Raw genomic sequence first — 56,114 nt, forward strand, 5'->3', positions numbered from 1 at the left:
CCCCGAGACTGGCGACATCATCGAAATAGCAGCAGTTATTGTTGACCTTAGAGCGGGGACTATTAATAAGCGATACTCTGTAATCATCAAGCCTGACGAAGGTGAAGTTTCTAAATTTTGCCAGAACCTTACGGGCATTACTCAACGGATGGTTAATAAACAGGGAGTATCGCTAGAAGAAGGTGTGCGTCGACTGTACAAGCAAATCTCTCCTAAGCATAATTGGTATGCATGGGGGAAGGATGCTGAAAAATTAGTCGCTGAGTGCAACAAAAGAGGTATTGCTATTAACGCGAGCTCTTTGCATAACATTGCACCTATTGTTCGAATGATGTACCAAGAGAGTTTTAATCTAAAACAATCTGATGTCTGTGAACATCAAGGTGTTGAGGTTAAAAAGCCTATGCATAGAGCGCTGCCAGATGCAGAATCATTAGCAGGTATTTTAATAAAAATCTTTGGTGGCGAGCCTATCTTTCGGTTACCGCTGTCGGAAAACTCGAAAAATAGGATTCTGTAACGTATCGACAATTTGCGAGTTGAAAACACCGTATTTGCTTGATAAGTTATATTTATGGCGACGGGATTAGGGCGCATCACCCACCATAGCGACTAACTGGTTATCACTGTTGTTTAGCATTGAAAAAACGGTTACTGGTGCAAATTAAAAGATTTGAAAAACCTCAGTGTAAGCTGGGGTTTTTTTCGTTTCGAGTAGTGATCTGTGCGAGCGAACCATCCTTAAATACTTTTTTGGCAGGCTGATGGTCTCACTGCGTGAAGACCATCGCCCTGTTAAGCTCTTGGGGACAAAAAAACAAACACACCATTGCATGGTATGTACGCCTTACAGGCTCAACGAGTGTTCATTCTCGTCTTTCTAGAATTTATTTGATCTAATGTCCTTGGAGACAGCGAGAACTTCAATTTCATCCGGCACGTAGGCTGATGGTGAGATTGTTGCCTCTTTAACTGGTGCGTGTTGCTTATCTAGCAACCTATCAATTTTCTGCATAATCTCATCTATGTCTTTTCCATCCTTAGAAAATGGATGGTATACATCAATATCAATCATTTTGTTCCAATGATGCTCAAAGTTTCTTGCCGAGACAATTGCCTTTGACACCTCGAACAACTGAGAATCGGTGAAGTTTGGCTCAAGACGCGAGAGGATGCGTTTCTCTTGCTCCTTTAGGGGGCAGTCAAGGAAAACGGTAATTACATTGTAGTCGACCTTGTCGCGGAAGTAGTTTTGGTAAGCTAGAACCCCTTGTGGCTCCAATACAACATAGCAACGGTCGTTGTTCTCAAAGATCTCATGGAAAGCGTCTAGTGTCATTCCATAAATTTCACCGCGTACAAAAGCGGACTCCACCAGCTTCCCTTCTTGATTTAAGCGATTCATTTCATCTTTGGTTGTGAAGTGGTAGTCCACTCCATTTGTTTCGCCGTGCCTTGGAGTGCGTGTTGTTGATGTTATAGCTCTGTGGAATCCTGATGAAATCATTGAGGTCTCAAGCATGGTTTTGCCAGAACCACTTACTCCGGCTAGTAAAAGGATGTTTTTCATGTTTTTAAGCTTATAAAAAAGGAGCCGCAGGGGACTCCAATAGGTTTATACGTCGTAATCGAATTCGATTACGACAGCGGTTCGTGCAACAGCTATGCAGGGTAGGATTTCCTTCTCTTGGAGAGAAACTAACGCTTCATCTATGTGCTCAATAGAGCCAGATACAAGTTTGCATCTGCAAAATCCACACATTCCATTTCGACATTGATAATTTGGTGTAACGCCCTGTTTTTCGAGCTGATCTAATATTCTGTCGTTTGAGTTTAACTTTACGGATTTTCCGTTAACCCTGCTTTTCATCGCTATAGCTCAGCTTCAGCTAGACTGTTCATGTTGACATCATTATCTATCTGCCCAATCAAGTAGGAGCTAATCTCCTGTTCCTGAGGTGCTACCTGAACATTGTCAGAGTTCAACCATTGGTTGATCCATGGAATTGGGTTCATTGTGGCTTCAGGGTAAAGAGAAGGGAGTCCAATTGCTTTCATGCGGATGTTGGCAATGTATTCGATGTATTGCCAGATGATTTCCTTGTTTAGACCTATCATCGAGCCATCTTTGAATAAGTACTCAGCCCATTCTTTTTCTTGTTCAACGGCAGAACGGAATATTTCAATCGCTTCTTCCTGACACTCATGAGCGATTTGCATGAATGAGAAGTCATCCTGACCATTACGAAGCAAGTTAATCATATGCTGTGTAGCAGTCAGATGAAGAGCTTCATCGCGAGCGATTAGTTTGATAACGCCAGCGTTACCTGTCATGAGTTCGCGCTCAGCAAAAGCAAATGAACATGCAAAACTTACGTAAAAGCGGATGGCCTCAAGGACGTTGATTGACATTAACGTGAGGTAAAGTTTTTTCTTTAATTCGTATAGATCAACTACAACTGTCTTACCATTAACAGTGTGGGTTCCTTCGCCTAAGCTATGAAGGTTAGCTGTAGAGTCGTAAAGGTCATCATAGTATCGAGAGATGTCCTCTGCACGTTTTAGAATGTGCTCATTATCCATGATGTCATCAAAGATGACTGAAGGATCATCAAAGGCATTCCTGATAATGTGTGTGTAACTGCGAGAGTGCACACTCTCAGAGAAGCCCCATGCTTCCAAGAAAGCTTCGAGTTCAGGCAATGAACAGATTGGAAGCAAGATGCTCGTTGGGCTACGACCTTGTATCGAATCGAGAAGTATTTGGTACTTCAGGTTCGAAACAAAGATGTGTTGTTGGTGAGACTCAAGTTTTTTCTGGAAATCAATTCGGTCACCAGAACAGTCAACTTCTTCAGGACGCCAAAAGAAAGACAGTTGTTTTTCGGTTAGCTTTTCGAAGATTTCATGTTTTTGTTGGTCGTAACGAGCAACGTTTACTGATTGACCAAAGAACATTGGTTCTTTTAGTTGGTTGTTTTTATTACGAGAAAAGGATTTAAACATTGTTTTCTTACATTAGGTTTAGCCTCCTATATAAATAAGAGGCTATCGGTTTAATTAAATCTTACAAGAAGAGCATTCGTCGTCTGATTCATGAACCACATCCACCGTAGCATTTGGTTCATTTTCATTGGATTCAGCGTTGGCTTGATTGCCTTGCTCATCCTTTTGCCCATCACGAGTGTTGTGGTAGTAAAGGGTCTTAACTCCTAGGCCGTAAGCTGTTAGAAGATCTAAAAGCATTTGGTTCATTGAAACTTTGCCACTTTCGTACCTTGATGGGTCGTAGTTAGTGTTTGCAGAGATAGCTTGATCTACAAACTTTTGCATAATTCCAACTAACGTTAGGTATCCAGTGTTGCTTCCGATATCCCACAGCAACTCGTATTTGTCACGTAGGTTTTCAATATCAGGAACTACCTGTCGAAGTGTGCCATCTTTAGACACTTTCACAGACATAAGTCCGCGTGGTGGCTCAATGCCGTTAGTTGCATTTGAAATTTGGCTAGAAGTCTCAGAAGGCATAAGTGCTGTAAGTGTAGAGTTACGCAAACCGTGTTTTTTAATCTCTTCACGCAGCCATTCCCAATCCAGAAGTAGTTCTTGATTGTGATGTTTATCGACACTCTTCTTGTAAGTATCAATAGGAAGAATGCCTTTTGAGTATTTAGTTTCGTCAAAGCCGTCGCATGTTCCGCGTTCTTTTGCTAACTCCATAGACGCTTTAAGGCAGTAGAACTGAATAGCCTCGAACAAGCGATGCGTAAGGTCGTTTGCTGAACCATCAGAGTACTTAACGCCGTTTTTAGCAAGGTAGTATGCGTAGTTGATTACACCAACACCGAGTGCGCGACGTTTCATTGTGCTCGTATAGCCTGCTTTTACAGGGTAGTCTTGGTAAGTTAGAAGGTTGTCTAGACCACGAACAACGAGGTAAGCTAATTCCTCAAGGTCTTCAAGTTTTTGAAGTTTACCAAGGTTGAATGCTGCAAGTGTACATAGAGCAATTTCGCCTTCTGGATCTTCAATATTCTTGAGCGGTTTAGTAGGCAGAGCGATCTCTAGACAAAGGTTAGATTGTCGAACAGGAGCAACTTCTGGTAAGAACGAACCTGCCGTATTACAGTGGTCTACGTTCTGAATGTAGATTCGGCCAGTAGATGCTCTCTCGTTCATCAACATAGTGAAGAGTTCAAGCGCAGGGTATGTCTCTTTCTTTATGTTTGGATCTTGTTCGTATTTCAGATATAGCTTTTCAAACTTCTTCTGATCAGCAAAAAACGATTCGTAAAGTCCGGGTACGTCAGATGGTGAGAAGAGAGTTATGTTTTGGTTGCGCTGTAGGCGCTCGTACATAAGTCGATTTAGTTGAACGCCGTAATCGAGATGGCGGACACGGTTTTCCTCAATACCACGGTTGTTCTTTAAAACAACAAGAGATGGAAACTCGCGATGCCATAGTGGATAAAACAGAGTTGCGGCACCACCTCTTATCCCTCCTTGTGAACAAGATTTTACGGCAGTTTGGAAATACTTCCAGAACGGAATTACTCCTGTGTGGTAACCTTCGCCGCCTCGAATCTCAGAGCCTAGTGCGCGGATTGCACCACCATTGATACCAATACCAGCTCTCTGAGAAACGTACTCTACAATACTTGAAGCTGTTGCATTGATAGACTTAAGTGAGTCATCTGACTCTATTAAAACGCATGAGGAGAACTGTTTAGTTGGAGTTCTGAGACCACCCATGATAGGTGTAGGTAGAGAAATCTTGTGTTGGGATAGTGCTTCGTATTTACGTTTAACAAAGCTAAGACGCTTTTCTTTATTAGGGTCTTCCATAAACATCGTTGCACATTGAACGATAAGCGCCATTTGAGGTGATTCGTAGATCTCGCCAGTAACACGGTGTTTAAGCAAGTACTTACCTTCGAATTGCTTAACAGCAGCGTATGCAAGCTCTAGATCTAAATCGTGGTTTAAAGACTTTTCAAGTTCATCCCACTCAGATTCAGAGTACTGAACAAGTAATTGTTCAGTGTAGCGACCCGCTTCTACAACTTTTTTAACGTGGTCGTAAAGTCGCGGCGGCTCATATTGACCGTACGCTTTCTTACGAAGGTGGAAGATCGCGAGTCTTCCCGCGTAGATAGCATAATCTGGAATTTCTTCAGAGATCATGTCTGATGCTGTTTTTATCAGAACTTCGTGGATTTCTGATGTGGTAGTTGAATCAACTATTTGAACATTAGATTGCATACCAACAGTGCTTGGGGAAACGCCTTTTAGACCCTCAGCTGCCCACATAAGCACTTTGTTGATTTTTTCGTAATCGATAGGCTCTTTGCGCCCATCGCGTTTAACTACGTATATCATCGATTCTTCTTTGATTTATATTTGTTTAGTAATAGTACCACAAAAACTTGATGCAAATCAAAAAATGAAAGCAAATCAAATTGAGAAACTATTAAGTAAATTTAGCACATATAGTGTTTGCATTGTTTTAATGCCACAATATGTTACTTTTCTTCAATCTCAGCTTCCAGTACTTTGTTGATGAGTCAACAAACTTTCTGAACCCAATTTGGAATCATATACTTAAAGTAAATGCTTAATGATATGCCTTCGACAATTGCACATATTTTGCACTTGGTTGAAAAATACAATTATCGAAAACTACCTAAAAAAATTTCAGAATCCAGTCAAATGATGTACTTAGAGGCATTGCCTGAATGGCTAGTTCTGGATGGAGATCCTGACCATTCTTTGTTTACTAAAAAAGGGACGCCAATAGCCGAAGGGTATGAGCGAGTTGTTATTGGGGACTACGGTGCCTATGTTGAGGTGCGAAAGGACAAAATGCATCGTGCGTCTATATGCGTAAAGAAGGGTGAAGAGTACCGCTATAAAGACCCTCATTACGCACAATCTGTAAAGTATTATCACTATACGACAAAGGATGATTCTGATGTGAAGATTTATTTTCAACAAAGAGTCGTGACTTACGCCGATTACAAGCCGGACTTTTTCTATATTTCGGTGTATGAAGTGTGCTCGGGACAGCTTTTGGCGCGTGAATTACAAGATGAGTTGAGAAAAAGGCATAAGTTATCAAGAAACAAATCCACCGGATCTGGTAAGGCCATTGGTGGTAAGTTGTATCTGACAAAAGAGTGTTCGAGTGTTTGTAAAAGGATAGATGCTGCTCATGCATATCTACCCGATAACTTCGATTATCAAGTTTTAAGGGTGGATGAAAAAGGTGGAGAATATTCGTTTGTAGCATCGCCAGATTGGAACGAGTCGAATGAACCTATAGTTGGTGAGTCTTACACAGTTAAGCTGCTTGATGAGGATTTGCTGGAGGTGAAGCATAGAAAGGCCAATACAAATAAAAAGCAAATATACCACCATAAATGGCTATTCTCTGGTGGACATTCAATAGAAGAGATAGATGCCATGAGGCGCAGTCTCAGTTGGCTGGCTATTGATAGGGAGAGATCTCATTCATCAAAAATTGGGTATGCGGATTATTGGGATGCTTGGTTGAAATTAAATCGCCTAGAGCCACGTAGACTTGTTTGAAAATATTAAGTACTTATAATCAAACTATTCAAAAAATAAAGGTATTCAATTGGAAATCTCAACAGACACCAAAGGCATTGCTAACCACTTAGTGAGAAAGGCACTTAATATGGAACACTTTAAGGTAGATGACTTTAACCTTATTGAACCATTCAAAGAAAAGCTATGCCGCGTGATAGAGAGCTCGCTCGTCTTGAGTGACGGGCTTATCACTGCATCCAAAAAAGAGCTAACAAATGCTCCATTGACAGCATTTGGGGCTTTATTGGCACAGATGGCAGAAGGTGAGCTAGTAAGTGATAGGGAGCTGTACATAATGGCTGTCCTGAAGTGTATAACCTCTTCCTTTAATGAAACACAAGTTAAAAGTATTCTCGAAGATCTAGACGCTTCAGGCGTGGCTTACTTCGATTTGGAAAAGTACTACGAAGACTTTGACTCTTTCCAACATGAAAACTTACTTGAACACATTGTTGTTAATCTGGCGGGGTTAGCAAAAGGTGACTCTGTCACAATCACTTACTACGAATTGATTGCTTTGCTACTTAAGACATCTTCTCGTGCTGAACCAGAAGTGCCATGTCCTTTGTTTGCTAGTGGTTTGATTTCAAATTAACATCTTTCATTTCCTCGTGTTTAGCGAGGATTTTTTTCATTTACACGCATTGATGTGGTGCAATAACTGCGAGTATTACCTTGATTATAATTGTGACAATGGACTTTACGTCGGTTAAAACTGTTTCTCATTTTGAGGCGAGAGAATTAGTTGAATCTAAATCGCAAGAATTGATTGTTACCTCTTCAAGAGGGCATTTTAAACTCTGCAATCTCGACTATGGGTATGATGTTATTGCTCTTTACAAAGACGGTAGTTACTGCCGACTAAGTGAGTTGCTTGAAAGTTCGTATCCATACTGTGAAAAGAAAGTCACTCGTTGCCATGATACTGTAAAAATGTTGATGCGAGAGGCGTTTGAGTTTAGAGATGCAGACTCTTTTAGTAATAAGTGTTTAGAGCTTTGTGGTAAAATTGAAACTTCTAAGGCGGTTATTCCTCACAAAATCATAGAGATCTATGTTGATTATGTGCCAGAAGGTGGCGTATGCTCGTTTGTAGAAAGTCTTGATTTGAAAAACAAAGGGCTTGGGTTTAGAACTTCCTCACTTGAATTTTTTCGGTTTGATAGCTTGGATGACGGCTATACCGTACTTGCGATGAAAGAAAATGGTAGTTTCTGTGACCTTCAAGAGTTCCTTTCAAACAAATTTAAGTACATGGATAAAGAAATTCGTAGGTCGCATGATGCTTACAAGTTCCTAAGAAGCAACGCGATTATCTTCAGAGGTGAATAATGATTAAGACAGAAATGGTCTCAAAGATGGTTGAAACTGAAGTTTCAATTAAATGTGATAACCCCGAGTGTGGTAAGGAAGTTGAGTCTGACTCTGTTGAGGGACAAGAGTTTATTTCTATTGGTCATGTTTGTGGCTATGGTTCAGCATTCGGCGACAATAAAAGAGTAGAGCTAGATCTTTGCGATTCTTGCTTTAAAAATCTCCTAGGCCACTTAGCTCGTGTTTATGAATAAAGGATTGACTCTGAATTGCTAGAGTCTGGTGATAATTGTTATAATTTGAAGAAAGACGATGGCAAATCAATATGTTGTTCACACCTTCTCAGTTAATGAGGCGGTCGAATTTCTCAAAAGCAATTCACCGTTTGGTGTTCCTATGTTGCTTGATGCACATACGAGACCTGCTGACAGGGATAAAATAATCAACCTTATTGGTGAGAGCGATCCTTCAATAAAAGAGCTAATTTTAAAAACTCTTGAAGATCTCAACTCCGAATCTCACGGTGATCGCTATAGAAGTCAGGAAGACTTTGTAAATTTCATGAATACAGACGGCATCAGACACTTAGAAAAAGTTATGGTGATAAAACCAAGGCTTTATGTCCGTGGTAAACCATCAGACTACTCTGAGCCATTACCCATTCCTGATAAAGCAAGGGATATGAAGAACTTCCTTTATGAACATGGTATGGATTATATAGAAGTTATCACGATGCCTGAATTCAATAGTGGCACTCAGTTGATGAAGCTAATCTCCATGTTACAAGACGACATGAAGCGTCCCGAGTCTGAACCTCTTGCAAGAGAGTTCTTTGAAGGGGTTAAAATTCTTATGTCTGAAAGAGTTCGATACGAAACGCCTGAGTATAAGAATGAGGTCTCCAAGAGGCTTAGAGGGCTTCTAATGGAGCCAGAAGACGCCGATTTAAGATTCGAGTATGTGGAAGACATTAACTTTGGATTAAAGCTTGCTATGGCAAGCGAGAACGAATCTAAAGCTAAACATCCACCAGCACCAAAACAAACGCATGAAAGACCTAAAATTTAAATAAACATAAAGGAGCGAATTTTCGCTCCTTTTTTTATAAACTTTAGATAAAACAGATGTTTGTTGGCGATAAATCAAGATTAGGCAGAATTGCAATTTCAAAAGCAAAGGAGCTAATTAAAAAGGGTATGTCAGATGCGGATGTGTTTTCTTCCACAGGCTGCTTTATTGGGTTGGATGGTTTGTGGCGGCATGAGGTTGATGTCTCTGCTTTAAACTACACAAACGAATTCCAGTTATTCATATCTAACACCCACGGTGAGTTTGATGTAAATACGATTTTCTATACACCAAAAGATGATAATTTGTTCAATTTGAGCGTAATTGGTTTTGAACATCCGGATAATGGGTTCTTTCTTAAAGACTTAACAAGAGAACAAGTTACTCATTACCTGCCTGATGACATTATGTCGAAAATCGACAATCTTGAAGGCACCTCGTACCGCGATGGTAGTTACATGCTCAGCGATCTTGATTTTAAAGCTAATCCAAGCGTAGAGAATGCAAAGTTAATTTGTCTTATGGATGCTCTAGAGGGGGGAGAGTTTTTGTGGGAGTACAGCCAGTTCTGGAACGTATTTATTCAAATTGATGAATCAATGTCTGGAGCTAGTGTGACGTATTTAGAAGATGACAATCGTCCGCATGATGCTTGTGAGTACCTTATAACACTTGGCAAGAGGAAGGACATTCAACACCTTGTGCACGAAATTCAACATATAGTACAAAGGTTGAATGGGTTTGCTGTTGGTGGGAGCCCATTAAACTTCAAACCATTAAATGGTAATGAAGTTGATCTAGAAAGGAGTCAAAGTGAGTTGCACTCTCTATACAAAGATAAACCTGAGTTTGCTGATAGGGTGTTTGAAATAAAACGTGAATTCTTAATTCTGAGTTCAGAGTACAGTAATGACAAAGGGACTTGTGACTGGATGTCTGTACCAAAGGATAAGTCATCTAAATACTTCAAGATGTTGTCAGATTTAAAACAAGATTTTCCTAAAGAATCAGAGGAAGAGACAAACTACCTCTCTAGGTTGGCTGGTAAGCTTAGAAGGGGGAGTAGCTATAATTTGAGTCCAGAAGACCAATACATGAGCTTAGCAGGGGAGCTAGAGGCGTATAAGGCTGATAGTAGGGCACTTATGAGTTTAGGTGAGCGTAGGTCAACCATGCCTTTTGACGACAAGTATAATGAGCAACCATTAATCATTTTTAATAGAGATGAACTGATTAATTATAAAGTCGCTTATGACAAGGAAGGAGCAGGTGTTACCTCATACACGGATAGGAGGTACAAAGAATTTTCAACAATATTCACTAGAAATACTGCCACGCCTGATGAAGTGCTCGCGTCGTGCGCAGAGCTAATGCTTGAGATATACCACGACTTGTCACAAGAGCTTGAAAACGGTAACTCCTTAAAGAATGACTACTATAGACTTATGGCTTACCTAAACTTAACACCTGAAGAATATGCAGGTTTATATCCTTCTGAAAAAGCAGAGTCGATCAAGAAATTCACTGATGGATTTAAGGCATATATAGCCACTGGTGTTGCACCAAACAAGCTGAAGGCTGTCTTTGCTCAATTGAAAATGTGGGTTGTCGCTGTGTTTAGGGGAGTGGAGACATCACCAATAAAAGAGGATATAGATAACCGCGATCTTTATGAGAGGATGTTCTCTGGCTCTATAACTATTGATAAAGCATCATCATTTCAAGACAAACTGTACAACCAAGTAAAAAATGCTACAGAATTTACTCCAGAAGTGGCATTAACACTAAGCGCTCTGACAGATTCAATGTTACAGTCTGTTGCTGAAAGGAGTGGTTTGCCTCGTGATATTATTGATGAAAGATATAACATAACAGTCAAACCGCATATTGCATCTAAGATAAGGCTCACACCGCCACGATGAAAATTTTACACCTAAACCTAAAAAAGCAGTACTTCGAAGATATCAGGGATAAGACTAAGTCTCACGAATTCAGACTGTACAATGACTATTGGAAAAAGAGGCTTGAAGGAAGGGATTATGATGAAATTCATATTAAGATGGGTTACCCAAAGAGCGATGATTACTCGCGTATTGTAGTTAGACCGTACTTAGGTTTTGAAGTTAAAACGATAGTTCATGAATTCTTTGATAACGTACCAACCAAGGTCTTTGCAATTCGTGTAAATGAAGACTTAGAAGAGCAAATAGATTAACAATCACCTCAAACATGGTGCTATAGCTTATGGTGCTGGTGGATGTTATTAGACTTCCAAGACAGAAATAAAAAAGGCTCCACTTTGGAGCCTTTTTCTGTCTATTAACAAAGAACCTTAATTACTTCTAACTGTGCTTTGTGAATGTGCTCTCCGATGACATGACCCTTAACTCCCTCTTTAAGGAGTCTTTCAGAGATCACTTTGGTGTCAACTGCAAATACAGCGTCCAAGCAGTTTTTAAGATGATCTAGTTCGGGCGTATCCATAGTATTGAACGGCTCACCACGACCACGACTATCACATTCTCCGGCTTTTAGGAGCAACTCAAAGCGTTGGCGTCCTACATCGCCTCGTAGAGCTCCAGTGTCCTTAAATAGACGGAGAATGGAGCTAGGTTTCATCTCTAGCCCGTAATGGAGCTTTTGGTGGTATTTGGTAGCTAATACAGCGAAGTCGCGGAACTCGTTAGGCACCTTGAACTTTCGGCAGAACTCTTCAACAAAAGGAATCCCCTCCTCATCATGCCCAGCCAATTTGCCATATTTGCGGTGACAGTGTGCCTTACCAAAATCATGACAGAGAGCTCCAAAGGTCAGAACGGGGTTATTAAATGTCTTGCTGGCATATTCAACGACCATTCCGGTATGTACATAGACGTCTCCTTCAGGGTGGTAGTCCTTTCGCTGCGGGATTCCTACCATTTCGTCAATCTCAGAGAAAACACCAAGCCCCGTAAGTACTTTGAAAAAGATCCAAGGGTTCGCTGAGTGTAGCGCTTTATTCATTTCTTCCCAGATCCGTTGCGCAGAAAGGTGCTCAATTTCTTTGGAAGCTGCTGGTAACAAGGCTTTTGTATCCTCGTGAATAGTCCACTCTTCACCAAGTTGAGCTGCAAATCGAGCTAGGCGAAGAACGCGCAATGGGTCTTCAGCGAACGCTTTGGTGTTAGTGTGACGAAGCACTTTGTTTTCTAGGTCAGCGCGACCGTTGTACGGGTCAATAATTTCACCAGTCTCAATATCTTTTGCCATTGAGTTAATGGTTAGGTCTCGACGATACAAATCTTCTTCTAGAGTTACGTCAGTGCCAAATTCAAAATCGAAACCACCGTAACCGACGCCAACTTTCTTTTCGCGTCGAGCAAGGGCATACTCATCCTGAGTTTCAGGGTGGTGAAATACTGGGAAATTCTTACCGACTTCCTTGAAGTTCAACGCTCTCATTGTGTCGAAGGTCTCGCCAACTACTACATAATCGAGGTCTTTCGGGGATTTACCCAAAAGTGTGTCTCTTACTGCGCCACCTACTAGATATACTTTTTTAAACATTGTTATCCTTGCTCTATACTTGTGTTCGCTTTCGTTTTGATAAAGTACCACAGTCAATATTTTTTGAAAACAATAATTATAGGTTCGTATGTACAAGATTAATGGGATAGAAAAGCTATATATACAGCTTAAAGAGGGTGAGAGCCTATACTTCGTAACCGACCCTCATGGTGAATTTAAGAAACTTCATGAGGCTCTTGTTCTTTTGGGATTCAAGTTCAAACCAGACCTAAATGGGGAAGTAGACCGATTGTTCATTATTGGTGACATGATTGACCGTGGTAACGAAAGTGTCGATCTTCTAGGTTTTGCGAGATATAACCCACACGTTATGGCCTGCCGTGGAAATCACGAGGTCATTGCCTATCATGGAATCTCAAGCGGTAGTGCTGCTAATCTAGCTTTGTGGTTGCAGAATGGTGGTGACTGGTACTACGACCACGATGAGTACTTCTTAAAGGATTTGTTAAAATGGTCTTACGAACTTCCTGATGGCTATGAACTCAACATAAATGATAACCACAAGATTGGACTGATTCACGCGAGCATCCCTCAAGATCCAGATGATGAGCTAGATTGGGAAACTGCATCTGGTATCTTTAATGACTCAATCGGCAAACAGAACCACCAACTTATGAGTTACGGCCTTGAAAACAGAAAGCTATACGATACAAAAGATCAAAGAGTAGTTTGTGGAGTTGATGCTCTACTACATGGTCACAATCTGGTTAGAGATGCCCCTGAAGTTTTGGGTAACAGGATATATCTTGATGGTGGAGCGAACGTTGATTCAGAAAGCTATGGAATAACTATCCTTGAGTACAATCCAGAAAAGGCGGATGTAATGGGCATCTTTAAGAAGTATAGGTTTGTAAGAGACGCGTACACGCGACTTCTTGAAATCGTTTAGACGCAAAAAGAAGCCTGCAAATGAGCAGGCTTCTTTTTATAGTTGATTTTTTCATTCATCTGAAAGAAAGCGACTCGTCAACTGTTACCCCATAGTCATGACCATTTCGCTCAATATCTCTAATGATCACCTTGGCTTTTTTTACAATTTCATACAATGACATGCTGCCGCTTCGTAAGTGTTTCATGTTTGCCTGAATCTCAAAGTGTGTTCGAGCATTTCTAGCGCGTTCGCGTGTCGTTGGTTTTAGATTGTTAACCATTTCGCAGAAAAATGGGATTGACGATTTGTAATCAGCCCAGTCAACTAGTTGATACTTATAGAATGACATAAAGGGACTGCTAGGACGCGTAATTAAACCTGTCCAGACCTCTTTTCGATATGACCACTCTTCTTCTGATATGCCTTGTTCTGGATTGTCAGATGCATTCTGGTAGTTGAAACTCTGAAAGCCTTCGTCAATGAGGAGTTCTTCAAGTCTTTCTGTTAGGTTAGGCGAGTCTATTAGTAAAACTACAGACCTTTCATTTTTAACTTGAGCCACGTAAACGGAAGCAGTGAAATCCCATTGGTTTATTGAAGAGTTGTTACTTACGGTGTTGATGTGTTCACTTTGGAGAAGATCAAAATAGTACTTCATTGCTCCTTTAGCGAATGAGTGTGTTCCCTCACCAGTATCGTGCTTTTGGAAGTAATCCTTTGAAATTGACCTTGCAACTTGTGTTTCAGCCACAGTAAGAATCTGAGGTCTTATTTTGGAATAAAGGATTTCAAGAACTGATGACAAATCCGAGTTCTTGAGAATTAGTGCGTTTTGAATTTTGATTGACATTGCTTTGCTCGAAATTAAAGGTTTGTGAACGGTTTTACTGCTACCGCTTCTGTAAGTTATGCGTTGAGGTGTTAAAGCTTAAACCAACACTTATAATTCGTCGGTATGAGAGTTTTGATCTGGAGTTTGTGTTATACCTACAGGTTCTAGCTTTAACAATGCATCAACCAAAGCATTAATCTGAAGATAAGGTTTCCTGTCTAGAGAGTAAGTGATAAAACCCAGTAGAGATTTACTTAACTCCAAAGTTACGTCCTTTTTGTTTCCAATAGTTAAAATCCGAGCCTTTGATTTACATGATGAGGCTAAATCAGTCTTCATCGATAAAACGGCTGCTCTTAACTCAGAAGGGCACATTGTTTTGGACGTAAGGGTTTCTTTGGTGCTATCCACACTTTTCTTTTTGAGCCGTTGCGCTTTGTCGTAGTCAACAAAAAAGCTCTTTAACTCTTCGTTGTTTGCAAGAAGTGATTGCGTAATTTCAGTCACTGTAATCAGAGCCTTACCCTGACATTTCATTGCTTCTAATTTTTCACGCTCGTTAAGTTCGGAACGCGGTGGTCTATTTGATACTTTAACACTTGAGTTGAACTCAAGTTGTAAGTCACATTGTCCTTTTCTGCCTTGATTTCTAAATTTAGGCTGTCTTGAGATTTTCGCGATCACTGCGTCTTTGAATGGTATCTCGTCGATAACAGCGGAGATCTCAACAAAGCCTGACGGGTTGCCAGTAATTTCAATGTTGAAAGAGTCAAAATTAAGTGTAGTTGTACTTCCTAAAATGATCTGGGCTGGTGGTACGAGTTCAGAGTTACGCATAATGATCGATCTTTCCTTTGGGCGATTAAACAATAACCGCCGCAGTTAGCTGCGACGGTTTTGAGTTGCTTCTTTGGGTGTGCGCTTTTTGTCTAAAAAGAAATTGCGGCGAGCGTTATTGTTTCTAACTTTTCCAGTTCTACGTTTCATAGTTCTCCTTCTTTGTGGTCATAATGCCACAATTTCAGCAGAAGTTATTAAAAACAATGAAAAATGTCAAGAAATAACAGCTACTTTGAAGAAGAGTTTTTGTCTTCTTTCTTTTTCGAGCTTAAGGAAGATTTGATTTCGCGGAATTGTTGAGCAGCATACTCTTTGTCTGCCTGAGATAGTTCAATTACGGGATTACCCTTGAGATCATACCGATGCGTATTGGTCTTAAAAGAGTGTAAGTACTTTAAACTATTGCAGTAGTAGTGAATTGCACGACGAATTGCAGATTTTGATTCGGCTTGTTCCGCTAAAATCTGATTTTTCACACCAATTGCCAGAGGAAGAGGTTCCTTTGTTGCAAATAATTTGGGGTACGATTCGATGAGGATGTTCATGCCACGAACGACTTTAGATGGTGTGGATTTATTAGTTTTCATAGACTACTTATTCTGTGTCAGTAAGATTGATTTCAACAAGGCTTTGAGTTCAAGAAGGTGTTCTTTACTAAATTTAGGTGCTGGGGCTTTACCGATTGCGAACATTAAACATAGATTTGCGGACTCTGGGTGGTACTTCGAAATCATGTCATGGTTGATGGCGCAGAGGGTTATTACTGGGTGCAATTTTGCCATCTCGACAAGCTTATTAACTTGTGAGCTTGTTTTGTTGCCCTTTGGTGTGAATATTTCAACCAAGTCTTGGCGCAATACTGGCACTGGGTTACTCCGTAAGTGAGCCTCCCTAATGAGAGGCTCTAAGAATTACTATTTAAGCTCAATCGCAACTGCCGCGAAGAAGCCATCGTTCGAGAGCACTTCTGTTTTACGAGATAGATCATCGAAGTTGTGCTCTGTAACGCGGTAACCAACTGAAAGGCTAGGTTTTACCATTGGGGTATCGAGTGTATATTTTGCGCCCAGCTTTACGTCAATACTAGTGTAGTCGCGACCGTAATTACCCAAAGCACTACCGAAAGCACTTAGTCCTGTGAAAGGTAGATGTACTTCGCCCTTTGTGTAGTAGTTGATGGTGTCATTGTTTAGAGCATCTTGCTTGCCCTTCCAATTGTTTCGACCAAGGTTTGAATAGCCAAGACCAGCGTCTAGTTCAACAAGATCAGTGTCAAGCACGTTGTAGTAAGCGGTAAGGCTGCTTTGGCTGAATTTGAAAGAGTCCTTAGCTTCGAATGAGTTGTTTTCAAATCGCAGGTTGGGGATTAAAGGTAGTGGATGCTCGAAGTATACGCTGACCCCTTTAGATGGTTCGCCATCAATATTGTGATTATTTAACTCGTGGGATGCGTCAAAGTATGTAAGCTCAGCTCCAGCAGCAAAACCAAGTGTGCTTGCTGATACAGATAAAGGCGAAGCAACTAGAATTGCTGCAACAGCCAAATTTTGAATTTTCATTAAAAATACCAATATGGGTTTGTTTCAATAATGAGCGCGTTGGCGTCATTTTGTTATCATTCTTCTGTGTGGTATTATAACTAAAGATAAGCGTAAAAGTCTATATTCGCTTCTTTTAGAATAAAAAAACAAAACAGACTATTAATTTAGTCACAATGGAGACAATAATGGCTTCTAAAGGCATTAACAAAGTAATCATTTTGGGTAATTTGGGAAATGACCCAGAAGTGAAAAATTTGCCGAATGGCGGTTGTGTAGCAAACTTTACAGTTGCAACAAGCGAAAGCTGGCGCGACAGAACGTCTGGCGATATGAAAGAGCAAACAGAGTGGCACCGAGTTACAGTGTATGGAAAGCTTGCTGAAGTGGCTGGTTCAATTCTACAAAAAGGTACACAAGTATACTTGGAGGGTAAAAATGTTACTCGCTCATGGGATGATCCGAATGGTGGTGGTAAGCGATACATGACTGAGGTCACCTTGCAAGGCTATACCGCAGTGCTTCAGGCTATTAACAACTACAAATCGAGGGAGCAGGGACAAGGTCAGATGCCGCAGCAACAGATGGGACAACAGCAGGCTCCTCAGCAACAGTATCAAGCACCACAACAACAGTATCAGCAGCAGGCACCTCAACAGCAACAGCAGGCTCCTCAGCAACAGCAGCAACCACCAATCGACTGGGATGATGACATTCCATTTTGACATAAGTTGTTGATATTAAAAGGTTTTTTCTTAAGCTCATCCTTTTGTGGATGGGCTTTTTTAATGCGTTTCCTTAATCATTGTCCAGATAATTTGCTCGTAGTGTTTAAAGGCTGGATCTTGGTAAAAGAACTCGATTTTATTTTTTAGACTACTCTCTGATTCGAGGTTAAGTCTTTTTAGTGCCCCAAAAGCTTCTAGGAGGAAAGCACGGTCATAGTGACAAGCAACTTTATCAAGTCGTACTACTAATTTCTGATCATTGGAAAGTTGTTTGATTGCAGGTTCAAGAAGTCTCTGCCTAAATTCTTCACCGCTAACTGTTCCATCCAATAAACGAAGAGCACCGTGAGGGAATCTTGAGAAATCCCTTCCGACACAAATTAACAAGGGGAGTGCCTTCTGTATCCTTTTGGGTGACTGGTCATAAAGCATACTGAGGTAGCTCGAAGTGTAACCTATTAATTTTTTGAACATTTTTTTAGTAGGAAAATCCATTTATATCCTGTTTATAATACATCATATTCTTTTGAGAATGTTGTTTATGATGATTTTTTTTAAATAAAATAACCCAAATAAATTACGCGTTTGTGGTATTATAGCCATTGTTTGTTGAGTGGATTGCGTATCAATGGAAACTATAAAAAACGATCTTAATTTAAGTTCTTTTGAGCACCTTCCAAAGCATTACCAAAAAGCACTTATTAAATTTTTCCATTTCGAAGTGTTAGTATGGGATGTGTGTGGTGACGGGGCGTTTATGCCATTCCCCTCAACAGAGCATGAATGGAGTAGGTTGATTTCGTTAGTTTCAAAGACGTTAGAAGAGACCCAATTTCATTTTGGAGATGTTTGTTTGGATAAAATAAAGAGCATCTGCACCGCCCACGCTGAATGTGTAAGGAAGCATAAATCTTTTGATGATTACCACAAAGATTTCAGGTCAACATCACCTATTCGGCATTCGGAAAAGGATAGGTGGCCTGTAATTATCAACTCTATTTGCTTAAGAACTTTGTTCTATGATGGGTGGAACAGGTTTCATTCTTACATCGCCGCTGGTCACAAAACAATCCCCATTGTAACAATAGATTAAGGTAAAAATTAGTATGCCAAGCATTACTCTAATTCCAGATGAAACGCTACCAGAACCAAATTTTCGTATTTCGAGCTTTGGAAGAGGTTTTGGAAACTTGAACAACATGCCTATTCTTGTTGGCAGAGAGTCACTATGTGAATCTAATGACAAGTCGTACATGATTGAGTCGCTAAAAATTTTAATCGAAGAGCTTAACAAGGGTTCTGAGGGGGTATTTAGTGACGAGTGCATGATTGCCTTTGATTTTAGTTGGTCTAAGTGTAAAGACTCTCTGGAATCTCTTCTTGGTACATTTTCTAGTTGGCAGCACTCTGGTGTAGTGAGACATGATGTCTACTTGTTAAGTCAAGAGCTCCGAGACGAAGTGGCACAAGCTAATAAACGCTTTTCAAATGAGGAGTTTCATGAACTTGCCTTGGTGTACGCAAAGCGTGTTGTTAATGCTACATCCAAATATGTCATCACAAGCCTGCCTGAATCGCTAAATACATATCCCAAGTTCTTTGGTGGGACTACAAGATCAACATTTGTAAGCGACGCACACAGTCTGCTACTCCATTTATTGGCAGGATACGACGTAGAGTGGAACTAGGTACAGATTCAATGTTACGAAACAAACTCTTGTATGGCGCTGGCTATTGTGATGTTGAAAAAAACTCTGATGGAATCCTTGATGGATACACTGTTATTTACGATTCAACAAACAAATTGACGGCGAAAGTAGAGGCAAAGTACTACTACGTTTTGGGTTTTTGTGATTATCTACGAAGTGAAGGCTTTGTGGCTGGGTCAATGGCTTTTGATCGTTCGAATTCATGCCGAAAACAGAACAGAGCAAAGAAAATTCAAGACCCATGGTTCCAGAAACGATTTTACTCTATCGATAGGGGCTTCTTTTCTTTGTTTGAGTTATTAGGCGAGAAAGAGTACTCCTTTGGAACAAAACCTGAGCGATTAAGAAGCCTCTACAATAAATTAAAGCGTGTTGACGATTACGAACGACCTAGCATTAAAAAGTGGTGCAAATCTGGAATATGTGCTTGTTCAGGTGCAATGAATTGTTCGTTGAAAAAATACTCTTCTATTACAGAAAATGAGCATAAGGATCTCTTGTCGTTCTTTAGACATGAAGCTCAAGAGCACATGTTGTCGAGGTTTGCTAAAACCGAGATTGGTTGATGCCTAACGGGTACAAAAAAAAGGATGAGTAACTCATCCTTTTTTTGTTAATAATGACCTTATCTTGTAAGTCTATGTCCTGAATTCTTTGACTAAGTTATCAACTTCTAAAGCTCTTTGGTTAGTTGTTCTTGCAGAAAATTGAGAGCGGTCTGACTCGTCCTTTATTTCTGCGGTCATTTCTTGCAAAGTTGTTGTTGTTACATTGATCTCCTCAGCAGCCGCACCTTGTTGAGAGCAAGCAGAGGCTATCTGAATAGTCATGTTTGCAATCTCATCAACGCTACTGTTAATCACGCTCAACTTCTCTCGTGCAAGGTCAATTGAGGAAGAAGATCTATCGACCATACCTACACTTCCTTTCACTTGCTCAACTGACAATCGCGCTTCTTCCTGAAGTTTTCTAACCATACCTTCAATTTCTTCGGTACTCTCTCTAGTTCTGTTACTTAATAGTCGAACTTCATCAGCTACTACAGCAAAGCCTCTTCCGTGCTCTCCAGCTCGTGCTGCTTCAATTGCCGCGTTTAATGCTAGTAGGTTAGTTTGCTCAGCGATATCTTGAATTCTCTCTACAATCCCTGTGATGTCTTCAGAGTATCTTGATAGTGAGCCGATCTGATCGGCGGTGTGGGAAACGCTGTTTTGCAGTGACTCAAAATTAGATTTAAGGTCATCAAATAATTCAGCCCCTTCCTTAGTTTCATTGGCGCATACTTCTGAGGAACTTGCTGCAACTTCGACGTTTTCACTTATTTGAGCAGTTGATGTGGCAAGTTCTGCGATTGCTGTTACCACTTGCTCAACAGATAAGTTTTGCTCGTCCATGCGTGACGCACTGGATTCTGCAAGCGAGATGTTTTCATTTGCGGCTTCTCTTATCTCTTGTGTGCCGGATTTAATTTGGGCAATCATTTCATGCATTTTTGTCACAAATGCATTGTAGTTTCGTGCTAGATCGGTAATTTCGTCATTCCCTTCCTCATCTAGACGCTTGGTTAGGTCTGCCGTACCAGTAGCAATGTCTTCGAGGTTGTCATTCACTACATCAAGGCGCTTGAGTTTTAGTGAAACCATAAAATATATACCTATGGCACCCAGAACAGCGAATAGGCTTGTGAAAGCGATCAGCATAGGAATTAGCTCATTGAACTCGCTAAAGATGATGTCTTTATCTGTCTCAACTGCGACACGAGCCCCCATGCTTGTTGGTTTGGAAAATTCAAACATAGCTTTGCCATTTTTAGTCTCAAGCAGGGTTAGCGACGGGACATTATCAATAGTGATATCAGGGTCACCTAGAACATCTTTGATGTCGATAGTTCCGTATTTGTGGTTTTTTGTGGACGCAATAACTTTACCCTCAGAATCGATCATATAGACATCGGTTCCTTCGCTAAGCTTAAGTCTATCCAACACCTTAGATAAGTAGTCTGCACTTATGTCTAAGCCTACTACACCTAAAAACTCTCCTTTGTCGTTCGTAACTTTCTGAGAAATAGAGTAGAGCCCCATATTCACGTCGTCGTCGAAGTAAATCGGGGTCTCATGAGAGCCTTTAGATTTAGCTTTGTTAAACCATTCTTTGTCGCAAGAGGTGTAACCATCAAGGTCAGGGCTTGGGGAGATTGTTGTGCAATCAGGTTTGCCAAAATATACATACGGCACTCCAAGAAAATCTTGTGCAAAAGACATCTCATCATCATAAGTAGATTCATGTGCTTCTGGATCGTATCTGCGACCAAATTCAGACAGCCAACTCTTTTTGGTGTGTTCGAACTCACCTATCAAGTTAAATGTCATGTCAATTGTGTTGGCGTTGGAATCAACGACTTCGCTAAGAGCAAACTCATGCAAGGTCTTTGTCGATATTGCTGAGACTGCACCGCAAGCAAATATTAGAGCGGCTGATGCAGCGAGCGATATAGATTGTTTTATCTTCATATCAAAATAGTGGTTTTTGATTGAATATAGACATAATGATCGTCGTTGCGCCACCTATCATTTCAAGGGATTTATGACTATTTTGATTTTTAACCGTACGCCGAATGACGCATGAAAAAATGTGATCTATATCAATATTGGAGTAAACGGGCGTCGTTTTAAGACAAATGCTTCAGAATGCCCAAGTAAGAAAAAAATTTGAAAAAGTTGAATTGAAACCAAGAAAATCACTTTATATCCTTTACTTGCAATGCCGGATTGGATTGCATTAGACAAGCAAGTCGAGAGATTGCTAAATCAAATAGTTAATATATGAAGAACAATATTCCATTATCAGAGTTAACCAAGACTGTAATTGGTATTGAAAGATTTATTGAAAACATACAAAGTTCAATTGTGTCCGTTCAGAACGGAAGCTTCCCTCCGTATGACATAACACGCAAAGTGGATGACGAGAATTCATACACAGTAACTTTAGCATTATCTGGTTACCCGAAAGAAAGCATAAAAATCACTCAAGAGGGAAGGGAGCTTGAGGTGGCTGCTAGTGCCGTTAAAAACAACGAAGTTGTTTATCTCCATAAAGGGCTTACTCAAAAGGATTTTAAGAGAGTTTTTTTGTTGTGTGAGTACTCGATAGTTAAAGGTTCTCGTATGAAGGATGGCTTGCTCCATATAGACGTGGAGATTGAGGTGCCAGACTTGAAGAAGCCTCGAAAAATAGACATCAGTTAACCTTCAATCAATTAACTATGATTTAATGTTTTTAAAAACACTTGATATGTTTATGGTGTTCTAATAATATCAGTACTAAGATATTTTACAGGTTTGAAATTATGGAAATTTTACGCAAGTGTAACGAGTGGCTTGAGGTTAACCCAGACAAAAGTTTAGTTAAGCAGAAGCTTGCTGACTCTGAATTGAATTTGCTAAGGCGAACTTCGGTCGTTGATTTGCTAACACTGTGGATTGAACAATTAGATCAAGAAGTTGAAAGCCCTAACGTTAGCGTCTCGGAATTCTCGGAGGACTCTCACCAAAGCGTAACTCGTTGGTTATCTTGGTTAACTAAAGAAAACCCAGACAGAGATGTTGTAGCAAGTAGCCTTGCGTCTACAAACAAAGAAGCTGAAGAGTATCAATGTGTAGTTGATGCATTGATTGAATACTTGGGAGAAGACTATCTCAACGATTCAAATGAAAGTGTATCCACAAGCACTGTCAAACACTCAGCAAAGCCGCAAAGTTCTGATAGCTCTGCGTTGAAAATTCAGGAACAATACACATCGAATGAAGATGGGAGCTATTCATTAGGCAATGAAGTGGATAAAAACATTCCAGTTTTTAAAACTACTTGTGAGAAAAAGGCTGCATTTGATGAACTTAAGGCGCAACTAGGAACAAGTAAAATCATTACAAATAGAAAGATCTTCAACGACCCAGTTGAGGCGGAAGAAGTCTAAAAAAGAAAGCCCTGCATTAATTGCGGGGCTTATTTTTTTGTTTAAGGGCGGATTGAGGAGTCTTCCTTGGTTGCGACCATTAGGGTACTCATGCCTAGTACAGTGGCAATGGCCGCTGCTAACAAGATCCCAATCTTATAGCTCTCATTACTAAGGCCAGCCAAAGAACCAATATAAATCGACATCGTGAATCCAATAGAGCAAAGAATCGATATCCCAACGATCATTTGTGTATTCACACCCTCTGGGAGTTTCGCAAGTCCAGTTTTAGTGCACCAGATTGTTGCTGTAACAATGCCCAACGGTTTCCCGACCAGTAACCCTAGGGCGACCGCTAATGCGACACTGTCAAGTGACTCTAGTACGCCTCCAGAAAAACTTACACCTGCATTACATACAGCAAAGACTGGGACAACAATTAGAGCTACAAACCCGTGTAAACAATGTTCCATGTTATCGGTGAACCCGTCTTTACAGCGAGGAATGAAAATCGCAGTAATGACCCCTGCAAGTGTTGCGTGAATACCAGCGTTGTACATGCTGAACCATAAAATTAAACCAATACCAACATACGCAGAAATGAACTTGATATTGTTTCTGTGTAAGTGGTGCATGACTGCGATACAGAATAGAGACGAAATCAACATTGGGATTTGAATCTGGTCTGTATAGAAGATGGCGATAGTTACAATTGCCAATAGATCATCAATGACGGCAATAGCCATTAACAAAACTTTCAGGTTGCTAGGAACTCGTTTCCCTAGAAGGGCTAGCACTCCAAGTGCAAAGGCGATATCTGTAGCTGTAGGAATTGCCCAACCAGATATGTTTTCTGAATTAGAGCCCACGAAAGTAACATACAACACAGCTGGGATGATAAAACCACTTATTGCAGCAACAAGAGGAAGCATAACTTTCTCTTTTGACTTTAATGCTCCGTGTTTAGCTTCGTGCACAACTTCTAGACCAATTAGGAAGAAGAATGGAGTCATCAGCACATCGTTTACAAAGTGCTTAGTGTCGAATCCAGCAAATAATTGATAAGAATTGAATGCCAAATAGGTGTCCGGAGACACGTTTGCCCACATTAGTGTTAGTGCAGAGCAGATAATAAGTAGAATGCCACCAGCCACATCTAGATTTTGAATAATCTTATTCATAATTTCCTTTTTGTGTTGTTGATTGAGATCACATTGAGAAAGAGTGAGGCATTTTGTGGCATTATATCGGAAAGTCAATAAGCTATGCACTGATAGGTTGATTGTTCGTCATAAGTTGCTTATTTTCAGTGCAATAGTTTGCAAACTTCAGAAAAAAAAAGGAAATAGACTTGGAAGTTATAGATGTTTTTGTGGATCTGGATGATACTTTTCTAGGTTTCACTCAGCGTTGTAATGAGGTTAGAAGTAAAAACCCAGAGATTAAGTATCCTCAATCCCTGTATAGGTTTTATGCTGAGCTTGAACCACTTAAAGGAGCTGTGGAGGCTCTGTTAGCAATTGAGCGAGACCAAAGGTACAAAGTTTGGTTCTGCACTGCACCCTCAATCAAAAATAGACTCTGTTATACAGAGAAAGCAGATTCAATTCACAGGATATTGGGAGAGGAATGGCTAGAGAGGCTTTTTATAGCTCCAGATAAGTCAAAGATGACAGATGGGATACTGATCGATGATTCGAAGTCTGGAAGAGGTCAAGAGACTTACAGAGGAGAATTAATCCACTTTCTAACGGATGATTTCCCTAACTGGGCTTCTGTTCTTGACCATTTGGGTGTGGAGCGACCACCTGAATTAGCTGATTTTTAATGAGATGTACGGTTCATCTTGAAATACAGACTCTGTGTTTAAGCATGTCTGTGCTTCAGTAGTGGATGTCATTGTTTCAGGAATGTCATCCACACATGTTTCAGGGATTACGACCCCGCTAAGTTCGTTACTTTTCATTGATTCGTTTACGCTTCTTGGTTTTTTTATATTTAGTCATTCTGCAAACTATTTATGTTTGCGAAGTGTGGTTATAATGCTACATCAGAATTAAATCAAGTAGTTTAGGATAAAGTTGTTGTGTTTATTATCAATCCAAAAGATCTAACCGATGAAGCGTTAACAGGCTTGGCGCGAAATTATGTTCACTTGCAACAGGGATCTGATCAAGACGAGACTCCTTTTGATGAGCGTGTGAATTTTGCAATCAATGCTATAAAAACAGGTCTTTTGTCGATCACTTACAGTGAACTTCATGAAGAAGCGATGGTCATTGAAACTAAAGCTATCAAATCAGGGGGCAGACAATTGTGAGGAAAATTCGTGCGCTAAGATTTTTGGATACATTAAGTGCTCAAAGTGCGTCAGCAGAAACACCAATAGGGAAGTATGAGATTTATCGGGCATTGAATACTTGGTGTGCCGAATTCTCGCAAGGTAATGGTCAAGTCGTGCTTTCTCGTGCGTTTGATATAACAAAAGACGAAGCTATCGCAATTTGCCAGAATGACTTTAGCGAAAGAGTACTGTCGTGTTTTGAGTAGGTGCTAACAAGGCCACCTTTCTCAGGTGGCTTCTGTAAGCTCTATTACGGCATTGTTTTTTAATTCACGAGACAAATCGGCCAACGAGATCCCCTTTCCATTTAGATACCAACCAACCCGACTTTTTGTCCCGTCACAACCTATAATGGCTGTTCCATTAAACATAATCATGTTTTCATAAGAAAATGAATTGCTTGATAACGCCTCACCTTTCAGCATTTTGGTTAGTTTTTCCACTTCGTTGTTTGTTACGGGTCTATGGGTTTTTAGGAGTTCTGACTTCTTTCTTTCCTGTATCTTATGTCTTTGCTTTTGCGCATTTACCTTAAAGATCTTTCTTAGTTCAGCTGATTCCGTGGCGAATCTGGTAAGCTGTTTTGAGTAGTGACTTGTGATATGCCTTAAAAACAAAGTGCATAGTGACGTATTGGCGATGACTGATATCGCCTCACTAGGTTCATTGTTATCATCCCATGAAAGGTTCTCGCTTTTCATTGGGTAAGATTTAGATGAGACCTTGGAACACCATGCGCTGTTTTCGAATTTAAGATAGCCAGAAACAAGGTGTTTTTGTTCGTGGGAGAAACCATCGACTCTGATAATTCCGTGTACAGAAATTGATATTTGAGTGTTGCCTAATTCATGTTCGTAGTTAAAAAGGCGACCACCTTCAATTTCAAATCCCATATCATGAAAAATTGAACTTATGTTCATGATAGTTCCTTATCTAAAACTAGTATTTGTGGCTCTCCAAACTCTGAAGTGAATTCGTCTGAGACTCCCCAATATCCGCAAGCTGCACCAGAATGGATATTGCGTACGCAGTCAGAGAGGGCGTTGTGCTCGGGTATTCTAAGTTTTCTTTCGGCAAAAAAAGGAGTTAATGGTACTTGTAGTGAGTTCAAGAGCTCTCTGACATCTTGAATACAAAAGGAGGGTTCGCAACCACACTCATTCATTAGTTTTATGATCCAAAAGGTGTCGTAGTCTGGCGCATCAGAAGTAACAACAACACCTCTCAAAAGACGATTTAGTCGTTGTGCGGCATCAAATATCGAAAGACCTTCTTTGACACAACGTTCTCTAGTTAGTCCGTGGTATTTTTTTTCAGCGATTTTGTTCCAGTAAGTCCATGACGAAGCGGTCTCTGGGTTAATCAAGAACTCGTCATAATCACCGTTAGTGTCTATCCATCCAATTTGAATAGGGTAGCTTTCATCATCTAAACCACTAGCTTCGACATCTAAAAATGTGAGAGTTTGCATGAGCATGTAATTTGTTGTCTTTGTTGGTGTAATAATGCCACAAAAACGTCACGAGAACCACATTTTGCTTTTTGTTGAATGTTTTTTTTGAAAAAACACTTGATTCTTTTATGTCTGTTAGTATTCTATAGAAAACGCAGCGCCACTGGCGGCAATATTGGCAGGCAAACCCAGTTATTGGCGGGTTCGAATCCCGTACGCTGCACCAAACCAAGCTAAACCAAAAAAGATTCGACAATGAAACAATCACGATTGCAATTGCGTACGGAATAGACCGCACAGCTTAACAGCTGAAGTAAAGCCCTCATCAATTACCTATCAAGACGTACTTGAGCAACATGCTCTTGAGTGCTCACAATCCTCATCTTTAGAGGATGAACTATACATCTACGCGATCGTAGATAAATCTCTCCGAATGTCGGCAGGCAAGCTTTCTGCACAAACAGGTCATGCTTTTGAAGCAGCTATGACCCGTACAGCTGTGTCTGATCCACACAGACATAATCTATACCGCGACTCTAACGGCGGTTCCAAAGTGGCTTTGGAAGCCAAAAATTCAAACGCCTTGTTGCGTGCCTACAATCAAGCCTTGTCTGAGAACTTACCTTGTCATTTGGTCGTGGATCAGGGGCATGTAATCCCTGATTCGAGATTTGATGGCAGTCCGATCATAACCGCACTTTCAATTGGGCCAGTCAATAAGGCTGAGTCAAAACACATAACTAAGAAATTTAACTGTATTAAATAAGGATAACAATATGAAAACAATCAATGTAAAAACTGTAATGACTAAAGAAGAGTACCTTAACCTGATCACATCTTTTCGTGGTTTTGTGAAAGCCCCTGAAAACAAGCCCTATAAGTGTAAAACTTACGGTACTAAATATGAGGGGAATGTGCAGCTGATTCATTACGTGATGTATGCTGTACTACGCGGCAAGAGCCCAGAGAGTACAACTCATGACGTAAATTCAGAAAAGTTCATAGATGCTATGATGGATGTGAATAGAATTGTAGAGAGTGGAACTTCTTTCAAAATTGATGACTTTGAGGGGACTTTTGGTCTCTCTTTAGAACGCGTCTCTGAAGTTTTAAAGCCCCTACAAAAGTAACTTAGCTGAATCTAAAGTGCGGGCTTTCAGTGTATGACTTTTCTTGATTAAAGATCTCGTCATCTGAAGGTTCGCACATGCCAAACCAATCATCGCTTCCAGTAGAACCAGATTCTTGAGTTATGCTCGTATTTTTAAGCTCTTTTAGGAGTTCATTTGACACAACAACTGTTTTTGTTGATGAGTCTAGAAACTTCGAAATTTCAAGATTGGCATCGTATTCATCAACCTCATCTTGGTTAAATGGTGAGTAGCGAACCAACTTTTCGTCCAACGATTCGGTAAACGCTTTAAAAATGCATTCGTCTAGGCGTGTGTCAAACACGCTTATTTTATGCTCATGTACAGAGCCTAATGAACCTAGAAAATCTATTTCAAATCTTGTGAATTTTGGGTTGAGTTCTGGATTTTCAGTATAAATCTTTTCTTCAAAGAGAGTACGCAAAGCTGGGACTATCATAGTTCCCTCCTAACATTGGGTGTATTAATTGAATACTACCAATGATAAAACCGTAGTCAAGATGCTACATCAAGTTCAAGTGCCTTATCTTTAATGCCACGTGCTCAAGTGCGTTTTCAAGAGTTAGACCATTACCAGAGATATTGTTTTTCTCTCCTGAAATTGAAAGTAATATATGCGCGTAATATTTATCTCTAGACTCCCCTTGTTCATTTCCTTTGTGCCAGTACATAACATTTTGTTCCTTGCTAGACTCGGACTCTCTCTCTACTCTGTACCCTCCGAATTCAAGGAGTCGTTCGTGTGACTTGTCTATTGCAATGTCTACTGCTGTAGTTTGATTTTGAGAGGTAGCGTCTACAATGAACCCTTGGTCGTTGTATGCTATTGCTGTCCAGAGACCATCTTCTTTTTGATACGTTACAACCATTCTTGGCTTAATTGTCGAAAGTAAGTTTGGCGAGTAAGACTGTATTACAACGACATTGTGACCACGATAACTCATACTTTTCTTTAAGTTTAAAAATCCCACACTGAGGATTCAACATTTCATTCACAAACCCAGTTTTGTTTACCATAGAGTTTTGAATTAAACTTTCGCATATAAAACAAAACAAGATGATGTACAACTCAACTCAAACTTTAGATGGCTTAGTAGAATTTTTGCCATCGTCGGATATAAATAGTCATGGGAGGGTTTTGGCAAAGGCTGTTGAGTCAATGTCGGAACTGATACTAAAAGACTGTAAGTCCCCAAGAATCCCTCTCGAATATGCATTCAGAGATCTGACTGTAAACGTCGAGTCTTCGGGAGAAGGACATGAAATAACACTAATGAATGAAGAGTTTAGCACGAAGCAATTTATAGAATCATTGCTTACTGGGCTTGATAGGCTCGTAAACAGAGTCGTGAATCTATATAGCGTAAGGCAACTGAGGATTTCTGTACCAAAGAGAATGCCGAAAATTGAGAGGCAAATCCTCTTTGATTATATAGATGCAACCGAGTCTCTTATTCGAAACTTTGAACTGAAATATGTGAACACTGATAAGGTAGTTGTATCTGAAGGTGGTGGCGTGAAAATAATGGCTTACACTTAATTCGGTAAGCCGTTTGAAATCGTTCAAGCTGCCAAGCATTCAATTTGGGCAGCTTGACACTGTGTAATATCAAGACCATAAATCGCCCTTGTCACAGCTACATAGAGCAAATTTACTTCTTCGTGATGAGTTTTTTCACCAATTAATGAAAAATCATTGTTTAATGCTACGGTCTCGTATTCTTTGCCTTTTGCTTTGTGGGCAGTGGTAAAGACAATATCAGCATTAAATGCGCTTTCGGTTATCACTCTAGATTTTAGGAGCTCTAATGTTTTTGAACAGTCGAACTGATTACCGAGGTTTACTATTCCTTTTAATGATCTACCTTCTGGTGTTTTAGAGTGTTCTACAGCCTCGCTCCAACTTTCAAATACAGCTAGTTCTGGTACGAGGGTGCGTTTTCCTTCTTGGAGGTTAGAAATGCCGTTTACGAGCTTCAGGAGTGGTTTTACGCCACCTTCAACATATATGTGATGTTTCGGGTACGATCGATTATGTGCTATGAGAGATGTTATTAAAGCAGAATTCGTTCTGCTAATGATAGCTCTAGGAGTTTCTATGTGCTCAATCTTTGTGTCCACATTGGTATTGCCAGAAATTTTGATTGGTGTTTTGTATCCGATGCTTAAGATTGAGGATGCTAAATTAGCAAGCTGCGTCCCATACCTAAAGCTTTCAGGAATTGTGGCGCTGTGACTGCTACTAACCTGTGATAACGCATTGACAGCTCCACGCCAGCTATAAATTGATTGGAACTTGTCGCCGACCCATATCAACTGAGCCTTTTGTCGGTTTAAAACACCGATTATTGCTGAATTACTATCTTGAGCCTCATCAACCAAAATTGTGTCGTAGTCTAAAGTGGGTTTGGTTAGTGTCCACATCTTTAGATAGAAATCATGTGTAATTGGAAAATCACATTCAGGGTCGTTGACTTTCTTCCATACACTCTTTGCAATCTCGACAGCGGCATTGAAAGTTTCTACCTTGGATTTATCAGAAAGTGATGAAATTAAAGGTGACTTTCGGTGTTTCTTGCTTATTTTTATGCAATCGCTCTGGCAATAATTCTTCAGAATATCAATTACATAGGCTGCCAAACCTAAATTTGTTAGTTGACCAACTCCTTCCTTGATATCTTCAAGCTGAACAAGTTGGAATGGGTATAGTCCACCAGCTATTCTATCTTGTCTCAGCTGGTCATTTTTAATCAACTCACGATAAGCTAATGAGTGTGTAGTTAAGCAAGAAACGTGGCGTGGAAATTTGGATTGAGCCTCTTTTGCTATGGCTTTGTTGAACGACAGATACAGTACCCGTTTGCCATCTAAAGACTCTCTAGAGATAGCTTCAAGCAAGGTTGTTTTTCCAGAGCCGGAATAAGCCTCAACTATTAAGTCTTTGCCAGATTTAGAAAGGTTGATAGCTCTTTGCTGGTCAATTGTTGGGGTGATTGCCTGCTTAAAAGGTTCTTCTTTGTTAGTGGATTGCATTGAATCCTCTAGAGTTAGGCTGCTTTTGTTAGGTGTATTAATTAAACTCTCTAATTCGAGTGTCATGTTGCGAATTACTCGCTTTATTTCATTTATGGCCTTTGTTTCGATTTCTTGCAATCTTTGCTCAATCATTGTTTTTCCCAGAATGTGATTTACCTATAGAGCTACAAATACTTCGTTAAGAATGCAATTTTGTTTGTAAAAGTGCTGGCTAATGCTTAACCTCTTTCAAAAAAAAGAAGATGAATATTTCTAAATTAGCACTACCACTAGCGTTAGCTATAGCAACTCCAACAATGGCATCGGTCGAGGAACAGTCTTTGATAACACTGCAAGATGACGTTCAATTTATTATCGAAAAAGACGGTGGTTACGTAGAAACTGTCACTCTTTCTATGCCTCTGAACATCCCAGTAAGTTTTTCTAGTTCGGAACAATCAACCAAATTAAAATCGGTGGAAATTGTACATCCTAAGTCGGTCAATCCATTGCTCGATGAACCAGTGTATTTACCAAAATATGAAAGAACCATAGATAACAGTATTGATTTAGAGGCTACCCTCTTCGATAACAACATGATTCTAGTTGACATAAGACTAGTTGATACCATGGGAGTTCATAAGGGAGAGGGGGGTGTAGAATTGCCATTTTTGGAGACGATATCTATGAACTTTTCATTCAAGGCAGATAAGAAAGAGGGTCTGATCGGAACATACAAATTAAACAAACTTTCTGATGACAAGTTTGGTAAATATATTAGTGACGATAATGAAAGAAAGCAGACTACATCAGAGTTCAAAGTGTCATATAAGATTCTTCGCGGTGAATCTTAAAAGTCTCTCTATGTAAATGTAATTGATTGTTTTATCTACGCTTTGGCGGAGCGCTTATTCAATTTTACAACTAAAAGTTGTGCAATAAAACTTTGCGCGGAATTTAGGTGCCACAATAATGATCGTGGGCAAATTTGTGTCATTTTGAACTGAAATGAAAACTCTGCATTTGTAATATTTTTATAAGAAAAAACAAACAAGGAGACCATTAATGTCATCAACTTTCTATCTACCTACAACTAACATCATCGGTGAGAATGCTCTAGAGGAATCCATAGAACAAATCAGCTCACTAGGATTTAAGAAAATACTAATAATCACCGATAAGCCCATAGTCTCTCTTGGTTTTGCAGACTTAGTTAAAAGTTTGCTGAGCAACAAAGGGATTGAGACCTTTGTTTATTCAGGTGTTCAACCTAACCCGACTGTAGAGAATGCAGAAGAGGGGCTGGCTTTGATTAAGAAATATGAATGTGATGCTGTTATTAGTCTAGGAGGGGGTTCGCCTCACGATGCTGCAAAGGCAAGTTGCCTACTTGCTACGAACGGCGGCACAATACATGATTACGAAGGGGTTAACCGCTCAAAATACCCACAACTACCACTGATAGCTATTAATACTACAGCAGGAACTGCTAGTGAGATAACTCGTTTCTGTATCGTAACTGATCCTGAAAGGCATATTAAAATGGCTATTGTTGATGTAAATGTTACACCTACGATGAGTGTAAATGACCCATTCCTTATGAAGAAGATGCCAAATTCTTTAACTGCCGCGACGGGGCTTGATGCACTGACACACGCAGTTGAAGCATTAGTGAGCACCGCCTCCACGCATGTTACGGATGCATGTGCTGAAAAGGCTATTCATCTAATCTCCACACACTTAAGAAGCGCAGTTAAGGATGGTGACGACATGGTAGCGCGTGATGGTATGGCAAATGCCCAATTGCTTGCGGGTATGGCATTTAACTCGGCTTCACTAGGTTATGTCCATGCTCTTGCACATCAGCTGGGTGGGCTTCTTGATTTACCTCACGGTGTTTGTAATGCCGTTCTGCTACCTCACGTCCAAAGATTTAACTCCAAGGTTGCTGCTGGTAAATTAGCCATTGTGGCTCGTGAATTTGGTATTGATGTGAGCAACATGTCTCAAGATGAAGCGGCAAAGAAAGCCATAGAAGAGATGGTTTCTCTAGCTAAAGATGTGAATATCCCTTCAGGACTGTCAGAGTTGGGTGTGAGGTTCGAACATCTAGATAAGCTAGCTGATAACGCCTTGAAAGATGCTTGCGGCTTTACAAATCCGATTAAAGCAACGCATGAAGAGTTAGTATCTATTTTAAAATCTGCAATGTAGATAGATTATCGGATACCAATCAAGCCTCCACTTCGTGGGGGCTTTTTGGTGTTTATTTGCTTGAACTTTTATTAGGTCAAATGTTAAAACTTTTGAAAAGAAAACTTTGGAGATAATTAATGAATTCCAGTGAATGTAGCGCAACTCAAGTCAGTATCTATGTTGCTAACGATATTGGTATGGGGTTAGGGAAGGTTATAGCTCAAGCCGCTCATGCATATACAAAAGCTTACTTAGATCGTTGTCAGGTAGTTGAGAGTTCTGATGACTACGTGTTACTTAAGGCTACTGATGTTTTAAACAAAGAGCTCAATAGCAAAGGGTTCACTATCCCTAAGTTGGTTTTTTGTCCTGCTGATTTCTTGCCTGAAGAAGATGAGGTGGTCAGCTGTATTGTTGACTCTGGGCGAACAGTATTTGGTGAACCAACCAAAACATGCAGTGTTTCAACAACAAAATTAGGCACGCGAGTGGATGAGGGTGAGCGTTTGAGGTTTAACGTTGGCTCTATACCTTACAAACAAGCCTTCTTCATCAATAGAAAAGCTGTGGCTGAAGCCGAGTTCGATGAACATGATGTCATTACAACGATGGCTTACTTGAGTGCTAGCTTTGTGTTTGGTGATTACGACTACGAAACTGGGGAGTTAAAAATCCTAAAATCCAGTCCTCTATATATTTGGTTGACTAGCGCGTTCGGGAAAACGGTCGTTGGTACTAAAAAGCCAACAAAATTCAGTGCATTGATAGAGCAGTTGGATTCTGATGGTGTTACCAATTCAGTGGCAGTTTCAAATGGGCAGGTTTGGGGGGTATGTACAGATGTATTACCTTCTGATCTTATTCACAAGTACACAAAGTTCAAAACATTCAATCTACTTGAATCTATAAAATAGGGATAATGCAACGAGTTACTGCTAGAGACAAAAGATACCTTAAAGACATTAAATTTAAGCTAAAGATAGTTGCAGTCGCACATGTGATTTGCTTCTTGCTTGTCATACCTCTGTATCATTATGAGGTCGCTCATTCAGAGTCGCAAATAAAAACGATGTGGGATGCTATCTATCTTGCTTCTGTAACGATCGCAACTATCGGGTACGGAGATATTGTACCAGTTACGCCACAAGGGAAGTTTATAGTTGTTTTGGTTTGGTTCATGACTCGTATGGCGATGGTCGCGGTTATCTTTGTTGCTGCATCGAGGATTCTTTTAGGTCGCAGCAACGACCTTACTAAAGATGAACGGCTTTACCTAGTTGAGCAAGAATTGAAAAGAGTACATGCGCTTGTTGCCGATTCTGGAAAAGAACTATCAATACACATAAAAGAGTTGAGATCGGATAAAGCACAGAGAAGAAAATTTTTCGCGTCTAGTTTTACCTCGCTGAAAGATGTAGCTTCATGCTGTGCTTGTAAGGTCTCTGTGGTTGAATGCTGCTTTTCTGTAAAAGATTTAGGTGGAGTTCAGCAAAGTGACCTTTATCTTGTTTATTCTTCTGCAAAAAGAAACGGAATTAGGATCATTAAATTTAAAGACAAGGAAATAGACCTTAACACCGAAATCGAATAGAACTTGATTTTTTAGGTTCAATTGAAGATTTGATTTCGGATTCAATCATTCTTACTGGTGGGTGAACGATACTACTTTTGCTCACCAAACTTTCTTGTTTAGATGTTACCGTTACCTCTTCGCCTTTGTTCGCTTCTTGTTCCCTTAATTGTTTTAACTCTTCAAGAGTCTTTAGTAATCCACTAGTGGGTTGTTTTGATTTGTTATCCTCAATCTTCTTATTTGGAGTTGCGAGGTTTAGGGCATTTGCCAATCTGACATCAAATCTATCCATTACTTTCTATTAAATATATGAAATAGAACTATATTTTTCATGCCTTCAGACTAAAAGAAATATCTCAAATAATTCATAATTAAATAAAAAGAATGAGATTATCGAAATTTATTCCAATCCCTTTAGGCTTACTTGTTGTTGGTTGCGGTGGCGGCGAGCCAAGTGATCTGCCAGACAGCATGAAAGTGTATACGGCGATTAATGGCTATCTACATGGCGCAAGAGCATGTCTGGTTTCTAAAGAAGATATCAAGAAGTCCGGTGACGAAGGGGTAAACTGTCACGACGTTGATGGTGAAAGAAGCAAGGTTACTGTAGAGGGTTTTGTCGCTTTTGATAAAAAGGACTTAAGACCATACTTGCTTGTTGATGTAGAGCCTGAATTTGTTATAGATAAAGGGCAGGTTGGTTACGCTAAACATAAATATCAATTAATCACAGAGGCTGGTGGTGATGTTGCGTCGCCTTTCTCAACCTTAGCTTTTTTGTTGAATGGAAGTTTGAAAGAGGTCGCGACGATCTCAGGATTAAGTGAGGAACTTTTAAATTCAGATTACGTAAAACGTGCTAGTGAGGGCGATTATAACGCGATACGAGCTCAAGCATTAGGCCGCAGTTTGGTAAGGGAGTTGCCTGCAAAGGTCACCAATAGTGAGAAGAATCCTCAAAAGTACAGAAAATTAATCGATGCTTTGGTTCAGGAGTCATACAAATTTAACGAGGATGAACTTAAAAAGATCGAGTTTACCGTTAAGTGGGTTAATGACGAAGTTTCTGTGATCGGTTATCAAGAATTAGCCATCAATCTGGCTGAACGACTAAAAGCGGAGCGAGAAGGATGGGTTGTGCATGATGAGCAAAAGTTGAAGCACACTAACCGAATGACATTTTCTGAGGATTTAGTAGAAATAGAAAAGATCACCGACAGCTCAGTTAGTGTCGATTCATACTCTGTTGATAAAGATGGTAATTTGGTCTTTGGCAAGGATATGGTTGAAAGATTCTTTTACTCGACTTCTGATCTTATGTTTAGTGATACTGTTGTTCCGACTCACGGAATGGGTAGTATGTCGACAGCAAAAGTTTGGTTAACACATAAAGCCAAGCTGGACTCTGAGAGGCTAGATGTAGATAAAAGTTGGGCTTCGGGAAAAACATACCATCTTGTAGCTTTAAATCCGTCAGAAGGAGGGCAGGGGTATCCTGTGCATTACAAAATGTCTTTTGGGCAAACATTCGTTGAAGAAGTTCAAGGTGTATACCCGTTAGAAACTTGCTTATATCAGCAATCTCAAGGTAATGGGTTGTCGTGGGATGATCATCACGACACAAAACCAAAGACTTTAAAATTCGAAGCTAGGTTTGACTGTGCTGATAAGGATTTCAGAGATGAGGTCATTACCAAGAAGATGAGAATTGTGTTTAACAGTGGAAGTTCATTAAATCTGTCTCCGATGTCTTTTGTGTTTAATGATAACAATCTAACTGTTATGCAGGGTGACAATGGTAGGTTGTATCTGTTTGCCGACTCCTACGACGTTGCAGCTAACCTCAGATGGAGGTGGTCTAGAGAGCATACAAAGGAAGAGCTTTGATATATAAATGGAGCCTCATATTGGCTCCATTTTTTCTAGCTAAATACCGTCTGAAAGCACTTTAATAAGGGCACCAAAAATGGAGCGATAACCATTCCTGCCAACACAAGACACATCACTAGGTAAGTAATCCGTTGTTTCATAAAGAGGGCAGCCAACGCGGTTAAGTCTTAGTGAGCTTAGTTCATTGGTGTTCCACATTATTGTTTCGAATTTCCCTTTTACTTTTGAAAGGTCTGCGTAACCAAACCTCAGAGAGCGGGAATCCATACTATGATCTCTGTTGTCGCCAACAACGAACACCTTTCCCTCTGGAACAACCCACTCTCCGTTTCTCAAATCGTTAGAATTACCATCTTTCAATAACATGTTGTATTGAACGTAATAGCTGACGTCGGCTATTTTTTCTTTCAAAACCATCATGTTGTCTTGAGTGTCCACAATACCCTGAGTTAGCTTGACGCCGTTTAAGTACAAGATGCCTTGTTTCATTTCAATGTGATCTCTTGGCAATCCAATAAGGCGTTTTGCTACTCCATGCTCCTGACCATCAGTTGTGTGGTTAAAGGATATGATATCTCCACGGCGGAGGTTTTGAATGATTTCTTGAGGTTCTTCACCATAGGCAAACTGGTTGATGAGGCCAAAATCACCAACTTTAATGGTTGGTGTCATGCTCATTGAGAAAGACACACCAGAGTAAGGGACAAACATTAGTTTCCAACAAAGAAACAATGAGCAGATTGTAGCAAAGCCTACCCAAGACTGTTTATTGGTTAATTTGATCAATGTATTAGCCTCTACTTTAGGTATAAAAAATGATGGAGATGTTACTCCATCAATATCAAAATGTCTTTATTCAGTCACTTAGTTGATTCAAATCCGACCTAACCAAGTTCAAATACTCATCTTCACTGATGATTTTTACTCCATTTTCCTTAGCGCTATTTGTTTTGTTTGCACCGACATTATTGCCAGCAACAAGAAGGTCGGTCTTGCTGGACACTGATTTACTTACTTTTGCACCAAGGCTCTTGGCTTCCTTTTCCATGTTAGATCGCTTGTCGTGCAACATCGTTCCCGTAAACACAATCGTTTTGCCTGCGATAGGGCTAGATTGCATAGTCGCGACACCTTTTGGTGTCGTAGAAAGGGAGAAGCCTAATTTGTGCACATTAAAGAACTCATCTTTTACACGGTTTAGGCTTCCAATGATGACAGGTGAGCCCTTTTCTCCAAAACCGTCAAGCTCTACCATCTTCTCAAGTGATAGATTGAAAACTTCTTCAAGAGAGAACACTTTCATAAGCTTCTCACTGTTGCCAAGCCCTAAGCGAGACACGCCAAATGCAGCTAAGAACCGCCAGTCTTCAATCTGAGTGGAGCGACTAGTGTGCAAAGCGTCCTCAAGGTTTTTGGATACTTTTTCACCAAACCCAAAGCTCATGAAGTCAGTTTGTGTAAGGGCATACACTTTTGAAATGGTATTAACACCATTCTGAACCAGTTTTTGTACAGTTTTATCTCCGAAGCCCTCGTTATTATTGAGGGTCTTAAAGAAGTGCAGTAGTGTATTCTCAATCTGCGCTGGGCAGGACATCTTGTTTAGACAGTACAGGCTGTCCTCATCCCAAGCTAGCGTGGAAGAGCAGCTAGGGCATTCTGTTGGGATTTCAGGGTCTACCGATGAAATTACGCTGTTAATGGTAGGGATCACAAGTCCACTTCGTACAACCTCAAGAATAGCACCTTTGCCGATTCCATTTTCTAACACATTTTTGTAATGATGAGCTGTTGCTCGTGTTAGGGTTGCTCCACTAATTTTAGTTGGGACAAGCTCGACTACGGGTGTAATACGTCCTGTACGCGCACACTGCGGGGTAACCGCTAGCGATTCAACGTGCTCAGCATCTTCATTGATTTTGAATGCGATTTGCCAACGATGGAACTTTCGAGTTGCACCCAGTTTCTCTTTAATTTCTGGAGATGTTGCCTCCAGAATAACCCCGTCAACGTCGTAAGGAACGCTATTCCAAATCTCATCGACGATTTTACGGAAGTTCGCCATTAGCTCTGTATGTAAACCAGTCCAACTGTCAAGCAAAGCAAATGGATAGAAAACACAGGCTTTATCATCAATAGCCTTTTGCACTAAAGGATTGATGTTTTTAGGTGCAATTACCGCAGACTGAATGTTACGTGTGTTTTCAAAGTGTTCTTTAAGATATTTGTCGTAGTAATCCCGATGTGTCACAATTTCACCCGCGCCCAGACCTCTTGAACCATCCTTGGCAATAGTGAGTCCACGTTCGAATGCGCGTGAAATATCCTGTCCTTTAGCGCCATCACCGCGAGTATATAGTAATTTAGCATCGTCATAAGATGCGAAGCCATCAAGCTTTGGTGTTACACGGATTTCAACTGCGTCAGGGTTTAAGCCTAAAGATTTTGAAGCTTTAAGAATTTTCTTAAGCCATTTTTTGATTTCATCTTCAGAGTAAGCCTTGTCAGTAGACAGCATTTTCTGTGGCAACTTAACTTTTTTACCCAAATTCATCACTTCCTCTTCTACAGAGGTTACGTAAGGATGGTCGGGGTTGTTAAGGGCAAAAATCATATTGAAGTCATCGTATTGCTGACTTTCCATGATTGGGTATCCAGAGCGGTAACATGCGTTAGCGATTTTCAAAAACGCTAATTGATCTTCATTTGTTAGCTTTGAGAAGCTGAAGTTAATGATCGTGTTTTTGATTAAGTCGAGGTCTAGTTTGACCTCAAATTCACTGATAATTTCTAGTTGTTCACCGGAGAAGGTTAATTCCGTCATTATTTACTACCGAGTAATTAAAATTTAATTCATAACGGAATTATAATGAAATATAGGTAGCGGTCAAGTGTTTTTAAAAACAAACCCGCTCCTAATGGAGCGGGTGTGGGTTAGAGGTTTGTGGCATAAAGAGTCTCAAACTCAAGCTCTTCGAAAAGCTTAGGTTCTGGTTCGAACTGCGCCGCCGCAGTTGGATTTTCGTATGCTTCTGCCTCTAGTGCATAGTCCATTCCCATGGGAATGAGAGATACAAATGATAAGACTAATAGACCAACTCTCGCTTTTACAAGTGCACTCATGTTTTCTCCAAATTGTACTTTACTTCTACCAATCGAGAAACAACCACGAATCTCGATAAAATACCCATATACTGAATGTTAAGGAACCACCCTTTACTTTCATTTATGGAGTGCGTGGCAGTATAGGTAAGTAAGGTTTGGAAATCAATGGTTTTTTAAAACAATAATTAATAAACTTTAAGTAAACGATGTCTGTTAATTTAAGAAACAAGCATAATTACAAATACTTGATGCTACGTGAAGTGGTTAAAGAAAAGGGTTTATTTCAGGAGTTTAGTGAGAGCCTTGTCGATAAATTCAAAGCCCAATCTAAAACTGAAGATTTCGGAGACTATGTTGGTTTCTTTGCATTTAAGGGAGATAAGCTAGAAACCTTCTTAAGAGAAAATGGTCGGTGGGATGAGTTAGATCAGAAGTGTAAGTCATTAATATCGAGCGAACACCTAGAGAATTTGGTAATTTCAGAAGACCCATCATTTAAGTCTCTTAGGTGGAAAAATAAGACTCAGGCGAATGATAGAAGAATTGAAAAGGCTGCATATCTAGCAGTAACCCCCCTAACAAGAGCTCTGATGAAACTAAGACAGAAGCCCGAAGGCAAGATGAATACGAGTGCACAGAGAGCTCTAGTAGAGGCATTGGGGTATTCAAAATTGTCTAGCGGTGCTTGGGTGCCAATTGCTCGTGGGATGGATAGAGCACTTATGAAGCCTGTTGGTGGCAAAATAAATCAGGTTGTAAAAAATGGCGGCGTTATTGAGATGGCAGCTGAAGTCTCTGGAGCCGTTGAAAAAGTGGCAAAAAGACACGCACTGCCATTGGCTGAACCATTAAAGGCTGCTCTTCTGAAAGTTAAAGAGGGTGTTAAAGCTGCTGCAATGTGCGCTGTTATAGCATTTAGTACAGGCGCAGACTTGGTTGATAGTAATTTCGTTGATTACAGCACGAAGTTGGGATCTAGCTTTATGAGTATTGAGACTGGAGCGTCAGACCTTTCTTCATTAGGCAGTGGTTTTGAGGTAATTTACGGACATGAATTGTCTCAAGGTTATTCGGCGGATCTTACTGACTCAGATCTAACTCAAATTGATTCTGACTTGGTAGATGACTACAGGGTGAATGTAGATTTACCATCCTTCAGCGAAAAATTGAAGAATGAGGTAGTTAAACATCCTGCTACTCAGTACACGGTTAAAACAGGTGACAATATGTGGACTTTAGCGGAGCAAGTGACACAAGACCTTGTCTCGGGATTTGATGTTCTTATAGATGATTCAGGTAACCCATCAGAATCTACAGTGCTTGTAAATGAGATTCATAAGATGATGATTGAAGCTAACAACTTGGATAACCCTGATCTGATTTTTGAAGGTCAAAAAATAGAGGTTGGGAGTGAGATTGCTAAGTTGCTAAACGATTCCATTGATGAACGTATTAATTTTGTAGCTGAAAATCTTAGGCCAACACAAACCCCTTCACTAAAAATGTCTATTTAGAGATAGATCAATTAAAAAAGGATGACCCAATTAGTCATCCTTTTTTATTTGCTAGCTGCTAACCGAAACAGAGCATTGATTTTGCTTTCTCCGCTTGTAGCTTAAACTTAGAAAGTTCTTTGGCGCTTCTTGTTCTTTCTATTTCTTTAACTCGCTTAACCAGTATGTAGTCAGGTTTATAGTCATAACACTCAGTTGCTGCTTTTGCATACACATAATCAAACCCACGATTCTTCAACTTCCCTTTTGAATATGGATCAGCCCCATTTAGAACCAAAGCCATAGTTTGAACTCCAAGGGGATAGGCGCTTTTAGCAGATGCTTTTAGCCAGTTAAAGGCAGAGTTAAGTGTTGCTTTGTCACCATTCGCATTTGCAAGATAATAATATCCAAGCGCCCACTGTGCGCTGCCACTACCACCTTCCGCCCCGATAGTTAAGATTTCAACATCATGATTTGATAGTTTGCGCGGAGATTCAAGGATATGGTTGATGCCACCGACAATCTGAATAGCGCGACTGTAACTTCCGCGTTCTAGATTTGCAAATGACGGATTAGAGTGCAAGTTCCCTTTGAAAAAGGAGTTGTAGGCAAAAAGACCGATAACACCAAAAATTAATAAGTATTTTTTCATTAAACCACCTCAATAGAGCTTTAATGCTACCATTGTTGTGCTCATTGTCAATCAAATAAAAAACCTCCAGAGGGTTTGGAGGTTTTATTCGGCATGAAGTGATTGTGCTACATTTTCATTCGTTGACTTGGTTTTGTAGGCTCCGAAGATTGAATGCTTTGGTCTGGAGCTTTGTTCCAGTTGTTTTGTTCAACTAGGCTTAGCTCGCTTCTCAATGAGTTCATAAAGACTTCCTCTTCGGGTTTGACCTCTTCGATAATTGAGTAAACCTTCTCTTCACCAATTGCGTCAACAATGAGTTGCGCAGAAATGCTTAGCTCATCAGGATTATACTCACCACCATTTTCGGTAATATTGTCAGCAAGCGATCTTATTCCCATGGATTTCTCAGAGTGAGTTAGATCAGTTCCGTGAGTCATGCTTATTGCTTGATGAAGTTCTTTCCTTATATCTTCACTAAAGTTATCACCTAACGCCTCAACTAAAGGTTGTATCTCTAGTTGAGATGTCGATGTGTTTTCAGCAATTATCTGAGCGACGCGTTCTTCTCCTAACTTGTCAACGATGTCTTTTCCAAAAGCCCCCATACTTTCAAGATCCATTTTTCCAGTATCGCTGTTAATTGAGTTTAATACTTGGCTAATAGCGAACTGTTTTCTGTGGTTCTCTGCATCGTAAAGAGATGATAGTTCAGACCGTATGTCTCCTTTGTCTATTTCAAGCACTTCTTTTGTGTAAGTTGTGTCGGGATTGATTCCGGTCTCTGTGCAAATAGGCTCATGTGAGCTGTTATTGCAAATGTCGTCTAATTTATAATCTTGCATTGAGTTTGTTTGATACTCAAAGTCACTTGGAATACCAGTTTTTAGCACATGGTCAAGATTGCCCGTGTTTTCAGTCTGATTAACGATCTCAATAAGGTCTTGAACGCTTGACACCTTAGGTGCAGCAAAAGTCTGACCAATTTGAACTCTTGATACATCCATTTCTGGGTTCATGATCTTAACTTGCTCGATATAAGCCCTTATCATTCGATTTTTGTCTTGCGGGTTTTCGAATTCAAAACCTGCGCCATCAATTAGCTTACTAACATCTGATGTAAGGTCTTTCCCATGTATCTCAGTAAACATAGCCTCTATTGAGTGTGAAGGCGTCATGTCAGATGAAGGTGCTTCTGTAGGTGATACCTTATCAGTTAGATCTTGTGAAGGTGAATTAGAGTTAGCTGGGTACTCAGTTCTGGGTTCCGATAAAGACGTATCTGATGTTACATTGTCAAAAGTCTCAGTTTGTGGCTCTGTGCTATCGAACTCCATCACGTCAAGGTCTAGAGGGTTGTCCCCTGACAAACCAAGGTCACTACTTACAGAGTCTGTCATTGAGCTTGTATGGGTTGAGGCAAAATCACTTACGTCCTCGATAATACTCTTTGCAAAATCAATTGGTTCTGGTGCTATCTGTTGAAACGCATCAACTAGTTTATTTACGTGGCCGATCATTTCTGGCTCGTTAGTTATGAACGCAATTGCTCCACCAATTACTCCAGAAACAATAACTCGTGTTGCAATAGGGTGCTTTTCCATTGCCCTTGATAAAAAACTAGCCTTCTTAAAGCGTCCGCTTGTTGCTGATTGTAAGCGCTCTGATATTTTCTGGGTAAGTCCAGTTTTTGTGGCAATCTTTGCGACTAAAGGTACAGCAACCATGGTAATTATCGAACCTGTTGCAGCTCCCATCGCAACTTTTAACATTATGCTAGGAATCTGAGAACCAACATCAGAGCTTTCGATAGCGTCAGATGCGAAGCTGTATCCAAATTGACCAATTTGAGAACCAAGTGCTCCCGCTGTGCATAGTGCAACTGTAGATAGCATCTTTTTACCAACGGTAGTTTTTCCTAAAGATGATATCTTTTCAATATTTTGGCGGATTGACCCCGGAGAATAAGCTGATGGCAGTGTTCTTGGGAATGGTTCAGCCCCAAAGTGGTTTGCTATAGAGTCTCCAAACTGTGGGCTGTCTAGTTCCTTCATTAGCTTTTTAGATTCATACATATGCATGTTAGAAATAAAAGCTGGTAGTTCGTATTCAACTTTTAATGAAGGGGAGTTGTCGATGTACTCGTTAAGAAAACCATCGTTTTCAGCTCTTAGGGCATAGTTTACGATGTGCGATATGCCTTCGATTTCATTGATTTCTTCAGGCTTTTTCTTGTGGTCTTTAAATACTCGATCCATGAATTCATCTTGAATCCTATCATCTTCTTCCATTTTTTTTAGGATGAAGTTGAGTCTATCAAGAGCTTCAAGTTGCTTCAGAACTTTCTGGTCAATTGAGCGTTGTGGTGTAGTGGAGTTTGACATCGTTTGTTTTAATTAAATTATACAAAAAAACGATGCATTAGAACAAAATTTAAAAAGGCACCAAATGGTGCCTTTGATTTAGATATGGAGGAGGTTGATATGAATGTTGCCGATGAGTGAGGTAACGTTCATAGACATCGCAACAATCCAACTATAGAACAGCCCAAATTCAGGTGATGTCGCATCCTCTAAGAGCTCCAAGTTTGTAAGGAAGAATGGATCGGTATTGATTGCATTTGTCATGTATATCGGTAAAACAACAACCGACGCAAAAATAGATACTTTTACCACATTTGCACTGAACCGCTTCTCTCCAAGGTAAACCATTTCAAAGAACAAGCTATACGCTAATGAGCAAAAGTTAAGTGTTAAGAAGACCAAAGAAAAGCTGATAGCAAGCAGAGGGATCACACTCAACTTGAATACCATGTTTAGCGTTTTTTCTGACTCTTTGCCGTTTTTATACAGTTTTGCCAAATTAGTAGGGACTGATATTTGGTACTTATCCACGAACTGTTCTTTAGTAAGGTTCCTTAAAAATCCCTCTGATGTATAAAATAGCTCGACATCATTCGCCAGTTTTTTTTGAAAACCTTTAGTACGAAAAAGTTCATGTTTGTTTTCAATTTCTCCAGAAACAACAATGCCCGTTTTATCTTTGTAAACACGAGAGGTTTCACTTGGGATGGTGGTGGCTTTATGGTGCTTCATAAAGTGGTAAACAAACCCGATTCTATCGTTAATTTTCCAATTTCTAGGTAGTGAGAACCCTGCTTCAGCCTTTACTCGTTCACGGATTTTACTCATGACTTCATCATTTGAGGTTCTTCTTATGTATCTAGGTAAGTTTTTGTACTCTGAAAGAACTCTTTCATATGCATCACTTGCGTTACGGTTTACCTCTTTCTCTACTTCCTTTTTTATCTCAAAGTAACCATTTAATGCTTGGCTGACAGCAAGGTTGGCTTTTTTATACTTTTGATAGTAGAAGTTGCTATTTGCATTGAAATCATTTTGGAATACTTTGTGGGCAATTCTTTGAGCTGTTGCTTCATTTCTAGTGCCGCGATTAAACATAGAATGAAATCCGTATGTTCCCCAGAAAGCAGTCTCGACATAGCTAGGAACGCCCACACCGCTAAATCTAGCTTTATACAAGTCATATGCGCCAGAGGTTGCTGCTCTATGGAAGGTGTATCCGTTATATACCTGCTCTTTGATGTACAAGGGGGTGTATAACTCTAGAAGCGAAACTGCTTCTTCTTGAGCTTTGTACACACCGCCAAATGCAATAAGACTAAGAAGAGATGCGTAACGCCATTTTCTCTCTAGCTTACTATGAGCAACGGCTTGACATACCAGAATGGCTGCACCAACGCCTGATAGAATACGTCCAACCTTATCCATATCTTCTAAGGTGTGGATTGTGTCATTCCTTACAGCCTCAAGAAGGCTAATTGCAAAGCTTGATTCAAAATACAGATAAATGATGCTTAGGATGGTAAAAAACCACCACTTACGGTCAATATAATGCCAGAACATAATTCCCTTAAATAAAAGAGCCCAGTAAAAAACTGGGCACACATTGGCTTTTACATGCGAAAGCTAATTACAGCGCGGTCTTCTTACGAGCAGCGGCGTTGTAAAGCTCAATAGATGCTTTTTCGATGTCATCTTTACCAGAAAATGCACGGCCTCTAGAATTGAGGAAGTGTTTTGAGACCGATTTTTCGCGCAAGTTTAGGTTAATAGCGAAGATTCTCTCAAATGCATCAATGGTGCTCACATTTTGGAGTTGTACAAGGTCAATTGCTGCACGGAAAACAGCTGTTAGACCAATAGGTTTGAATACTAGAGAGTGCTGACTGTCTTCGCGTAACTTATGGATCTCTTTGTTGTCCTTCTTAACCAGTTGGATGGCTTTTTGTTGTGAAAACTCAAACCATAGATCATCAGCAAGTTGCTTTAGATCATCAATGGATAAAGAAGGGTTTTGTTCCATCATGTATTGATGGATACCTTCAATACACTTCTTAGTTGTAATGGCAAGCGACCGCTCAGGAAGCGAGTTACTCTTGGTATTTACCAAGAGCTTACCTGTCCCGTCTGATTCCTTTTCAGTTTCAGAGCGAAGCATGTCTGTCTCAAGAATGAAGTTTGTAATCTCAGTTAATGGACTAACCAAGAAATCTTGCATCTGGTTTTCTGCAAACTGGCGATTCATATATCTGTAGGCGACATTAGACGCTTCGTCGAATTTGTTTTGAACTAGAGTAAGAGTTAAAACTGACTCCATTACTTGATCATAACAAGGAGAGCCTTTGTAGTTTTGGCTAAGTTCGTAAAGCGCATAAAGCTGCTGAATAGATGAGATAGCAACCAGATCATCGGTGTCGCGAGAGATGCTTAATGTACCAACAGAATCACCCTCGATTGTAGAAATCTCCGTGAACTTAACGTCATTCTCATTAAACAGTGCAACAGTTGGCTCTAGAAGAGGTAACGACTTGTTCGCTAGAAAAGATGCAAGTTCGAGACGCTGCTCAATGGCGCGTTTGTTAGAGCTCTGGCCTTCATGTTGGATTTCATCATTGTCCGACCACTTGTCTTTAGCTGGAGCTCTTAGAAGTTCGATGATGTCTTTAACTTTTACGTTAACAACATAACCATCTAGATAGTCATCGCCACCAACGAATTTAGTTTTTGTGGCTAATGCTGTAATTTCCGTTTGTGTGGATGGCATGATTAAACCTATTTAGTGTTATCAATTTACAATACACATACTAACGGGATATGGGTGAAAGTCAATAGTTTTTAAAAAATATAAAAAGCAGGGAGCTTAGTCCCTGCTTAGGTTGACAAATTGAGGTAATTAAGTGTTTTTAAGAACAGTAGCTTGTAGGTAAACGACGCTTAAATCGGGTAGTGTTGAATCGATGCTCAATGACTTCTGCATCTTTGATTGAAACGTCCTTCCCTTCAAGGTAGTCATCAATTGCATTGTATGAAACACCTAGCGCGTCTTCGTCTAGTAGGTGTTCTTGGTTGTCTTCAAGATCTGCTGTTGCTAGTTTCTGTGACAGGTGAGCCGGAGCCCCTAAGAAAGATGCAATGCTGCGTACTTGTCGCTTGTTTAGTTTGCTAAGGGGCATAACGTCACAGGCACCATCGCCGTGAATGGTATAGAATCCCGTCACAGCTTCAGCGCTATGATCTGTGCCTATTACAAGTCCATCAGCAATGTTGGCAATATAGTATTGAGCAATCATTCGCTCGCGAGCTTTTATGTTCCCCTTTGCAAAGTCCAATTGCGCTTCAGTTGCAGGGAACAATTCAGTGATGTTTGATGAGTTCTGAAGCTCATCGGTAGCAGACTTTATGTTGACTACAGAAACAACGTCGGCGTTAATGAATTCGATAGCGCTTTGAGCGTCATCTTCATCTTTTTGAATTCCGTAAGGAAGGCGAACGGCAACAAATTTACATGGGTAGCCTTCATCTTTTAGTTCGTTTACTGCAAGTTGAGCTAAGCGTGCAGCTACTGTTGAATCAACGCCGCCGCTGACACCTAGGACGTAGACTTTTCGCTTACTAGATTGCAAGTAAGTCTTTAGAAAATCGATACGACCACGCACTTCCTCTTCGGGATTAAAACTTTCCATGGGCTTTACGCCAAGTTCCTTTAAGATTTCTTGTTTAATTGTTTTCATAATTCCTCCTATGAATTTTCAACCATATCGAACACTTTGTTCATGTCCACGCTCAAGCCAAAACGAGTCATTAAGTTGGCTAAATGGAACGGACATTCACAAATGCTCTTAACTGGTTCATCAGAAATTTTAGCCACTGGATTACCGTTTACTTGAACTAGTTTCATTACCATGCTTAGAGGCGAATATTTGATGCCATTTTCTTCGTATCCATCAAGGTCATTAGACAGGAATGTTCCGATGCCAAAAACAATCTGAGCTCGGCCTTGAAAGTGTTCAAGGATTTCAATTGCTTTGTCGAAGTTAAGTCCGTCTGTGAACACTAGTTTTTTTGTATTTGGGTCAATTCCAAGGCTTTTGTAGTGTTCAATACACTTCTCGCCCCATTCGAACGGACAGCCGCTATCATGTCGAAGTCCTGCGAAACGATTTGCTAAACCATAATTGAATTCTTTTAAGAATGCATCTGTTGTAATTGAATCAGTAAGAGCAATCCCAAGATTTCCTTCGAAAACTTCATCCCACACCTCAAGCGAAGTTTTAAGGTGAGTAGGAAGTGGACTTAGAACCTGAAATGCTTGGAAGTATTCATGGGCAACCGTACCGTGGTAAGGGACGTTTTGTTCAATAGCCATGTGGTAATTACTAGTGCCAATGAAGCTGTTTGGCAACTCACGGTTAAGCATCATAATTGCGTCGTTTTGAAGGTGGTATGAAGCGCGGCGACGTGTGCCAAATTCCATGAACTTAAAGTCATTCTCAAGACCTTTTTCTGCAAGCGAGCTTTTTAGTTTTGAAATCTTATTCATTAATACTTCACGGAATTTCATGTGCGGTAGGTTAGGGAACATACGGCGATTTCTAACTTCAGAAATAATCGCAAGAACAAAGATTTCATACCAAATTACTTGGAACCACGAGCCTTTTGCTCGGATCTGAAGGCGACCTTTATCATCGATAAAAACGCGAACCTGTTGATCTGGGAATAATCGTAGTGTGCGTAGTTGGTCGACAAAAGCTGCCTTTAAGAAAGGCACTTTAGTGTGGAAGAATCGAATCTCACTGTCAGTAAAGCTTAATCGCTCCAATTTCATGATTTCGTCTTTTATTTCAGCAATGTGTGGTGTTAGATCTTCTTTTGTTCTGTTAACGAATTTGTACTCTACTATTGTGCTTGGAAACTTCTCCCACGCTACAGCTGCCATGTGGAGTTTGTATGCGTCAATGTCAGCGAATGATTGTATTACAGTGTCTCGGAAGACTTTGTTGAATGCTGTTTTAGCGATTCTTTTTGTTGGTGTATTCATGTGTTTACCTAATTTGTCAATTTGCTTGTCTAATTACAATGTAAGTATCCACATTAAATTAGTCAAGCTGCTTTCCTAATTATTTTTCAATTAGTAAAGCTTCTTGACTAATTGTTGGGGGCGTTATAGTATTTAACTAAACGGCACGAGGATTTGAATATGATTGCTACATTGGATTTTGCCCTATTTAGACTTGGTGAGAACAACTCACCAGAGGTCTTGGTTATGAAAAGAACAGATAAAGACAAGCCATTCTTTGGTGAGTATGCACTTGTAGGTGGTTTTATCTTCGAAGAAGAGTTCTTTGAAGGGCAGAAGGTAGATGAAGATGACCAACAAGCAACAGATAGAATCTTGCTAGAGAAGGCTGGCTTCATTCCATGCTTCATCATTCCATGCGGTCGTAAAGGGTCAAAAGACCGCGATCCACGAGGGTGGTCAATGACTTTTATTCACTCTTGCCCTGTATCACAAGAGTCTACTAAACACCTTGATTCGGAAGGAAACTATAAGTGGGTTAGTGTTAGTGATGTTACAGAAGGTAAGTTTCCTCTAATCTCAGATCATGCAATTCTGACAGATATCGCGTGGTCTCAACTTAAACGAACATCTTCGTACACTTCAGCACCACTTTATATGCTACCTAAAGATTTTACAGTTAAGGAAGTGATCGCTGCATATAAGACACTTGGGATTAGCATTACAAAAGCTGGCGTCTTGACTCGTTTTGTAGAGACAGGGATTATTGATAAAACTGGTGAGAAGGTAAGTGGGAAGGGCGTGGGTAAGCCTGCTCAATATTACAGAATATCAGGAACGGAGCCGACCTATTTCAGTCGTGCAATATAGAATCGATAACAGAAAAAGCCAAGAAGAATTCTTGGCTTTTTAGTCTTCTGGTGGGGCTGAAATCTTGAAAGTGTGGCATTATTGCTGTAGAGTTCAACCCTAATAAACCGAAATAATTTATCAAATTTCATAATCATCAATGAAATTTAATACAATGTTCTAAAAATATGACTAAACCTAGTGTTAATCCAACAATTTTTGTTTTCGATTTAAGTTCTAACTTTAGCCGAAACTATTTTCGAGTGAAGAATAAGGGTGAAATTCCATCTGATGGTTACATAAATGGAATTCCTGTATTTGCAGTAAAGTCAACTATCTATCAGGTTCTTAAAGAGTGTAGAAGAATTGCTGAAGTTCATGGAAATCCTTCACATTTAATTTTAACAATCGATAATGACGAGGATACTTTTCGAAAGGAAATTTATCCCGAGTATAAGGGTCAGCGCCCACCTAAAGAAGAAGACTTTTATATCCAAAGGAAGATGGTCATTCGATTGTTTGAGATGTTGGGTCTCAGAGTGATTTCGAAAAAGGGTTTTGAAGCTGACGATATTATCGCTACAGTCGCACACAAGGCTTCTAAGGCTGCAATCCCGACAATTATCTCTACAAGGGATAAGGATATGTTTGCTTTAATTGATGATGTTGTGACCGTTTTTAGCGGCATTGATGATTCATTCATTGACTACCAATCGGTTATAGACCTGAAAGGGGTGCCACCTGAACGAATTACAGACATGCTGGTTCTAGAGGGTGATAAGGTTGATAACATCATTGGTATTGAGGGTGTAGGCCCTGCGGCTAGTAAAGAAATCTTGAAGCAATTCTCTTTGAAAGAAATCTTAGATAACCCACAAGTGCTTCTAAACACAAAAGTTCGTGGGAAAGCAAAGATTGTGCAGTACATTGAACAAGAAAGAGAGTTCATCGAACTAATGAGAGAGGTTGCAACAATGAGAACCGATGTCGACCTTGGATCTAACTTGAATGAATGGAGGGTATTTAATTTTCCTCCATCAAAAACTGATGCATACAGAGTGATTGAGAATAATTTTTCACATTGTATTCGTGAGATTATGTCTGCTAGCAACGCAGTTAACTAACTCATATATTATGCTACAAATACTCTGCCTTAAGGTAGAGTATTTTTTTGTATAAATAATAAGGAAAGCAACTTGACTAATTGGATGTTGTTGGTTTATCTTTTAATTAGACAAGCAAGTTAACTAATTAAAGGTGAAGCATGAAAAGAACAATTGCATCTGTAGATGTTGACCCCCAAAAAGGGTTTACTAAGGTGGCTGGGGAGTTAGTTGTAGTTGATGGTGAACTCATAGTTCCTGAACTCTTGGCTAATCAAGAAATCTCACAAATAAAGGTAGTCACAAGGGATTGGCATCCACCAGCTCCGATTTGGGAAGCAAAGACCCTAGATGAACAATTTACACCTATTGAAGGTAGAAATGTTGATATTAAGTGGAACATGCACTGTGGGGCTGGAACGTTTGGTTCAGAACTATTAGACGAACTGCCAAGTCCAATAGATTACGACTTTTGTGTCAGTAAAGGTTTAGATCGCGACGTTCACCCATATGGTGCTTTGTATCATGACCTTGGGAATCAAAAATCAACAGGCTTGAAAGAGTTTCTTCAAGTAAATGGGGTGACGACAGTAATTGTCGGTGGCCTTGCAACAGATCACTGTGTGTATAATACAGTAAAGCAGTTAGTTGATGCTGGGTTTGAAGTTTTTCTAAATCTTGCTGCATGTCGCGGTGTCGCAGCTGATACAACAAACTTCGCAATTGAAGACATGAGGAAGATGGCTATGGTCTTTGACTGTGCAGAAGAGATTAAGGCGTTTTTGTCATGAAAATAGGCGTTTTTGGTTCAGCATTAAACCCGATGACTCTTGGGCATGTCGATGCACTTCGTCAAGCTCTTGAGATCTACGACAAGGTGATTGTAGTAGCTTCATATTCTCATGCGTTCGGAAAGAACATGAAGCCGTTTGAGCTCCGTTTAGAACTTGCTCAAACAACAATAAACAATGAATTGGAAGGAGAGAATATTGACCTTCTTGAGATTGAAAAGGACATAGCGCAGAAAGTTGGAGATCGACCGATCTACACATATGACGTTTTGTGTGCATTGTCGGAATTATACCCAGAAGATGCATTCGAGTTTATTTGTGGATCAGACAATGTAGAGATCTTACAGAAGTTCCACAAGCACGAGGAAATTATCTCTAGATGGGGATTTCGCGAAATTATCCAACGACTACCAATTCGTTCAACGTTGGTTAGAAATAACGTTGCTGAGAACAAGAGCATTGAAGGCTTAGTTAGTTCATCGGTAATAAAAAAAGTTAAAGAAGAGTACAAGTAATGGTTACTAAGATAGGCGACATCTACAATGACAAATTCATGCACGTATCGCGTGTAATGAGTGATAAGACAGGTGATAAAGCATTTGTTACCTTTGGTCGAAACAAAACGAATACTGGTGCGATTATTGTTCCAGTTACAAAGGAAGGAAAGATACTACTCACGAAAGAGTATAGAGTGGCAGCAGATACTTTTGTTGTAGGCGTGCCTAAGGGGGCGGCTGACACAGTTAATGAACCTTCTGCTTCAATAGTTGACCGTGAATTGTGTGAGGAGATTGGGGCTACCTATTCTCGTATCGAAGAAACCAAGTTGACAGTATATCCGCTTCCAGCATTTGCAGATTTCAGTGGTCATGTTGTTTTTGCTTATGATGTTGAGATTTGCTCTGATGCGTCACTCGAAGAGGGGGAGGTTATCGAACTGTACGGAACTTTTACATGTACGGAAGTTCTTAAGTTGCTAAAAGATGGTGTTATCAATGACGCTGAAAGTGCAATGGCATTGCAAGCGTATCTTTTGGATAAAGTGCTTTAAATATGAGAGTTACAGATAAATTTGTATTCTTTTGGACTAAGCGTGATGTTTTCAGTCAGTGGTATCCGGCCAAATTTGAAGTGAAGGGAATTTTGTTTCCGAACGCTGAAGCTCTAATGATGTTTTCAAAGAGTATCTTGTTCCAATATGACAATGTCTCAGCTCAAGATGCAATTCGAATTATTAACGAAGAGCGAAAGGCAGCAGGGTTGCAACCTCAAGTAGGGTTTGCCAGAAAGCCGTCTGGAAAACTTCCTGACGGGTCATTATCTGCGATTATGGAGACAGATAATCCCAAGGTGGCAAAGGCGCAGGGTAGGAAGGTTGAAGGTTTCGATAAGAGGGTTTGGGATTCTAAAATTATTGGTATTTTAAGGGTAGCGAACCGAGCAAAGTTCATGCAAAATCCGAATCTTTTTCAAAAGCTGATCTCTTTTTCGGGGTTAACCTTTGTGGAAGCCAGTCCCTATGATGAAATTTATGGTGTGGGGATGAGTGAGGATCATCCGGACATTGAAGACCCAAGCAAGTGGAAGGGTGAGAACAAGCTTGGTTATGTTCTCACTGAGTTAGCTAAAGAGCTTTCCTGATATTATTAGATTCGCTGTTTTTAACATGCGAGGTTGTGTGCTTCATAAATTTTACTTTGAGGCACTTACTCTAATATTGCTTTAAGCAAATAACTACCAGCTATCGTTACGCTGTCACGTTACAGGTCAAAGTTTTTGGTTAGTACATATTGCAAGCTTATGCTTTCCCACGAGAGATATTCGTTGTTATTGTGTAGGTAATTGAAAGAAACCTTGTTATTTAACATATCAACTTGCTCTTCAGTTAGCTCTATTTCTACGTATGAATCCTTTGATTTTTCAAGGAAGAACGCACGGCGAAAGTAACCTTTGTCTTCTAGGATCGAACAAATTCTAACAAAAGAGTCATATCGTAGTGATTCTTCTTCATTGTTTAACCTAGCTTGTATGAATGGGAAGAGCCTGTAGCTCTTAAATCTTGAACCGATCTTCGATCTCTTCGACAGGAAATTGAATAGTTCCTTAACTGCTGCTTCTTCGATTTCTAAATTTAATTCGTTAACAACATCATTTGGAATGTTCTTCATATGTATTTTTCTTGAAATATACATATAAACATAAACATCTACAAAAAAAGCACCTCTGTTGGAGGTGCTTTCATCAAATCTGCTCAGGGTTATCCTTGATTGATAAGGAAGTCGTCTAGTGACTTACCCTTGTCTAGCTCTTCTTGAATAGCAGATGGGGTGCGACCTTGACCTGTCCAGCTCTTGATGTCGCCATTTGCATCAATGTATTCGTATTTTGCTGGGCGCGGTGCTCGTGTATTTGTTTTTTTCTGTTCACCCTTAAGAAGAGCGACAAGGCTATCCGTGTTGATTCCCTTTTCGCTAATTACACTCATGATGCTTTCAAGCTTAGCTTTTTCTTCGGCAGCCTTAGCTTGCTCTTGTTTTTCTTGATCTTTTCGCTCACTTACAACCGTCTCAATTTTTTTAAGTGCTTCTTCAAGTTGTTCAAGTGTTAATTCGCTAGTTGCTGAACGAAGCATTCTAAGGTTTGTAATTGTACGTACGAAGTTTGACTGAGACATGGGGATTCCTAATAGTGTTCTGTGTTATCGATAGGTATTGTGCCACAGCGTTCCTTTAATTCAAGCTTTTTTTCACAAAAGGTGTGGTATTATTTCCGTACTTTGTGAATATGGATACCTAATATTACGATGGACTTCTTGTTCTCGACTCAAAATAACCAAGTTTGTGTGAGAGCATTTGAAAATGAAGCCTGATTTAGGAAAGCTTATGAGGGCTTCCAATGCTATGTATATTGCATCTGAACATATAGGCTTATCGAAGAATCGTTGTTCATGAGGCTTGTTTAGTGGGCTGTTGAGGGTGCAGGGCACTAATAAGGTAATGACAGAACAATTTAGGTTTATATCCCGATTTACCTCTACATTTGCTCCTTTATTGATTGAAGCGAACACCACATTCACCCCATTAGAGCTATAGTTGAGGTTATCCGCCATTAATTACTTATGATATAGCAAACTTATACTAACTGTTAGATATAGGAAATATATGACGACAAAACGGGTTTCTCTGGATAATATGTAGCACTATAACAAATGAATTGTGGAAGTGTTTATGCTTAGTAAAAGTAAAAATAACTCGTACGGAAAGCTACTGTCTTGGATATTGAGGCACCGCCCTGATGCATTTGATTTGGAAATGGATGCTAATGGATGGGTTGAAGTTTCGTCATTGTTGGATGCTCTTGATGCCTCTGTTAACCACCCTTCAATCTCTAAAGATGAGTTGGTCTTTGTAATCGAGTCAGACTCAGAAGATCGCTTCGGGCTAAGTAAGTGTGGAAACAAGGTACGTTGTCGTCAGGGGCATAGTGTAGGGCACGTAAAATCCATGGAGATGAATAAACCTGAGCGGTTCATAAAGGTTTTTCATGGTACTTCAAAGGAGAATTACGAAAAAATCAAAATAGACGGTGCAATCAAAAGCATGGGAAGGAACGAAGTCCATATGCACACGAACCTATCTAAGGCTGTTAAGTCGGGAAGTAGATATGGTGAACCAGTTGTATTGGAAGTAGATACCCAGAGTGCTAACGATGAAGGCATAGAATTCAAAATCAGTGAAAATGGAGTATGGCTCGCCGATGAGATTCCGACAAAATTCATTCGAGAAAGGTGCAGTTTAGATGTAAATGTTGCTTTAGGCAGTGACTTTCACATCGAAGAAGCGCTTGTCTTTCAAAGTAAACGAAGTCAACGTCGATTTATAGGGGAGTGTTTAACATTTCCTGACTTACCTAAAGGGACGGATATCTTGGTTTTGGCTGGCGATATCTGTGAGCTTAAAAAGATCGACCTTTATCGAAGGCTGCTCGACCACTACGTTGTTAAAGTTGAGCATATTGTTGTTGTCTGTGGTAACCATGAGTTCTGGGGAGGCTCGTACCAGAGTGGCCTAGAAAAACTTGAGATTTTGAAAGAAGAATACCCGAACGTC

General features: G+C 40.1%; 64 protein-coding genes (2 of these 64 only partly in view). 34 read left to right on the forward strand and 30 right to left on the reverse strand.

Features of this window, described 5'->3' with window-relative positions; translation table 11 throughout:
- On the forward strand, positions 1-520 hold the 3' portion of the coding sequence (locus tag KJB35_RS01840; protein WP_285469162.1) for a 3'-5' exonuclease. 47 nt of this gene lie to the left of the window's left edge; the window shows 520 of its 567 coding nt (coding positions 48-567); its start codon lies beyond the left edge, outside the window; it ends in the stop codon at positions 518-520.
- A gap of 360 nt (positions 521-880) precedes the next feature.
- Here the strand turns inward: KJB35_RS01840 and KJB35_RS01845 are convergent, their stop codons facing one another.
- From KJB35_RS01845 to nrdA, 4 genes are read right to left on the reverse strand one after another with little or no spacing between them, the layout of a single operon-like run.
- Positions 881-1,570 carry a hypothetical protein gene (locus tag KJB35_RS01845; RefSeq protein ID WP_285469164.1) on the reverse strand — a complete coding sequence of 230 codons (690 nt, stop codon included), beginning with the start codon at positions 1,568-1,570 and terminating at the stop codon, positions 881-883.
- Between the two features lie 45 nt (positions 1,571-1,615).
- On the reverse strand, positions 1,616-1,870 hold the full coding sequence (locus tag KJB35_RS01850) for a 2Fe-2S iron-sulfur cluster-binding protein (protein WP_285469165.1): 255 nt from the start codon (positions 1,868-1,870) through the stop codon (positions 1,616-1,618).
- A 2-nt stretch (positions 1,871-1,872) separates the two neighbouring features.
- A complete protein-coding gene (gene nrdB, locus KJB35_RS01855; protein ID WP_285469166.1) occupies positions 1,873-3,006 on the reverse strand; it encodes a class Ia ribonucleoside-diphosphate reductase subunit beta in 1,134 nt (377 codons plus the stop codon).
- Between the two features lie 54 nt (positions 3,007-3,060).
- Positions 3,061-5,379 carry a class 1a ribonucleoside-diphosphate reductase subunit alpha gene (nrdA, locus tag KJB35_RS01860; protein ID WP_285469167.1) on the reverse strand — a complete coding sequence of 773 codons (2,319 nt, stop codon included), beginning with the start codon at positions 5,377-5,379 and terminating at the stop codon, positions 3,061-3,063.
- Between the two features lie 231 nt (positions 5,380-5,610).
- Between nrdA and KJB35_RS01865 the strand changes: the two genes are divergently transcribed.
- From KJB35_RS01865 to KJB35_RS01895, 7 genes are all read left to right on the forward strand, one after another.
- A complete protein-coding gene (locus KJB35_RS01865) occupies positions 5,611-6,588 on the forward strand; it encodes a hypothetical protein (protein ID WP_285469168.1) in 978 nt (325 codons plus the stop codon).
- Between the two features lie 49 nt (positions 6,589-6,637).
- Positions 6,638-7,204 carry a hypothetical protein gene (locus KJB35_RS01870; RefSeq protein ID WP_285469169.1) on the forward strand — a complete coding sequence of 189 codons (567 nt, stop codon included), beginning with the start codon at positions 6,638-6,640 and terminating at the stop codon, positions 7,202-7,204.
- An 80-nt stretch (positions 7,205-7,284) separates the two neighbouring features.
- Positions 7,285-7,941 (forward strand): hypothetical protein, encoded by a 657-nt coding sequence (locus KJB35_RS01875; protein WP_285469170.1) that lies wholly within the window; start codon positions 7,285-7,287, stop codon positions 7,939-7,941.
- Complete coding sequence (locus tag KJB35_RS01880; RefSeq protein WP_285469171.1) at positions 7,941-8,177, forward strand: hypothetical protein; 237 nt, start codon at positions 7,941-7,943, stop codon at positions 8,175-8,177. Before KJB35_RS01875 ends, KJB35_RS01880 begins: the two co-directional genes overlap by 1 nt.
- Before the next feature lie 58 nt (positions 8,178-8,235).
- On the forward strand, positions 8,236-8,991 hold the full coding sequence (locus KJB35_RS01885) for a hypothetical protein (protein WP_285469172.1): 756 nt from the start codon (positions 8,236-8,238) through the stop codon (positions 8,989-8,991).
- A 56-nt stretch (positions 8,992-9,047) separates the two neighbouring features.
- On the forward strand, positions 9,048-10,913 hold the full coding sequence (locus KJB35_RS01890; protein ID WP_285469173.1) for an LPD23 domain-containing protein: 1,866 nt from the start codon (positions 9,048-9,050) through the stop codon (positions 10,911-10,913).
- Positions 10,910-11,206 carry an ASCH domain-containing protein gene (locus KJB35_RS01895; RefSeq protein ID WP_285469174.1) on the forward strand — a complete coding sequence of 99 codons (297 nt, stop codon included), beginning with the start codon at positions 10,910-10,912 and terminating at the stop codon, positions 11,204-11,206. The genes KJB35_RS01890 and KJB35_RS01895 overlap by 4 nt, the downstream gene beginning before the upstream one ends.
- Before the next feature lie 104 nt (positions 11,207-11,310).
- Here the strand turns inward: KJB35_RS01895 and cca are convergent, their stop codons facing one another.
- On the reverse strand, positions 11,311-12,537 hold the full coding sequence (cca, locus tag KJB35_RS01900; RefSeq protein ID WP_285469175.1) for a multifunctional CCA tRNA nucleotidyl transferase/2'3'-cyclic phosphodiesterase/2'nucleotidase/phosphatase: 1,227 nt from the start codon (positions 12,535-12,537) through the stop codon (positions 11,311-11,313).
- An 88-nt stretch (positions 12,538-12,625) separates the two neighbouring features.
- Here cca and KJB35_RS01905 point away from each other — a divergent pair, with 88 nt between their 5' ends.
- Complete coding sequence (locus KJB35_RS01905; protein ID WP_285469176.1) at positions 12,626-13,447, forward strand: metallophosphoesterase; 822 nt, start codon at positions 12,626-12,628, stop codon at positions 13,445-13,447.
- 55 nt (positions 13,448-13,502) lie between these two features.
- On the opposite strand, the gene KJB35_RS01910 is transcribed toward KJB35_RS01905, so the two are convergent.
- The 5 genes from KJB35_RS01910 to KJB35_RS01930 all read right to left on the reverse strand — a co-directional run bounded on the left by KJB35_RS01910 (position 13,503) and on the right by KJB35_RS01930 (position 16,660).
- A complete protein-coding gene (locus tag KJB35_RS01910; protein ID WP_285469178.1) occupies positions 13,503-14,279 on the reverse strand; it encodes a hypothetical protein in 777 nt (258 codons plus the stop codon).
- 90 nt (positions 14,280-14,369) lie between these two features.
- Positions 14,370-15,098 carry a hypothetical protein gene (locus tag KJB35_RS01915; RefSeq protein ID WP_285469179.1) on the reverse strand — a complete coding sequence of 243 codons (729 nt, stop codon included), beginning with the start codon at positions 15,096-15,098 and terminating at the stop codon, positions 14,370-14,372.
- Between the two features lie 230 nt (positions 15,099-15,328).
- Positions 15,329-15,688 carry a ProQ/FinO family protein gene (locus KJB35_RS01920; protein WP_285469180.1) on the reverse strand — a complete coding sequence of 120 codons (360 nt, stop codon included), beginning with the start codon at positions 15,686-15,688 and terminating at the stop codon, positions 15,329-15,331.
- A 3-nt stretch (positions 15,689-15,691) separates the two neighbouring features.
- Entirely contained in the window at positions 15,692-15,967 is a 276-nt protein-coding gene (locus KJB35_RS01925) for a hypothetical protein (protein ID WP_285469181.1), read from the reverse strand.
- 48 nt (positions 15,968-16,015) lie between these two features.
- A complete protein-coding gene (locus KJB35_RS01930) occupies positions 16,016-16,660 on the reverse strand; it encodes a TIGR04219 family outer membrane beta-barrel protein (protein WP_285469182.1) in 645 nt (214 codons plus the stop codon).
- 167 nt (positions 16,661-16,827) lie between these two features.
- On the opposite strand from KJB35_RS01930, the gene ssb reads away from it, so the two are divergent.
- Positions 16,828-17,364, forward strand: coding sequence for a single-stranded DNA-binding protein (gene ssb / locus KJB35_RS01935; protein WP_285469183.1), 537 nt, complete (start codon positions 16,828-16,830; stop codon positions 17,362-17,364).
- Between the two features lie 60 nt (positions 17,365-17,424).
- Here the strand turns inward: ssb and KJB35_RS01940 are convergent, their stop codons facing one another.
- Positions 17,425-17,862: a hypothetical protein gene (locus KJB35_RS01940; protein ID WP_285469184.1), complete on the reverse strand. Its 438-nt coding sequence runs from the start codon at positions 17,860-17,862 to the stop codon at positions 17,425-17,427.
- 133 nt (positions 17,863-17,995) lie between these two features.
- Here KJB35_RS01940 and KJB35_RS01945 point away from each other — a divergent pair, with 133 nt between their 5' ends.
- From KJB35_RS01945 to KJB35_RS01955, 3 genes are read left to right on the forward strand one after another with little or no spacing between them, the layout of a single operon-like run.
- Positions 17,996-18,460 carry a hypothetical protein gene (locus KJB35_RS01945; protein WP_285469185.1) on the forward strand — a complete coding sequence of 155 codons (465 nt, stop codon included), beginning with the start codon at positions 17,996-17,998 and terminating at the stop codon, positions 18,458-18,460.
- 13 nt (positions 18,461-18,473) lie between these two features.
- Entirely contained in the window at positions 18,474-19,055 is a 582-nt protein-coding gene (locus KJB35_RS01950; protein ID WP_285469186.1) for a hypothetical protein, read from the forward strand.
- A gap of 11 nt (positions 19,056-19,066) precedes the next feature.
- Complete coding sequence (locus tag KJB35_RS01955) at positions 19,067-19,642, forward strand: hypothetical protein (protein WP_285469187.1); 576 nt, start codon at positions 19,067-19,069, stop codon at positions 19,640-19,642.
- 72 nt (positions 19,643-19,714) lie between these two features.
- On the opposite strand, the gene KJB35_RS01960 is transcribed toward KJB35_RS01955, so the two are convergent.
- Entirely contained in the window at positions 19,715-21,586 is a 1,872-nt protein-coding gene (locus KJB35_RS01960; RefSeq protein ID WP_285469188.1) for a methyl-accepting chemotaxis protein, read from the reverse strand.
- 312 nt (positions 21,587-21,898) lie between these two features.
- Here KJB35_RS01960 and KJB35_RS01965 point away from each other — a divergent pair, with 312 nt between their 5' ends.
- On the forward strand, positions 21,899-22,321 hold the full coding sequence (locus KJB35_RS01965) for an Hsp20 family protein (RefSeq protein ID WP_285469189.1): 423 nt from the start codon (positions 21,899-21,901) through the stop codon (positions 22,319-22,321).
- Positions 22,322-22,422: 101 nt separating this feature from the next.
- Positions 22,423-23,049: a hypothetical protein gene (locus KJB35_RS01970; RefSeq protein ID WP_285469190.1), complete on the forward strand. Its 627-nt coding sequence runs from the start codon at positions 22,423-22,425 to the stop codon at positions 23,047-23,049.
- A gap of 41 nt (positions 23,050-23,090) precedes the next feature.
- Here KJB35_RS01970 and nhaA read toward each other — a convergent pair whose 3' ends face one another.
- The gene (nhaA, locus tag KJB35_RS01975) at positions 23,091-24,209 is read right to left on the reverse strand and encodes a Na+/H+ antiporter NhaA (RefSeq protein WP_285469192.1); all 1,119 of its coding nucleotides are present in this window, start codon (positions 24,207-24,209) and stop codon (positions 23,091-23,093) included.
- 170 nt (positions 24,210-24,379) lie between these two features.
- Here nhaA and KJB35_RS01980 point away from each other — a divergent pair, with 170 nt between their 5' ends.
- The 3 genes from KJB35_RS01980 (at position 24,380) to KJB35_RS01990 (ending at position 25,578) form a co-directional block, all read left to right on the forward strand.
- A complete protein-coding gene (locus KJB35_RS01980; protein WP_285469193.1) occupies positions 24,380-24,856 on the forward strand; it encodes a hypothetical protein in 477 nt (158 codons plus the stop codon).
- 258 nt (positions 24,857-25,114) lie between these two features.
- Complete coding sequence (locus KJB35_RS01985; RefSeq protein WP_285469194.1) at positions 25,115-25,348, forward strand: YheU family protein; 234 nt, start codon at positions 25,115-25,117, stop codon at positions 25,346-25,348.
- Complete coding sequence (locus KJB35_RS01990) at positions 25,345-25,578, forward strand: hypothetical protein (RefSeq protein WP_285469195.1); 234 nt, start codon at positions 25,345-25,347, stop codon at positions 25,576-25,578. Before KJB35_RS01985 ends, KJB35_RS01990 begins: the two co-directional genes overlap by 4 nt.
- Positions 25,579-25,599: 21 nt before the next feature.
- On the opposite strand, the gene KJB35_RS01995 is transcribed toward KJB35_RS01990, so the two are convergent.
- Positions 25,600-26,292 carry a hypothetical protein gene (locus tag KJB35_RS01995; RefSeq protein WP_285469196.1) on the reverse strand — a complete coding sequence of 231 codons (693 nt, stop codon included), beginning with the start codon at positions 26,290-26,292 and terminating at the stop codon, positions 25,600-25,602.
- Positions 26,289-26,849, reverse strand: a complete 561-nt coding sequence (locus KJB35_RS02000) for a hypothetical protein (protein WP_285469197.1) — start codon at positions 26,847-26,849, stop codon at positions 26,289-26,291. The genes KJB35_RS01995 and KJB35_RS02000 overlap by 4 nt, the downstream gene beginning before the upstream one ends.
- Positions 26,850-27,237: 388 nt before the next feature.
- Between KJB35_RS02000 and KJB35_RS02005 the strand changes: the two genes are divergently transcribed.
- Both KJB35_RS02005 and KJB35_RS02010 read left to right on the forward strand, forming a co-directional pair.
- The gene (locus KJB35_RS02005; protein WP_285469246.1) at positions 27,238-27,591 is read left to right on the forward strand and encodes an aminoacyl-tRNA hydrolase; all 354 of its coding nucleotides are present in this window, start codon (positions 27,238-27,240) and stop codon (positions 27,589-27,591) included.
- Positions 27,592-27,601: 10 nt separating this feature from the next.
- Positions 27,602-27,955 carry a hypothetical protein gene (locus tag KJB35_RS02010; RefSeq protein ID WP_285469198.1) on the forward strand — a complete coding sequence of 118 codons (354 nt, stop codon included), beginning with the start codon at positions 27,602-27,604 and terminating at the stop codon, positions 27,953-27,955.
- A 1-nt stretch (position 27,956) separates the two neighbouring features.
- Here the strand turns inward: KJB35_RS02010 and KJB35_RS02015 are convergent, their stop codons facing one another.
- A complete protein-coding gene (locus tag KJB35_RS02015; protein ID WP_285469199.1) occupies positions 27,957-28,415 on the reverse strand; it encodes a hypothetical protein in 459 nt (152 codons plus the stop codon).
- 64 nt (positions 28,416-28,479) lie between these two features.
- Complete coding sequence (locus KJB35_RS02020) at positions 28,480-28,920, reverse strand: hypothetical protein (RefSeq protein ID WP_285469200.1); 441 nt, start codon at positions 28,918-28,920, stop codon at positions 28,480-28,482.
- Positions 28,921-29,033: 113 nt separating this feature from the next.
- Between KJB35_RS02020 and KJB35_RS02025 the strand changes: the two genes are divergently transcribed.
- A complete protein-coding gene (locus KJB35_RS02025; RefSeq protein ID WP_285469201.1) occupies positions 29,034-29,516 on the forward strand; it encodes a hypothetical protein in 483 nt (160 codons plus the stop codon).
- A 23-nt stretch (positions 29,517-29,539) separates the two neighbouring features.
- Here KJB35_RS02025 and KJB35_RS02030 read toward each other — a convergent pair whose 3' ends face one another.
- Complete coding sequence (locus tag KJB35_RS02030) at positions 29,540-31,144, reverse strand: UvrD-helicase domain-containing protein (protein ID WP_285469202.1); 1,605 nt, start codon at positions 31,142-31,144, stop codon at positions 29,540-29,542.
- Positions 31,145-31,254: 110 nt separating this feature from the next.
- Here KJB35_RS02030 and KJB35_RS02035 point away from each other — a divergent pair, with 110 nt between their 5' ends.
- From KJB35_RS02035 to KJB35_RS02050, 4 genes are all read left to right on the forward strand, one after another.
- Positions 31,255-31,845: a hypothetical protein gene (locus KJB35_RS02035; RefSeq protein ID WP_285469203.1), complete on the forward strand. Its 591-nt coding sequence runs from the start codon at positions 31,255-31,257 to the stop codon at positions 31,843-31,845.
- 211 nt (positions 31,846-32,056) lie between these two features.
- The gene (locus KJB35_RS02040; RefSeq protein ID WP_285469204.1) at positions 32,057-33,205 is read left to right on the forward strand and encodes an iron-containing alcohol dehydrogenase; all 1,149 of its coding nucleotides are present in this window, start codon (positions 32,057-32,059) and stop codon (positions 33,203-33,205) included.
- Positions 33,206-33,324: 119 nt separating this feature from the next.
- Complete coding sequence (locus KJB35_RS02045; RefSeq protein WP_285469205.1) at positions 33,325-34,101, forward strand: peptidyl-tRNA hydrolase; 777 nt, start codon at positions 33,325-33,327, stop codon at positions 34,099-34,101.
- 5 nt (positions 34,102-34,106) lie between these two features.
- The gene (locus KJB35_RS02050; RefSeq protein WP_285469206.1) at positions 34,107-34,778 is read left to right on the forward strand and encodes a potassium channel family protein; all 672 of its coding nucleotides are present in this window, start codon (positions 34,107-34,109) and stop codon (positions 34,776-34,778) included.
- Here KJB35_RS02050 and KJB35_RS02055 read toward each other — a convergent pair.
- Positions 34,759-35,052, reverse strand: coding sequence for a hypothetical protein (locus tag KJB35_RS02055; RefSeq protein ID WP_285469207.1), 294 nt, complete (start codon positions 35,050-35,052; stop codon positions 34,759-34,761). The two genes, KJB35_RS02050 and KJB35_RS02055, sit on opposite strands and share 20 nt — an antisense overlap.
- 92 nt (positions 35,053-35,144) lie before the next feature.
- Between KJB35_RS02055 and KJB35_RS02060 the strand changes: the two genes are divergently transcribed.
- Entirely contained in the window at positions 35,145-36,647 is a 1,503-nt protein-coding gene (locus KJB35_RS02060; protein ID WP_285469208.1) for a hypothetical protein, read from the forward strand.
- Between the two features lie 39 nt (positions 36,648-36,686).
- On the opposite strand, the gene lepB is transcribed toward KJB35_RS02060, so the two are convergent.
- The 3 genes from lepB to KJB35_RS02075 form a co-directional block, all read right to left on the reverse strand.
- Positions 36,687-37,436: a signal peptidase I gene (gene lepB / locus KJB35_RS02065; RefSeq protein WP_285469209.1), complete on the reverse strand. Its 750-nt coding sequence runs from the start codon at positions 37,434-37,436 to the stop codon at positions 36,687-36,689.
- Between the two features lie 70 nt (positions 37,437-37,506).
- The gene (locus KJB35_RS02070) at positions 37,507-39,474 is read right to left on the reverse strand and encodes a BRCT domain-containing protein (RefSeq protein WP_285469210.1); all 1,968 of its coding nucleotides are present in this window, start codon (positions 39,472-39,474) and stop codon (positions 37,507-37,509) included.
- A gap of 110 nt (positions 39,475-39,584) precedes the next feature.
- Entirely contained in the window at positions 39,585-39,773 is a 189-nt protein-coding gene (locus KJB35_RS02075; RefSeq protein WP_285469211.1) for a hypothetical protein, read from the reverse strand.
- Positions 39,774-39,961: 188 nt separating this feature from the next.
- On the opposite strand from KJB35_RS02075, the gene KJB35_RS02080 reads away from it, so the two are divergent.
- A complete protein-coding gene (locus KJB35_RS02080) occupies positions 39,962-41,269 on the forward strand; it encodes a LysM peptidoglycan-binding domain-containing protein (protein WP_285469212.1) in 1,308 nt (435 codons plus the stop codon).
- Between the two features lie 58 nt (positions 41,270-41,327).
- Here KJB35_RS02080 and KJB35_RS02085 read toward each other — a convergent pair whose 3' ends face one another.
- The 6 genes from KJB35_RS02085 to pncB form a co-directional block, all read right to left on the reverse strand.
- Positions 41,328-41,903, reverse strand: coding sequence for a hypothetical protein (locus KJB35_RS02085; RefSeq protein WP_285469213.1), 576 nt, complete (start codon positions 41,901-41,903; stop codon positions 41,328-41,330).
- A gap of 107 nt (positions 41,904-42,010) precedes the next feature.
- A complete protein-coding gene (locus tag KJB35_RS02090) occupies positions 42,011-44,266 on the reverse strand; it encodes a hypothetical protein (protein WP_285469214.1) in 2,256 nt (751 codons plus the stop codon).
- Between the two features lie 78 nt (positions 44,267-44,344).
- Positions 44,345-45,808: a hypothetical protein gene (locus KJB35_RS02095; RefSeq protein ID WP_285469215.1), complete on the reverse strand. Its 1,464-nt coding sequence runs from the start codon at positions 45,806-45,808 to the stop codon at positions 44,345-44,347.
- Positions 45,809-45,875: 67 nt separating this feature from the next.
- Complete coding sequence (locus KJB35_RS02100; RefSeq protein WP_285469216.1) at positions 45,876-47,009, reverse strand: hypothetical protein; 1,134 nt, start codon at positions 47,007-47,009, stop codon at positions 45,876-45,878.
- A gap of 139 nt (positions 47,010-47,148) precedes the next feature.
- On the reverse strand, positions 47,149-47,967 hold the full coding sequence (gene nadE / locus KJB35_RS02105) for an ammonia-dependent NAD(+) synthetase (RefSeq protein WP_285469247.1): 819 nt from the start codon (positions 47,965-47,967) through the stop codon (positions 47,149-47,151).
- Positions 47,968-47,984: 17 nt separating this feature from the next.
- Positions 47,985-49,283 carry a nicotinate phosphoribosyltransferase gene (gene pncB / locus KJB35_RS02110; RefSeq protein ID WP_285469217.1) on the reverse strand — a complete coding sequence of 433 codons (1,299 nt, stop codon included), beginning with the start codon at positions 49,281-49,283 and terminating at the stop codon, positions 47,985-47,987.
- A gap of 159 nt (positions 49,284-49,442) precedes the next feature.
- Here pncB and KJB35_RS02115 point away from each other — a divergent pair, with 159 nt between their 5' ends.
- The 6 genes from KJB35_RS02115 to KJB35_RS02140 all read left to right on the forward strand — a co-directional run bounded on the left by KJB35_RS02115 (position 49,443) and on the right by KJB35_RS02140 (position 53,646).
- Positions 49,443-50,132: a hypothetical protein gene (locus KJB35_RS02115; protein ID WP_285469218.1), complete on the forward strand. Its 690-nt coding sequence runs from the start codon at positions 49,443-49,445 to the stop codon at positions 50,130-50,132.
- Positions 50,133-50,299: 167 nt separating this feature from the next.
- Entirely contained in the window at positions 50,300-51,235 is a 936-nt protein-coding gene (locus tag KJB35_RS02120) for a 5'-3' exonuclease H3TH domain-containing protein (protein WP_285469219.1), read from the forward strand.
- Between the two features lie 140 nt (positions 51,236-51,375).
- Positions 51,376-52,005 carry an isochorismatase family protein gene (locus tag KJB35_RS02125; protein ID WP_285469220.1) on the forward strand — a complete coding sequence of 210 codons (630 nt, stop codon included), beginning with the start codon at positions 51,376-51,378 and terminating at the stop codon, positions 52,003-52,005.
- Positions 52,002-52,520 carry a nicotinate-nicotinamide nucleotide adenylyltransferase gene (locus tag KJB35_RS02130; RefSeq protein ID WP_285469221.1) on the forward strand — a complete coding sequence of 173 codons (519 nt, stop codon included), beginning with the start codon at positions 52,002-52,004 and terminating at the stop codon, positions 52,518-52,520. The genes KJB35_RS02125 and KJB35_RS02130 overlap by 4 nt, the downstream gene beginning before the upstream one ends.
- Positions 52,520-53,056 (forward strand): NUDIX hydrolase, encoded by a 537-nt coding sequence (locus tag KJB35_RS02135; RefSeq protein ID WP_285469222.1) that lies wholly within the window; start codon positions 52,520-52,522, stop codon positions 53,054-53,056. The genes KJB35_RS02130 and KJB35_RS02135 overlap by 1 nt, the downstream gene beginning before the upstream one ends.
- 2 nt (positions 53,057-53,058) lie before the next feature.
- Positions 53,059-53,646, forward strand: a complete 588-nt coding sequence (locus KJB35_RS02140) for an NADAR family protein (RefSeq protein WP_285469223.1) — start codon at positions 53,059-53,061, stop codon at positions 53,644-53,646.
- Positions 53,647-53,765: 119 nt separating this feature from the next.
- On the opposite strand, the gene KJB35_RS02145 is transcribed toward KJB35_RS02140, so the two are convergent.
- Together KJB35_RS02145 and KJB35_RS02150 are read right to left on the reverse strand one after the other, a co-directional pair.
- Complete coding sequence (locus tag KJB35_RS02145) at positions 53,766-54,173, reverse strand: hypothetical protein (protein WP_285469224.1); 408 nt, start codon at positions 54,171-54,173, stop codon at positions 53,766-53,768.
- Between the two features lie 89 nt (positions 54,174-54,262).
- Complete coding sequence (locus KJB35_RS02150; protein WP_285469225.1) at positions 54,263-54,679, reverse strand: H-NS family nucleoid-associated regulatory protein; 417 nt, start codon at positions 54,677-54,679, stop codon at positions 54,263-54,265.
- Between the two features lie 553 nt (positions 54,680-55,232).
- On the opposite strand from KJB35_RS02150, the gene KJB35_RS02155 reads away from it, so the two are divergent.
- Positions 55,233-56,114 carry the 5' portion of an RNA 2'-phosphotransferase gene (locus KJB35_RS02155; protein WP_285469226.1) on the forward strand. The gene runs 534 nt beyond the window's last position, so 882 of the gene's 1,416 nt are visible here — the first part of the coding sequence; the start codon lies at positions 55,233-55,235; its stop codon lies beyond the right edge, outside the window.

Source organism: Vibrio sp. D431a, assembly GCF_030248655.1.
GTDB lineage: Bacteria > Pseudomonadota > Gammaproteobacteria > Enterobacterales > Vibrionaceae > Vibrio > Vibrio alginolyticus.

Coding starts and splice junctions, on each gene's coding strand:
- KJB35_RS02000 (WP_285469197.1), bottom strand. CDS start 26,849: ATGCTCATGCAAACTCTCACATTTTTAGATGTCGAAGCTAGTGGTTTA.
- ssb (WP_285469183.1), top strand. CDS start 16,828: ATGGCTTCTAAAGGCATTAACAAAGTAATCATTTTGGGTAATTTGGGA.
- KJB35_RS01910 (WP_285469178.1), bottom strand. CDS start 14,279: ATGTCAATCAAAATTCAAAACGCACTAATTCTCAAGAACTCGGATTTG.
- KJB35_RS02060 (WP_285469208.1), top strand. CDS start 35,145: ATGAGATTATCGAAATTTATTCCAATCCCTTTAGGCTTACTTGTTGTT.
- KJB35_RS02100 (WP_285469216.1), bottom strand. CDS start 47,009: ATGCCATCCACACAAACGGAAATTACAGCATTAGCCACAAAAACTAAA.
- KJB35_RS02045 (WP_285469205.1), top strand. CDS start 33,325: ATGAATTCCAGTGAATGTAGCGCAACTCAAGTCAGTATCTATGTTGCT.
- pncB (WP_285469217.1), bottom strand. CDS start 49,283: ATGAATACACCAACAAAAAGAATCGCTAAAACAGCATTCAACAAAGTC.
- KJB35_RS01960 (WP_285469188.1), bottom strand. CDS start 21,586: ATGAAGATAAAACAATCTATATCGCTCGCTGCATCAGCCGCTCTAATA.
- KJB35_RS01895 (WP_285469174.1), top strand. CDS start 10,910: ATGAAAATTTTACACCTAAACCTAAAAAAGCAGTACTTCGAAGATATC.
- KJB35_RS01890 (WP_285469173.1), top strand. CDS start 9,048: ATGTTTGTTGGCGATAAATCAAGATTAGGCAGAATTGCAATTTCAAAA.
- KJB35_RS01865 (WP_285469168.1), top strand. CDS start 5,611: ATGCTTAATGATATGCCTTCGACAATTGCACATATTTTGCACTTGGTT.
- KJB35_RS02070 (WP_285469210.1), bottom strand. CDS start 39,474: ATGACGGAATTAACCTTCTCCGGTGAACAACTAGAAATTATCAGTGAA.
- KJB35_RS02115 (WP_285469218.1), top strand. CDS start 49,443: ATGATTGCTACATTGGATTTTGCCCTATTTAGACTTGGTGAGAACAAC.
- KJB35_RS02055 (WP_285469207.1), bottom strand. CDS start 35,052: ATGGATAGATTTGATGTCAGATTGGCAAATGCCCTAAACCTCGCAACT.
- KJB35_RS01915 (WP_285469179.1), bottom strand. CDS start 15,098: ATGCGTAACTCTGAACTCGTACCACCAGCCCAGATCATTTTAGGAAGT.
- KJB35_RS01995 (WP_285469196.1), bottom strand. CDS start 26,292: ATGAACATAAGTTCAATTTTTCATGATATGGGATTTGAAATTGAAGGT.
- KJB35_RS02015 (WP_285469199.1), bottom strand. CDS start 28,415: ATGATAGTCCCAGCTTTGCGTACTCTCTTTGAAGAAAAGATTTATACT.
- KJB35_RS02050 (WP_285469206.1), top strand. CDS start 34,107: ATGCAACGAGTTACTGCTAGAGACAAAAGATACCTTAAAGACATTAAA.
- cca (WP_285469175.1), bottom strand. CDS start 12,537: ATGTTTAAAAAAGTATATCTAGTAGGTGGCGCAGTAAGAGACACACTT.
- KJB35_RS01845 (WP_285469164.1), bottom strand. CDS start 1,570: ATGAAAAACATCCTTTTACTAGCCGGAGTAAGTGGTTCTGGCAAAACC.
- KJB35_RS02080 (WP_285469212.1), top strand. CDS start 39,962: ATGTCTGTTAATTTAAGAAACAAGCATAATTACAAATACTTGATGCTA.
- KJB35_RS02095 (WP_285469215.1), bottom strand. CDS start 45,808: ATGTTCTGGCATTATATTGACCGTAAGTGGTGGTTTTTTACCATCCTA.
- KJB35_RS02145 (WP_285469224.1), bottom strand. CDS start 54,173: ATGAAGAACATTCCAAATGATGTTGTTAACGAATTAAATTTAGAAATC.
- KJB35_RS01885 (WP_285469172.1), top strand. CDS start 8,236: ATGGCAAATCAATATGTTGTTCACACCTTCTCAGTTAATGAGGCGGTC.
- KJB35_RS02075 (WP_285469211.1), bottom strand. CDS start 39,773: ATGAGTGCACTTGTAAAAGCGAGAGTTGGTCTATTAGTCTTATCATTT.
- KJB35_RS02150 (WP_285469225.1), bottom strand. CDS start 54,679: ATGTCTCAGTCAAACTTCGTACGTACAATTACAAACCTTAGAATGCTT.
- nrdA (WP_285469167.1), bottom strand. CDS start 5,379: ATGATATACGTAGTTAAACGCGATGGGCGCAAAGAGCCTATCGATTAC.
- KJB35_RS02140 (WP_285469223.1), top strand. CDS start 53,059: ATGAGAGTTACAGATAAATTTGTATTCTTTTGGACTAAGCGTGATGTT.
- nhaA (WP_285469192.1), bottom strand. CDS start 24,209: ATGAATAAGATTATTCAAAATCTAGATGTGGCTGGTGGCATTCTACTT.
- KJB35_RS01945 (WP_285469185.1), top strand. CDS start 17,996: ATGGAAACTATAAAAAACGATCTTAATTTAAGTTCTTTTGAGCACCTT.
- KJB35_RS01880 (WP_285469171.1), top strand. CDS start 7,941: ATGATTAAGACAGAAATGGTCTCAAAGATGGTTGAAACTGAAGTTTCA.
- KJB35_RS02010 (WP_285469198.1), top strand. CDS start 27,602: ATGAAAACAATCAATGTAAAAACTGTAATGACTAAAGAAGAGTACCTT.
- KJB35_RS01905 (WP_285469176.1), top strand. CDS start 12,626: ATGTACAAGATTAATGGGATAGAAAAGCTATATATACAGCTTAAAGAG.
- KJB35_RS02030 (WP_285469202.1), bottom strand. CDS start 31,144: ATGATTGAGCAAAGATTGCAAGAAATCGAAACAAAGGCCATAAATGAA.
- KJB35_RS02035 (WP_285469203.1), top strand. CDS start 31,255: ATGAATATTTCTAAATTAGCACTACCACTAGCGTTAGCTATAGCAACT.
- KJB35_RS02090 (WP_285469214.1), bottom strand. CDS start 44,266: ATGTCAAACTCCACTACACCACAACGCTCAATTGACCAGAAAGTTCTG.
- KJB35_RS01850 (WP_285469165.1), bottom strand. CDS start 1,870: ATGAAAAGCAGGGTTAACGGAAAATCCGTAAAGTTAAACTCAAACGAC.
- KJB35_RS02040 (WP_285469204.1), top strand. CDS start 32,057: ATGTCATCAACTTTCTATCTACCTACAACTAACATCATCGGTGAGAAT.
- KJB35_RS01965 (WP_285469189.1), top strand. CDS start 21,899: ATGAAGAACAATATTCCATTATCAGAGTTAACCAAGACTGTAATTGGT.
- KJB35_RS02085 (WP_285469213.1), bottom strand. CDS start 41,903: ATGAAAAAATACTTATTAATTTTTGGTGTTATCGGTCTTTTTGCCTAC.
- KJB35_RS01970 (WP_285469190.1), top strand. CDS start 22,423: ATGGAAATTTTACGCAAGTGTAACGAGTGGCTTGAGGTTAACCCAGAC.
- KJB35_RS02025 (WP_285469201.1), top strand. CDS start 29,034: ATGATGTACAACTCAACTCAAACTTTAGATGGCTTAGTAGAATTTTTG.
- KJB35_RS01955 (WP_285469187.1), top strand. CDS start 19,067: ATGTTACGAAACAAACTCTTGTATGGCGCTGGCTATTGTGATGTTGAA.
- nrdB (WP_285469166.1), bottom strand. CDS start 3,006: ATGTTTAAATCCTTTTCTCGTAATAAAAACAACCAACTAAAAGAACCA.
- KJB35_RS02120 (WP_285469219.1), top strand. CDS start 50,300: ATGACTAAACCTAGTGTTAATCCAACAATTTTTGTTTTCGATTTAAGT.
- KJB35_RS02020 (WP_285469200.1), bottom strand. CDS start 28,920: ATGAGTTATCGTGGTCACAATGTCGTTGTAATACAGTCTTACTCGCCA.
- KJB35_RS01930 (WP_285469182.1), bottom strand. CDS start 16,660: ATGAAAATTCAAAATTTGGCTGTTGCAGCAATTCTAGTTGCTTCGCCT.
- KJB35_RS02125 (WP_285469220.1), top strand. CDS start 51,376: ATGAAAAGAACAATTGCATCTGTAGATGTTGACCCCCAAAAAGGGTTT.
- KJB35_RS02135 (WP_285469222.1), top strand. CDS start 52,520: ATGGTTACTAAGATAGGCGACATCTACAATGACAAATTCATGCACGTA.
- KJB35_RS01950 (WP_285469186.1), top strand. CDS start 18,474: ATGCCAAGCATTACTCTAATTCCAGATGAAACGCTACCAGAACCAAAT.
- KJB35_RS02130 (WP_285469221.1), top strand. CDS start 52,002: ATGAAAATAGGCGTTTTTGGTTCAGCATTAAACCCGATGACTCTTGGG.
- KJB35_RS01920 (WP_285469180.1), bottom strand. CDS start 15,688: ATGAAAACTAATAAATCCACACCATCTAAAGTCGTTCGTGGCATGAAC.
- KJB35_RS01940 (WP_285469184.1), bottom strand. CDS start 17,862: ATGGATTTTCCTACTAAAAAAATGTTCAAAAAATTAATAGGTTACACT.